Annotated in this window: 33 protein-coding genes; 22 read left to right on the top strand and 11 right to left on the bottom strand. The window is 60.1% G+C overall.

The genetic code is table 11. The features are described 5' to 3' along the window. From D8U71_RS01510 to D8U71_RS01525, 4 genes are all read left to right on the top strand, one after another. The coding region (locus tag D8U71_RS01510; RefSeq protein ID WP_277751616.1) for a helicase-related protein at positions 1–505 on the top strand (505 nt) is incomplete at its 5' end. Between the two features lie 136 nt (positions 506–641). Continuing rightward, entirely contained in the window at positions 642–1,595 is a 954-nt protein-coding gene (locus tag D8U71_RS01515; protein ID WP_130887015.1) for an ornithine cyclodeaminase family protein, read from the top strand. 141 nt (positions 1,596–1,736) lie between these two features. Beyond that, entirely contained in the window at positions 1,737–2,864 is a 1,128-nt protein-coding gene (locus D8U71_RS01520; protein ID WP_130887016.1) for an FAD-binding oxidoreductase, read from the top strand. A 108-nt stretch (positions 2,865–2,972) separates the two neighbouring features. Further along, positions 2,973–3,614: a PAS domain-containing protein gene (locus tag D8U71_RS01525; protein ID WP_130887017.1), complete on the top strand. Its 642-nt coding sequence runs from the start codon at positions 2,973–2,975 to the stop codon at positions 3,612–3,614. A 101-nt stretch (positions 3,615–3,715) separates the two neighbouring features. On the opposite strand, the gene D8U71_RS01530 is transcribed toward D8U71_RS01525, so the two are convergent. From D8U71_RS01530 to D8U71_RS01555, 6 genes are all read right to left on the bottom strand, one after another. Continuing rightward, a complete protein-coding gene (locus D8U71_RS01530) occupies positions 3,716–4,492 on the bottom strand; it encodes an ABC transporter substrate-binding protein (protein ID WP_110646409.1) in 777 nt (258 codons plus the stop codon). 263 nt (positions 4,493–4,755) lie between these two features. Then, complete coding sequence (moaE, locus tag D8U71_RS01535; RefSeq protein WP_016771590.1) at positions 4,756–5,208, bottom strand: molybdopterin synthase catalytic subunit MoaE; 453 nt, start codon at positions 5,206–5,208, stop codon at positions 4,756–4,758. Positions 5,209–5,210: 2 nt separating this feature from the next. After that, complete coding sequence (locus tag D8U71_RS01540; RefSeq protein ID WP_016771591.1) at positions 5,211–5,453, bottom strand: MoaD/ThiS family protein; 243 nt, start codon at positions 5,451–5,453, stop codon at positions 5,211–5,213. Beyond that, the gene (gene moaC / locus D8U71_RS01545; RefSeq protein ID WP_008080206.1) at positions 5,450–5,923 is read right to left on the bottom strand and encodes a cyclic pyranopterin monophosphate synthase MoaC; all 474 of its coding nucleotides are present in this window, start codon (positions 5,921–5,923) and stop codon (positions 5,450–5,452) included. The genes D8U71_RS01540 and moaC overlap by 4 nt, the downstream gene beginning before the upstream one ends. Before the next feature lie 240 nt (positions 5,924–6,163). After that, a complete protein-coding gene (locus D8U71_RS01550) occupies positions 6,164–7,558 on the bottom strand; it encodes a PhoH family protein (RefSeq protein ID WP_024011685.1) in 1,395 nt (464 codons plus the stop codon). Positions 7,559–7,896: 338 nt separating this feature from the next. Then, positions 7,897–9,021: a polysaccharide deacetylase family protein gene (locus D8U71_RS01555; RefSeq protein ID WP_130887018.1), complete on the bottom strand. Its 1,125-nt coding sequence runs from the start codon at positions 9,019–9,021 to the stop codon at positions 7,897–7,899. A 326-nt stretch (positions 9,022–9,347) separates the two neighbouring features. Here D8U71_RS01555 and yaaA point away from each other — a divergent pair, with 326 nt between their 5' ends. The 13 genes from yaaA (at position 9,348) to D8U71_RS01620 (ending at position 27,585) form a co-directional block, all read left to right on the top strand. Further along, positions 9,348–10,127 carry a peroxide stress protein YaaA gene (gene yaaA, locus D8U71_RS01560; protein WP_016771594.1) on the top strand — a complete coding sequence of 260 codons (780 nt, stop codon included), beginning with the start codon at positions 9,348–9,350 and terminating at the stop codon, positions 10,125–10,127. Between the two features lie 808 nt (positions 10,128–10,935). Continuing rightward, positions 10,936–12,252 carry a UDP-glucose/GDP-mannose dehydrogenase family protein gene (locus tag D8U71_RS01565; RefSeq protein ID WP_125927509.1) on the top strand — a complete coding sequence of 439 codons (1,317 nt, stop codon included), beginning with the start codon at positions 10,936–10,938 and terminating at the stop codon, positions 12,250–12,252. A 79-nt stretch (positions 12,253–12,331) separates the two neighbouring features. Then, a complete protein-coding gene (gene alg8 / locus D8U71_RS01570) occupies positions 12,332–13,813 on the top strand; it encodes a mannuronan synthase (RefSeq protein ID WP_162098720.1) in 1,482 nt (493 codons plus the stop codon). Positions 13,814–13,848: 35 nt separating this feature from the next. After that, positions 13,849–15,018: an alginate biosynthesis protein Alg44 gene (locus D8U71_RS01575; protein WP_024011680.1), complete on the top strand. Its 1,170-nt coding sequence runs from the start codon at positions 13,849–13,851 to the stop codon at positions 15,016–15,018. 9 nt (positions 15,019–15,027) lie between these two features. After that, complete coding sequence (gene algK, locus D8U71_RS01580) at positions 15,028–16,536, top strand: alginate biosynthesis TPR repeat lipoprotein AlgK (RefSeq protein ID WP_177434874.1); 1,509 nt, start codon at positions 15,028–15,030, stop codon at positions 16,534–16,536. Further along, positions 16,533–18,014 (top strand): alginate export family protein, encoded by a 1,482-nt coding sequence (locus D8U71_RS01585; RefSeq protein ID WP_123443471.1) that lies wholly within the window; start codon positions 16,533–16,535, stop codon positions 18,012–18,014. The genes algK and D8U71_RS01585 overlap by 4 nt, the downstream gene beginning before the upstream one ends. A gap of 26 nt (positions 18,015–18,040) precedes the next feature. Continuing rightward, positions 18,041–19,612, top strand: a complete 1,572-nt coding sequence (algG, locus tag D8U71_RS01590) for a mannuronan 5-epimerase AlgG (protein WP_051600606.1) — start codon at positions 18,041–18,043, stop codon at positions 19,610–19,612. 11 nt (positions 19,613–19,623) lie between these two features. Then, positions 19,624–21,090: an alginate O-acetyltransferase gene (locus D8U71_RS01595; RefSeq protein ID WP_130887019.1), complete on the top strand. Its 1,467-nt coding sequence runs from the start codon at positions 19,624–19,626 to the stop codon at positions 21,088–21,090. A gap of 8 nt (positions 21,091–21,098) precedes the next feature. Next, on the top strand, positions 21,099–22,223 hold the full coding sequence (locus D8U71_RS01600) for a mannuronate-specific alginate lyase (protein ID WP_123418168.1): 1,125 nt from the start codon (positions 21,099–21,101) through the stop codon (positions 22,221–22,223). A gap of 336 nt (positions 22,224–22,559) precedes the next feature. Next, a complete protein-coding gene (locus tag D8U71_RS01605; RefSeq protein ID WP_024011674.1) occupies positions 22,560–24,125 on the top strand; it encodes an MBOAT family protein in 1,566 nt (521 codons plus the stop codon). A gap of 10 nt (positions 24,126–24,135) precedes the next feature. Continuing rightward, the gene (locus tag D8U71_RS01610) at positions 24,136–25,308 is read left to right on the top strand and encodes an alginate O-acetyltransferase (protein ID WP_016771604.1); all 1,173 of its coding nucleotides are present in this window, start codon (positions 24,136–24,138) and stop codon (positions 25,306–25,308) included. Positions 25,309–25,322: 14 nt separating this feature from the next. Next, positions 25,323–25,979 (top strand): alginate O-acetyltransferase AlgF, encoded by a 657-nt coding sequence (locus D8U71_RS01615; RefSeq protein WP_016771605.1) that lies wholly within the window; start codon positions 25,323–25,325, stop codon positions 25,977–25,979. Between the two features lie 154 nt (positions 25,980–26,133). Then, on the top strand, positions 26,134–27,585 hold the full coding sequence (locus D8U71_RS01620) for a mannose-1-phosphate guanylyltransferase/mannose-6-phosphate isomerase (protein WP_130887020.1): 1,452 nt from the start codon (positions 26,134–26,136) through the stop codon (positions 27,583–27,585). Between the two features lie 78 nt (positions 27,586–27,663). On the opposite strand, the gene D8U71_RS01625 is transcribed toward D8U71_RS01620, so the two are convergent. After that, complete coding sequence (locus D8U71_RS01625) at positions 27,664–30,399, bottom strand: RHS repeat protein (protein WP_177434875.1); 2,736 nt, start codon at positions 30,397–30,399, stop codon at positions 27,664–27,666. A gap of 170 nt (positions 30,400–30,569) precedes the next feature. Here D8U71_RS01625 and D8U71_RS01630 point away from each other — a divergent pair, with 170 nt between their 5' ends. From D8U71_RS01630 to D8U71_RS01640, 3 genes are all read left to right on the top strand, one after another. Further along, positions 30,570–31,034, top strand: a complete 465-nt coding sequence (locus tag D8U71_RS01630) for a hypothetical protein (RefSeq protein WP_016771607.1) — start codon at positions 30,570–30,572, stop codon at positions 31,032–31,034. A gap of 36 nt (positions 31,035–31,070) precedes the next feature. Next, entirely contained in the window at positions 31,071–31,895 is an 825-nt protein-coding gene (locus D8U71_RS01635) for an SDR family oxidoreductase (protein ID WP_130887021.1), read from the top strand. Positions 31,896–32,056: 161 nt separating this feature from the next. Next, positions 32,057–33,352, top strand: coding sequence for a hypothetical protein (locus D8U71_RS01640; RefSeq protein ID WP_130887022.1), 1,296 nt, complete (start codon positions 32,057–32,059; stop codon positions 33,350–33,352). 45 nt (positions 33,353–33,397) lie between these two features. Here the strand turns inward: D8U71_RS01640 and D8U71_RS01645 are convergent, their stop codons facing one another. The 4 genes from D8U71_RS01645 to D8U71_RS01665 form a co-directional block, all read right to left on the bottom strand. Next, the gene (locus D8U71_RS01645) at positions 33,398–34,264 is read right to left on the bottom strand and encodes an HlyD family secretion protein (protein ID WP_129999886.1); all 867 of its coding nucleotides are present in this window, start codon (positions 34,262–34,264) and stop codon (positions 33,398–33,400) included. 10 nt (positions 34,265–34,274) lie between these two features. Beyond that, the gene (locus tag D8U71_RS01650; RefSeq protein WP_016771611.1) at positions 34,275–34,475 is read right to left on the bottom strand and encodes a DUF1656 domain-containing protein; all 201 of its coding nucleotides are present in this window, start codon (positions 34,473–34,475) and stop codon (positions 34,275–34,277) included. Continuing rightward, positions 34,465–36,657 carry an FUSC family protein gene (locus tag D8U71_RS01655; protein WP_130887023.1) on the bottom strand — a complete coding sequence of 731 codons (2,193 nt, stop codon included), beginning with the start codon at positions 36,655–36,657 and terminating at the stop codon, positions 34,465–34,467. Before D8U71_RS01655 ends, D8U71_RS01650 begins: the two co-directional genes overlap by 11 nt. A 139-nt stretch (positions 36,658–36,796) precedes the next feature. Further along, a complete protein-coding gene (locus D8U71_RS01665; protein ID WP_125927502.1) occupies positions 36,797–38,296 on the bottom strand; it encodes an efflux transporter outer membrane subunit in 1,500 nt (499 codons plus the stop codon). 275 nt (positions 38,297–38,571) lie between these two features. Between D8U71_RS01665 and D8U71_RS01670 the strand changes: the two genes are divergently transcribed. After that, positions 38,572–39,540 (top strand): LysR family transcriptional regulator, encoded by a 969-nt coding sequence (locus tag D8U71_RS01670; RefSeq protein WP_024011667.1) that lies wholly within the window; start codon positions 38,572–38,574, stop codon positions 39,538–39,540. A gap of 390 nt (positions 39,541–39,930) precedes the next feature. After that, positions 39,931–40,305, top strand: a complete 375-nt coding sequence (locus D8U71_RS01675; RefSeq protein ID WP_130887024.1) for a DUF6124 family protein — start codon at positions 39,931–39,933, stop codon at positions 40,303–40,305. Positions 40,306–40,714 lie beyond the last annotated feature (409 nt).

A 40,714-nucleotide genomic window follows, 5' to 3' on the forward strand; every position in this document is an offset into this window, starting at 1 on the left:
CGTCGAGCAGCACATCTACGCCGTGGCCGCTGCCGACAAATACAAACTGCTCTACAACCTGGTCAACGACAACGGTTGGGAACGGGTAATCGTATTTGCCAACCGCAAGGATGAAGTGCGGCGCATTGAAGAACGCCTGGTGCGCGATGGCATCAACGCTGCGCAACTGGCCGGCGATGTGCCGCAACACAAGCGCATCAAGACTCTGGAAGGCTTCCGCGAAGGCAAGATTCGCGTACTGGTTGCTACCGATGTTGCCGGTCGCGGTATTCACATCGACGGCATCAGCCACGTGATCAACTTCACCCTGCCGGAAGTCCCGGACGACTACGTGCACCGCATCGGTCGTACCGGTCGCGCCGGTGCTGATGGGGTGTCCATCAGCTTTGCCGGTGAAGATGACTCCTACCAGCTACCGTCCATCGAGGCGCTGTTGGGCAAGAAAATCAGCTGTGAAACACCACCGACGCATCTGTTGCGGGCGGTTGAGCGCAAGCGTCCGTAACGGACAACGTGCAAAAAAGGCGCAGCCGGAAACGGACTGCGCTTTTTTTTCGTCCGGCTTTTTCGACAGGGCTTGCTCGTTAAAACAAAAAGTCCATAATAGACAAATTAGTTTACTTCCATGTCCGGAGCCGCCCATGTCCAGTACGCCTCATGTGATCACCCAAGCCCAGGCTCGCGATTTGCTGACACAGATCGACGTGCCGCAGATCATGCGCAAACTGTTTCGCGACCTGGCCGCCGGACAAGCCGTGCAACCGGCGCAGCATCTTGTGGAGTTTCCGAATGGCGCGGGCGACTTCATCAACTACTTGGGCGTGCTGGCGCAAGACGGTGTTTACGGCGTCAAGACGTCGCCCTACATCGTGCGCGAACAGGGGCCGTTGGTGACCGCCTGGACCCTGCTGATGTCGATGCAGACCGGTCAGCCGCTGCTGTTGTGTGATGCCGGCGAACTGACCACGGCGCGCACCGCCGCGACTACCGTGGTGGCGGTCGATGCACTTGCACCTTTGAACGTGACTCGCCTGGCGATCATCGGCAGCGGCAAGGTTGCTCAAGCGCACCTGCATTACGCGAAAAACCTGCGCGACTGGCAGAGTATCAGCCTGTACTCGCCAGGCCTGAGCGAAGATGCGCAAACCATGAGCCAGCTCAAGAGCATCGAACCTCGTCTGAAGATCGTCGACAGCCGCGAAACGGCTATCCAGGACGCGGATGTGATCATGCTCTGCACCTCATCGGCCGGCCCGGTGATCGACCCGTCAAACCTGAACAAACCGGCGCTGATCACCTCGATCAGCACCAATGCTCCTCGTGCCCACGAAGTGCCACCACAGAGCCTCAATGACATGCGGGTGTTCTGTGACTATCGCCTGACCACCCCAGGCTCGGCCGGTGAAATGCTGATCGCCGGCGAGCAGCATGGCTGGGACAAAAACGCGATCGTCGGCGACCTGGCGGATCTGCTCAGCGAGAAGGTGGCGCGTCCCGTTTACGACCGTCACGTGTTCTTCCGCTCGATTGGCCTGGGCCTTGAAGACATTGCGCTGGCCAATGCCATTTACCGTCTCACCCCTGACATCAGATAAACCCGTAGGAGCAAAGCTTGCTCGCGATGACGGCATGTCAGTCAACACTCATGTTGAATGTGCTGGCGTCATCGCGAGCAAGCTTTGCTCCTACAGGAGTTTTCAACCATTTCGGCAATTGCGCCCCTACAGGAGACGTTCATGAGCCAGGCAGACTTCATCATCATCGGCGGCGGAATTGCCGGCGCCTCCACGGGCTTCTGGCTGTCGCAGCACGGGCGAGTGGTGGTACTCGAGCGTGAATCCCATCCGGCCTATCACTCCACCGGACGTTCCGCTGCGCTGTACACCGCGGCTTACGGCACCCCACAGGTTCGTGCATTGACCCAGGCCAGCCGGGATTTTTTCGACAACCCGCCCAGCGGTTTCTGCGAGCACCCGCTGCTGACGCCGCGCGGTGAAATGACCGTGGACTTCACCGGTGATCCGGCCGAATTGAACAATCAATACCTGAGCGCCAAAGCCACGGTCCCGGAGATGCAATTGCTCAGCGCCGAGGAGGCCTGTGTACGCCTGCCGATCCTGCGCCGGGAAAAAGTCCACGGCGCCATCTACGACCCGACCGCCAGCGACATCGACACCGACGCCCTGCATCAGGGTTACTTGCGTGGCATCCGTCGCAATAACGGCGAAGTGCACACCGACACTGAAGTGCTCGGCCTGAGCCGTGATACCGACGGTGCCTGGCAGGTGCAAACCAACAGCCAGACTTTCAGCGCTCCCCTCATCATCAATGCTGCGGGCGCGTGGGCCGACAAGATCGGCACGCTAGCCGGTGCACAACCACTGGGCCTGCAACCGAAACGCCGGGCCGCGTTCATTTTCGCTGGCCCCGAGGGTGTGGATATCCATCATTGGCCGATGCTGGTCAGCCTCGACGAGTCCTTCTATATGAAACCCGACGCCGGGATGTTCCTCGGCTCGCCGGCCAACGCCGACCCGGTTGAACCCCACGACGTGCAGCCTGAAGAGCTGGACATCGCCATGGGCATCTACCAGATCGAAGAAGCCACCACCCTGACAATCCGCCGCCCGACCCGCACCTGGGCCGGCCTGCGCAGCTTCGTCAGTGATGGCGACTTGCTCTCGGGTTTCGATCCGCAGGTGCCGGGGCTGTTCTGGGTGGCGGCTCAAGGGGGTTATGGCATCCAGACCTCACCCGCGATGGGTCAGGCCAGTGCCGCGCTGGTCCGTGGTGAAGCCCTGCCCGAACAACTGACCCGCTTCGGTCTGAGCGCCGAAATGCTCTCCCTCGCTCGTCTGGGTTGATTCACCACCTCAGGTGACGCGCCGACATGATTGCGGCACACTTTCAGAGCTCCGTATTGCGGGGCGCTGAAGTTGCCCGGAGTTCTACTGTATGAAGAGCCGCACCCCATGAACGCCCCAGAAAATGACCCGGCCCTGAACGACTCGTCCCTGGATAACTTCCATGCGATCGCCGATGCCATCGCCACGTTGTTCTTTCCCCATGCCGAGGTGGTGCTGCACGACCTGCGCACGCAGAAGGTCGACTACATCGCCAACAACCTGTCCAAGCGCGAGATCGGCGACGACTCGTCGCTGGAAGACATGCTCAGCGAGGATGTCAGCGACAGGAACATCGGCCCGTACGAAAAGCTCAACTGGGACGGTCAGAAAATTCGCAGCCTGAGCACCGTGCTGCGCGACAGCGAAAGCCGTCCGCTGGCGGTGCTGTGCATCAACCTGAATATTTCCCTGTTCGAGAACGCCAAGGCGGCGCTGGACCTGTTCCTGTCACCGAGCAAACTGATTCCGCAGCCGGACTCACTGTTCCGTGATGACTGGCAGGAGCGCATCAACACCTTCCTCCACGCCTGGTTGCGCGAGCGGCAGTTGAGCCTGAATCTGCTGACCCGTGACCACAAACGCGAACTGGTGCTGGCGCTGCACGCCGAGGGCGCGTTCAAGGGCAAGAGCGCCTCGAACTACGTGGCGAATGTGCTGAACATGGGGCGGGCGACGGTGTACAAGCATTTGAAGGAATTGAAGGGCTGAAGATTTGCATCGCTAGCGCTGGCCTCTTCGCGAGCAGGCTCGCTCCCACATTTGGAATGCGTTACCCCTGTGGGAGCGAGCCTGCTCGCGAAAGCGCTTGATCAATCGCCGTAGATATCGGTCTTGAAATACTTCTCGGAAATCTTCTGATACTCGCCATTCGCGCGAATCCCGTCGATGGCGCTGTTCAACTGGCTGACCAGCTCACCGTTGCCCTTGCGCACGGCAATCCCCGCACCCTCGCCGACGTACTTCGGATCCTTCAGCTCCGGCCCGACAAACGCGTAACCCTTGCCGCGCGGCATCGACAGGAAGTCATTGAGCGGAATGGTGTCGGCAAAAATCGCATCAAGGCGCCCCGCCGCCAGGTCCATGTAGATTTCTTCGTTGTTGCTGTAGCGCTTGACGTTGATGCCCTTGGGTTCGAATACCTCGGTGGCGTAACGATCAGTGGTGGTCGCGCGCTGCACGCCGACGTTCTTGCCTTTGAGGCTGGCGTACTGATCATCGACCGTAGCGCCTTCCTTCATCACCAGACGCGAAGAAGTGAAATAGTACTTGTGGCTGAAATCCACCGACTTCTTGCGATCTTCGTTGATGGTCATCGACGACAGCGCCATGTCGATCTTCTTCACTTTCAGCGAAGGAATCAGCCCGTCGAACTCACCTTCAACCCACACGCACTTGACCTTCATCTGCGCACACAGGGCATTGCCGATGTCGTAGTCGAAACCGACGATTTCACCTTTATCGGTTTTCGACGCGAATGGCGGGTAGGCCGCTTCGATGCCGATGCGCAAGGTTTTCTCGGCGGCAAAGGTGCTGGCACAGGCCAGCAGGCTGAAGGCAAGGCCGGTGATGAGGGGGAGTTTCTTCATGTTCGTTCTCTCGCGGGTTGTTGTTGGTTTGGCGAAGAAGAGCAGCTACAAGCGGCAAGCTGATAGCTGCAAGACAGAAGCTTTTTTTGTACTTGGAAATCCATACTGGACTCTCAGGTACAAATCGTCAATCGGGTAGAGAAGGAAGGATTTTCGGTGTCGCAGATGATGACTTCGCGAGCAGGCTCGCTCCCACAGGGGAACGCATTCCAATTGTGGGAGCGAGCTTGCTCGCGAAGGCGTACTGAGGGGCGCTACAGGAATTACTTCTTCCAGCGATCGGCGGCGGCATGATCACTATCACGTCCTTCGACCCAACGTGGTCCATCGCTGGTATTTTCTTTCTTCCAGAACGGCGCGCGGGTTTTCAGGTAGTCCATGACGAAGGCGCAGGCATCGAACGCGGCCTGGCGATGGGCGCTGGCGGCGCCGACGAAGACGATCGGCTCGCCCGGTTCCAGCGCGCCAATGCGATGCAGCACTTCCAGTTTCAACAGCGGCCAGCGCTGCTCAGCTTCGACAGCGATCTTGCCGAGGGCTTTTTCGGTCATGCCCGGATAATGCTCGAGGAACATCCCGGCCACGTCGAGACCGTCGTTGAAATCGCGCACGTAACCGACAAAGCTCACCACCGCGCCAACGCCGACATTGGCCGCGTGCATCGCATTGACTTCAGCGCCCGGATCGAACGGCGTGGCCTGCACGCGAATCGCCATGTTCAGCCTCCGGTCACGGTGGGGAAAAACGCCACTTCGTCGCCATCGACCACCGGCTCATCGAGCTGGCAGAGGTCTTCGTTACGTGCGCACATCAGGTTCTGCTCGCTCAGCACTTCGGCGCCATCACGTTGTGCCAACAGTGCGCGAACGTCATCGACGGTAGCGAAATCGCCTTCAACCGCAACCGAATCCACGCCCAGCGCTTCACGGTAGCGGGCAAAAAACTTCACGGTCAGTTTCATGGCTGCTCCGCCTGGAAGTGGCCGCTCTTGCCGCCGACTTTCTCCAGCAGCCGCACGCTTTCGATGGTCATGCCACGGTCGACGGCTTTGCACATGTCGTAAATGGTCAGGGCGGCGACGCTGGCGGCGGTCAGCGCTTCCATCTCGACGCCGGTCTGCCCGGACAACTTGCAGCGGGCGACGATACGCACGCTGTCCTCACCCTCGGCGCTGAGTTCGACTTTGACGCCAGTCAGCATCAGCGGATGGCACAGGGGAATCAGATCGCTGGTTTTCTTCGCCGCCTGAATCCCGGCAATGCGCGCCACGGCGAACACATCGCCCTTGGGGTGGCCGCCGCTGACGATCATCTGCAGGGTTTCAGGGAGCATGCGCACCAGCGCTTGAGCGGTCGCTTCACGGAACGTCACGGCTTTTTCAGTGACGTCGACCATGTTGGCGCGACCTTGGGAATCGAGATGAGTCAGCACGGGATTACTCCTGATCAGGAGCGTGGATTGTAAACCTGTGGGTCAGATATCCGCATCACTGATTATGAAATCACCGTTGCCCCCTGTGGGAGCGAGCCTGCTCGCGAAAGCGGATTCAGATTCACTATAGATGTCGACTGATACACCGCATTCGCGAGCAGGCTCGCTCCCACAGGAGATATGCATTCATCCATAAAAAAACCGGGCGGCTTTAAGGGCCGCCCGGTCTTGTGGGAAGGGTTACAGATGCGATTCGGCGTATTCGGCCAGGATCGAGCGAGGCACCCCTTGCAAGGTGATGTGCACACCGTTGGGGAAATCCTTGAAGCGTTCGGTCAGGTAGGTCAGCCCGGAGCTGGTCGCGGACAGGTAAGGGGTGTCGATCTGCGCCAGGTTGCCCAGGCACACCACTTTGGAACCGGCGCCGGCACGGGTGATGATGGTTTTCATCTGGTGCGGCGTGAGGTTCTGGCATTCGTCGATCAGGATCAGGCTCTGCTGGAAGCTGCGACCGCGAATGTAGTTGAGCGATTTGAACTGCAACGGCACTTTGCTGAGGATGTAGTCGACGCTGCCATGGGTGTTTTCGTCATCCATGTGCAAGGCTTCGAGGTTGTCGGTGATGGCGCCCAGCCAAGGCTCCATTTTCTCCGCTTCGGTGCCGGGCAGGAAACCGATTTCCTGGTCCAGGCCCTGCACGCTGCGGGTGGCGATAATGCGGCGATAACGTTTGCTGACCATGGTCTGCTCGATCGCAGCGGCCAGCGCCAGAATGGTCTTACCGGAACCGGCGGCGCCAGACAGGTTGACCAGATGAATGTCCGGGTCAAGCAACGCATACAGGGCCAGACTCTGATAGATGTCGCGCGGCTTCAGGCCCCAGGCCTCCTGATGCAGCAGCGGTTCCTGGTGCAGGTCGAGGATCAGCAGGCGGTCTTCCTGGATTTCCTTGATCCAGCCGACAAAGCCCTGCTCGTCGATGATGAACTCGTTGATGTGCACGGCCGGCAGGTTGTCGATCAGTTGCACCTGATGCCAGGTGCGGCCGTGGTCCTGACGGGTTTCGACCTTGCTCACGCGGTCCCAGAAGGAGCCGGTCATGTTGTGGTAGCCGTTGGGCAGCAGGGACACGTCATCGACCAACTGGTCGGTGCTGTAGTCCTCGGCGTCGATGCCACAGGCGCGCGCCTTGAGGCGCATGTTGATGTCTTTGGTGACCAGCACCACCGGTTTTTGCGGATCGCGGGTATGCAGATCAATCAGTTGGTTGATGATTTTGTTGTCGTTCAGGTGCTCGGGCAGAATCAGGTTCGACTCGGCCTGTTTGCTCATCAGAATTGACAGCAAGCCTTTCGGCCCGCCCTTGCCGCGCTGGATCGGCACACCCAGTTCGACGTCCTCGGGGGACGCATCGCCCAGCGTCTTGTCGATCAGGCGGATCGCCTGACGGCATTCGGCGGCCACGCTGTGATGGCCGCTCTTGAGCTTGTCCAGCTCTTCCAGCACGGTCATCGGGATGGCGACGTGGTGTTCTTCGAAATTCAGCAGGGCATTTGGATCGTGAATCAATACGTTGGTATCGAGTACATACAGGATTGGCTGGTTGGAGGAAGGGCTGCGTCCGTGATCATCCATACTCGGTCACCTTTGTGGGAGCCATTCGACGCAATACCTTGACAGTGCTGCGCCTCGAGGTGACTGCCGAATTCATCCACGAGGGCCTGGATGAGCTGCACACAATAGGAGTCTGGGAAGACGCCACCTGTGTTGCAGGTTTCGGCGGTCTGTCTTCGTAATACTCCAAAACCGATGACATAAAAAAGCACTTTGACGGTTTTTTTAAGTTTATTTTGCAGAGTGACGAAAAGCCCTTGGCGGACTCCCCGTACCCCGCTAAAGTCGGAAGTCCGCCTGCATCGAATTCCTCCTGAAAATTACCCCAAGCCCAATGTTTCCGGGCTTTTTGTCGTTTCTCAACGAAACGCGTCCTGACAGTCTTCCCAGCCAATGCCGCTCTGCGCAGTCTGGGTGATCAGCCACGGCAGCGACGTCTTCACCGCATCCTGTTTCATGTTGAAATTGATCACCCCGTGCCGCCACAGCAGCATCAGGGTCAACACTCGCTGCGCGCTGGCCGGCCCCTTGAGCTTGCCGGCACCGTCCTGGGCATCGATGTCCCACAGTGCCACTTGCAGGCCCTGGCTATTGAAAAAACCTTGCGCGTCACTGCGGCGCTGGCCATCCGGCGGACGGAATAGCGGCACGTAGTTTTCCGGCAGTTTGTTCTTCACCAGATCGGCGCTGCGCCGTACCGAATCCTGCCAGTCCTGCCAATGGCTGTGGGAGCGGAACTCCCAGCCCTGCACGCCCACGCACTGCCGGGAGAAACTCGCCTGCAGACTGCTGACCGAACGGCCGGCGAGTCGTGCCTGAATATCCTTGCCCAGGACAAAGAATGTCCCGCTCAGGTTCGATTTGCGCAGGTACTCGGCCAGCCAGTCGGTGTTGTCCGGTTGCACGTTGGCGGCGCTGTCGAACGTCAGCAGAAACAGCCGGTCGTGCATGTCGTCGCCGTTGCGCTCGTAGTCGCCGAAACGATCGAATTCGTTACTGGTTTGCGGCGACAGCGCCGCCTTGCGCATCAGCTCGTCGAGGTACTGCAGATGGAAGATCCGGCTCGGCTCGGCCCATTTGGTGTAATAGCTGTCGTCGCTGACCACGAACTTGGCCGCCTGCTCGCGCAGGGTCGGCAGGTCTTCGACGAGGAAGCAGAACGAGGCGTCCTGATCGCAGCTTTGCTGGGCGTGGTTGTAGTTGGCGAGCAAGCGCTGCCAGAGGCGCTGGCGCAGCTGATTGACCGCATCGATATTGACCGTGCGCAGGCCCAGGCGCTGGGCCAGTGCCGCCTCGTCGATGGACTCGGTGCCGAGCAGGCCGCGAGCGAACATGAGGATTTCCGCCCGCGACGCGACGTCGAACAGGGTCGGATTGCTGAGCTGCTCCGGCCAGGTCGTGCGATCCAGCGTCGCCGCGTCGCCGGGCGCCGCCATGGCGCCGAAGCTCAGCAGCCACGCGGTGAATATAAGAACAATGCGCAAAGGGATGTCTCCATAACAAAACCCGCGCGGCACTATAGCTGATGTGCAAGATTCAAGGTCGTCACCCTCACCCCAGCCCTCTCCCAGAGGGAGAGGGAGCTGACCGAGCGGTTCTTTCGATATCCGTCTACCTGAGCTATCGAGTCGAACTCAAATTTGAATCCAGCGAACATCGGCCCCCTCTCCCTCTGGGAGAGGGCTGGGGTGAGGGTAAAATCCACCAACCGTCGCAAATCCCGGCACTTGCACCGACCTATAACCCCCATAGCTGGAGTCAACAAGAACAACCCCCTAGAATCGCCCCCACGATTAAAGGAGACGACTTCATGCTGATGGTGATTTCCCCCGCCAAGACCCTCGACTACGAAACACCGCCGGCGACCCAGCGCTTCACCCAGCCGCAGTACCTCGACCATTCCCAGGAATTGATCCAGCAGTTGCGCGAGCTGAGTCCGGCGCAGATCAGCGAGTTGATGCACGTGTCCGACAAGATCGGTGGCCTCAACGCCGCGCGTTTCGGCAGCTGGACACCCGCCTTCACCCCAGAGAACGCCAAGCAGGCGCTGCTCGCCTTCAAGGGTGATGTGTACACCGGCCTCGACGCGCAATCCTTCAGCGAGGCGCAATTCGATTACGCGCAAAAGCACCTGCGCATGCTCTCTGGCCTTTATGGCCTGCTGCGGCCGCTGGACCTGATGCAACCCTATCGCCTGGAAATGGGCACCAAACTGGCCAACGCCCGTGGCAAGGATCTGTATGCGTTCTGGGGCACGCGCATCAGCGAGTGGCTGAACGAAGCGCTGGCCGAGCAAGGCGATGACGTACTGCTCAACCTTGCATCCAACGAATACTTTTCCGCGGTCAAGCGCAGCGCGTTGAAGGCGCGGATCATCAACACCGAGTTCAAGGATCAGAAGAACGGTCAGTACAAGATCATCAGTTTCTACGCGAAGAAAGCGCGCGGTCTGATGAGCCGTTTTGTTATCCAGGAACGCATCAACGACCCGGCTCAGCTCAAGCAATTCGATGTACAGGGTTATCGCTACAGCGCCGAGCAGTCGAAACCCGACAATCTGGTGTTTTTGCGCGACCACGCCCCGGAATAAAGCATGCCCTTTGCACGACTCTTTTCGTCAGGAGTCGTGCAGTCCGCCCGAAGTCAAAATCCCCCCGCGACATATCGCCAAATTCATGGCGCCAATAAAACCACACTCTATTTTCTAATTTTAGTTTCACTCGACACTGAAGTTTTTTTTCAGTAGTGGCACCTAAATTTTTTACCCGTAGTGGCACAAAACTATCGGCCCCGGTTTCGCCCCGATAATTAAAGGGCGAAATCGTTAGTGCTATCAATTTGCACCCAGTGCCATCTTCATCAATATTTCAAAAAATTTCGGCTGGCACGATGAGCGGGCTGGAACTATGTCCAAATGCGTTGCTCATACCACCGGTAACGATTCTCGCCGAGTTTGTACGAGATAACTTACGCAGAGCTGATAGCCATGTAACCAAGTTATCACAGCAACTTGCCTGAGTGACTAACTAGTCTCAAAACAATCGAAGGACAGGAGATACGCACCATTAATATCCCCTACAAAGGCCAAGGCCGCGCCCCTATAAACGTGCTCGCCTGAGCACCTAACTGCTTGATTTACCGGCTCCCTACCGGACGTCGAGCAGGCTACACGACTGCACTAGAGTCTTCCCGCACGGAAGATCGGCTGCATAACAGGGCAAGTCATAACAACAAGGCCTAGTTGCGCACATCTTGAGTGCACTTATTAGACACTCGGAACTTTGTATGCCTGCACACGGCATTGTTGCGCCTGTAAGCCGCACTTCCGAGTGCACTAGTGACCGCTGAACACCATTAACTCCGGCCTCTAAGGCCTGATATATACAGAGGTAATTGCGATGCGCATCAGCATATTTGGTTTGGGTTACGTTGGCGCAGTATGTGCCGGTTGCCTGTCTGCACGGGGCCATGACGTAGTTGGCGTCGATGTTGCCAAAGACAAGATCGACATGATTAACGCCGGCAAATCGCCGATTGTAGAACCGGGCTTGGGCGAACTGCTGCAACAGGGAGTCCAGACCGCTCGTCTGCGCGGTACGACCAACTTCGCCGAGGCGATTCGTGATACCGACCTGTCGATGATCTGCGTCGGCACGCCGAGCAAAAAGAACGGCGACCTGGAACTGAACTACATCGAGGCCGTGTGCCGCGAGATCGGTTTTGTCCTGCGTGAAAAAACCACCCGTCACACCATCGTCGTGCGCAGCACCGTGTTGCCAGGCACCGTGGCCAACGTGGTCATCCCGATTCTGGAAGACTGCTCGGGCAAGAAGGCTGGCGTCGATTTTGGCGTAGCGGTCAACCCGGAATTCCTCCGCGAATCCACCGCCATTGCCGACTACGATCACCCACCGATGACCGTAATCGGCGAGTTCGATACCGCCTCGGGCGACGTTCTGCAATCGCTGTACGAAGAACTCGACGCACCGATCATCCGCAAGGACATCGCCGTTGCCGAGATGATCAAGTACACCTGCAACGTCTGGCACGCGACCAAAGTGACCTTCGCCAACGAGATCGGCAACATCGCCAAAGCGGTCGGCGTCGATGGTCGTGAAGTGATGGACGTAGTCTGCCAGGACAAGACCCTGAACCTGTCCCAGTACTACATGCGCCCGGGCTTCGCCTTCGGCGGTTCGTGCCTACCCAAAGACGTACGTGCGCTGACCTACCGCGCCGGTTCCCTGGACGTCGAGGCGCCGCTGCTCAACTCGCTGATGCGCAGTAACGAATCGCAAGTGCAGAACGCTTTCGACATCGTTGAAAGCCATGAAAAACGCAAAGTCGCCCTGCTCGGTCTGAGCTTCAAGGCCGGCACCGACGACCTGCGCGAAAGCCCGCTGGTCGAACTGGCGGAAATGCTGATCGGCAAGGGTTACGACCTGAGCATCTACGACAGCAACGTCGAATACGCCCGTGTCCACGGTGCGAACAAGGACTACATCGAATCGAAGATTCCGCACGTATCGTCCCTGCTCAACTCCGACTTCGACTCGGTGATCGACAACTCCGACGTGATCATCCTCGGCAACCGCGACGAGAAATTCCGTTCGCTGGCCCAGGAAGCGCCGCACGGCAAGCAAGTCATCGACCTGGTGGGCTTCATGTCCAAGCCCACCAGCGCCGGTAGCCGCACCGAAGGCATTTGCTGGTAAGGCAAGCCTCAAGCTTCAAGCCGCAAGCAAAGGCAACACGCTTGCGGCTTGAAGCCTCCATCACCTTCGGATGACGGTTATGACCAAGCTCAAACATTTTTTTCTGCAATCAGCCGGCTGGCTTTTTTATCTCAGTCTGCTGATGGGCCTGGCCTTGATGCTGCCCACGTCCACATTCGACTCCGAGTCCAAGGACTTCATTTTCCTGATTGGCGCCGTGGGTATCTGGCGCTACTCGATGGGTGCAACGCACTTTGTGCGCGGCATGATTTTTCTCTACATCGTTTACCCGCACTTGCGTCGCAAAGTACGCAAGCTGGGTAAAGCGGCCGATCCGTCGCATGTGTTTCTGATGGTCACCAGCTTTCGTATTGACGCGCTGACCACCGCGCAGGTCTACAGCTCGGTGATCCGCGAAGCCATCGACTGCGAACTGCCGACCACCATTGTCTGCTCGATCGTGGAAATGTCCGACGAGCTGCTGGTCAAGGCGCTGTGGGCGCGGATGAATCCGCCTGAGCGGGTCAAGCTCGACTTCGTGCGTATTCCCGGTACCGGCAAGCGCGATGGTCTGGCCTTCGGTTTCCGCGCGATCTCCCGTCACCTGCCGGACGACCGTGCCGTGGTGGCCGTGATCGACGGCGACACCGTGCTCGGCGAAGGCGTCGTGCGCAAGACCGTGCCGTGGTTCCAGCTGTTCGGCAATGTCGGCGGCCTGACCACCAACGAGTTCTGCGAAGTGCGCGGCGGCTACATCATGAGCGAATGGCACAAGCTGCGTTTCGCCCAGCGCCACATCAACATGTGCTCGATGGCCCTGTCCAAGCGCGTACTGACCATGACCGGTCGGATGTCGGTGTTCAAAGCCTCCGTGGTGACCAATCCGGAATTCATCGCCGACGTTGAAAGCGACTCGCTGCAACACTGGCGTCTGGGCCGCTTCAAGTTCCTGACCGGCGACGACAAGTCGAGCTGGTTCAGCCTGATGCGCCTGGGTTACGACACCTTCTACGTGCCGGACGCCGCGATCAACACCGTTGAGCATCCGCCGGAAAAGAGCTTCATCAAGGCCAGCCGCAAGCTGATGTTCCGCTGGTACGGCAACAACCTGCGCCAGAACTCCCGTGCACTGGGTCTGGGTATCCGTCGCCTCGGCGCGTTCACCTCGGTGGTGCTGTTCGACCAGCGCGTGTCGATGTGGACTTCGCTGCTCGGCCTGACCGTCGCACTGATCGCCAGCTTCAAGTACGGCACCGCATTCATCCTCGTGTACCTGCTGTGGATCGGCATCACCCGCCTGATCCTGACGCTGTTGCTGTCGTGTTCCGGCCACCGCATCGGCCCTGCTTACCCGGCGATTCTGTATTACAACCAGATCGTTGGCGCCTTGGTGAAGATCTACGTGTTCTTCCGCCTCGACCAACAATCCTGGACTCGCCAGCCCACATCCCTGACCCGTGATCTCGCCAGCTTTCAACGTTGGTTCAACACCTGGTCGTCTCGGACCATGACCTTCTCCGCCGGCAGCATTTTTGTCGCCGTGCTGCTGATGATGGTCTGACCCGCTCCTATTGAATTAACAAGGAAATCGCCCCTATGAATACCGCCGTCAACGTCAACGTAGTGCATGAATCCGAAGCCCAGCGCCAGCACGCTCGCGTGAAAATCCCGGCCAAGCTGCGTTTCTTCGGCCCTGACCGGACGCCGCTCGAAGCGCGGGTCCTCGATCTGTCGGCTGGCGGACTGGCGTTCAACGCCGGGCAGATGCCGCTGACCATCGGCGAGGTGTACAAGGCGCGTCTGCAATTTGTCATCGACAACCTCGGCCTGGCCATGGACGTTGAACTGCAGGTGCGTTCTTTCGATCGCGCCACCGGCCGCGCCGGCTGCCAGTTCCAGAACCTCGAACCGCAGGACATTTCCACCCTGCGCCACCTGATCACTTCGCACCTGGCCGGCGACATCGTCAGCATCGGCGAAGTGCTGGCGACCCTGCAGCGCGACAACTTCACCAAGGCGCGCAAGAACAAGACCAACGACACCGGCATGACCCCGTTCGGCCGCCTGAAAGCCGTGACCTTCAGCGCCGGTATTTTCGCCGTTGGCCTGGTCGCTGCCGGCTTCATCTTCAAGTCGGTGTACGGCATGTACTTCGTCAGCCACGCCCAGGCCGGTCTGGTCAGCGTGCCGGGGATGAACATCACCATGCCGCGTGACGGCACCGTGCAGAGCCTGGTCAAGTCCGACGGCGTTGCCGCCAAAGGCGCACCGCTGGCGACCTTCAGCACCAGCATGCTCGACGTACTCAAGGGCCATCTGGCCGAAGACCAACTGGCCCCGGCCAAAGTTGAAGAACTGTTCGGCAAGCAAATGACCGGCACCCTGACCTCGCCGTGCGATTGCACCGTGGCCCAGCAACTGGTGGCTGACGGTCAGTACGCGAGCAAGGGCGACGTGATCTTCCAATTGGTGCCGCGCAACACCCAGGCCAACGTTGAAGCACGCTTCTCCTATCGCCAGTTCGGCGACGTGCGTCCGGGCACACCGGTGAGCTTCCAGATCGCCGGCGAAGACAAGACCCGCACCGGCAAGATCGTCAGCAGCACCAGCCTGAAGAGCGCCGACCTGTCCTCCGACATCCGCGTACAGATCCAGCCTGACGAGCCGCTCGACAGCAGCCTGGCCGGCCGCCCGGTGGAAGTGAACAGCGACCGTGGCCCGAACCTGAACTGGCTGATCGACAAAGCCATGGCTGCCGGTCTTTAAGTCGAGGACATGCCTGTGACTACGCATAACTTGAACACACCGCCGACCCTGGGGGAGCGAGCCTGCTCGCGAAAGGGCCAGCGCGGTTTGTCTGAAGTACCGAGTCGACTGCTTCGCGAGCAGGCTCGCTCCCACATGGGATTGATGGTGTGCTCGCTGGCACTAGCAGTTTCTCTAGCCGGTTGCGCCGGGCTGCCCGATCAGCGTCTGGCCAACGAAGCGCTCAAGCGTGGCGACACCGCCACCGCTGCGCAGAATTACCAGCAACTGGCCGATCTGGGTTACAGCGAGGCGCAAGTAGGCCTGGCTGATATCCAGGTCGACAGCCGCGACCCGGCGCAGATGAAACAGGCCGAAGCGACTTACCGCGCAGCGGCCAGCGTGTCGCCGCGTGCCCAGGCACGTCTGGGTCGTCTGCTGGTGGCCAAGCCGGGCTCCACCGAAGCCGAGCACCACGAAGCCGAAACCCTGCTGAAAAAAGCCGCCGCCAATGGCGAAGGCAACACGTTGATCCCGCTGGCGATGCTGTATCTGCAATACCCGCACAGCTTCCCCAACATCAACGCGCAGCAGCAGATCGATCAGTGGCGCAAGTCGGGCTACCCGGAAGCGGGTCTGGCGCAGGTGCTGCTGTATCGCACCCAGGGCACTTACGACCAGCATCTGGATGACGTGGAAAAGATCTGCAAGGCCGCGCTCAACACCACTGACATCTGCTACGTCGAACTGGCTACCGTTTACCAGAAACGTGGCCAGCCGGAGCAACAGGCCGAGCTGATCAAGCAGATGCAGGCCGGTTACAGCCGTGGCACCGTCACCGCGCAGCGTGTCGACTCCGTAGCCCGCGTGCTGGCCGATTCGACCCTGGGCAAGACTGACGAAAAAACCGCGCAGGCGCTGCTCGAGCCGATCGCTCCGGGCTACCCGGCATCGTGGGTCACCCTCGCCCAACTGCTTTACGACTTCCCCGAACTGGGCGACGTCGACCAGATGATGAAGTACCTGGACAACGGTCGCGCCGCCGACCAGCCGCGCGCCGAACTGTTGCTGGGCAAGGTCTACTACGAAGGCAAAATGGTCCCGGCTGACGCGAAAGTCGCCGAGGAACATTTCCAGAAAGCCGTCGGCCGCGAAGTCGCTGCCGATTACTACCTCGGCCAGATCTACCGTCGTGGCTACCTGGGCAAGGTCTATCCGCAGAAAGCTCTCGACCATCTGCTGACCGCTGCGCGCAACGGCCAGAACAGTGCCGACTTCGCCATCGCCCAGTTGTTCTCGCAAGGCAAGGGCACCAAGCCCGACCCGCTGAACGCTTACGTGTTCAGCCAATTGGCCAAGGCGCAGAACACCCCGCAAGCCGATGAACTGGCAGCGACCCTCGAGGCGCAATTGCCGCCCGAGCGCCTGCCCGAAGCCCGCCGCCTGTTGCAACAGGAACAGGCCAGCCGTGGCGCCCTGAATTCGAACACGCTGCAACTGCACGCCCTGCAAGAAGAAGACGGCGAGGAAAAACTATGAAGCTGAACCCATTCGTGAAGGCCGGTATTGGCCTCACCTTCGCGCTGCTCTGGTCTTGCCCGACACTGGCTGCGATGACTGAAAGCAAGAACTTCGGTCTGGAAGTGAAACTCACCGGCCAGTCCGAAGACGACCGTGACCTCGGCACTGCCGGCGGCGGCGATGTCAACGGCGTGGGCCTCGACCTGCGTCCATGGATCTACGGCGAAAGCGGCGCGTGGAGCGCCTATGCGATGGGGCAGGCGGTGACCTCGACCGACATCATCGAGACCGACACCCTGCAACAATCGGACGGCGAACAGACCACCGACAGCGGCGATCGCGAAACCAAGAAAAACTACCTGGCGATGCGCGAGTTCTGGGTCGGCTACAGCGGCTTCACGCCCTACCCTGGCGAGATCCTCAAGTTCGGTCGTCAGCGTCTGCGCAATGACGACGGCCAATGGCGCGACACCAACATCGAAGCGCTGAACTGGACCTTCGACACCACCCTGCTGCGGGCCAACGCCGGTGTTGCCGAGCGTTTCAGCGAATACCGCACTGACCTGAAAGAGCTGGCACCGAAAGACAAGGATCGCCTGCACGCCTACGCCGACGCTGCTTACCAGTGGACGCCGGGCCAGTGGGTCGGCATTCGCGGCCACCACAGTCACGATGACGGCAAACTCGATTACGCCGAGCCGGGCGTCCCGCGCGATTCGCTGGACAAGACCGAGAACGGCGACATCAGCTGGATCGGCCTGACTGCCGACAGCGACGCCTACAACTGGCGCAACACCAACACCGTCAACTACTGGGGCAGCATCACCGGCATGAGCGGCGACCGCGACACGGTCAATGCGCTGAACGCCGACGGCACGCGCCCGACACAAGCCAAGCGCAGCGATGACATCAGCGGCTGGGCAGCCGACGTCGGCGTACGTCTGCGCCTCGATCCGCAGTGGCAAGTCGGCGGTGCCTACGCCCGCGCCAGTGCCGATTACGAGCAGAACGGTCTGGAGAGCAACCGCTCCAACTACACCGGTACCCGCTCGCGCGTGCACCGTTTCGGCGAAGCGTTCCGTGGCGAAATGAACAATATGCAGACCGCCACCCTGTTCGGTTCGTGGATGGTCAACGACGAGTACGACGCCAGCCTGATCTACCACAAGTTCTGGCGTGTCGACGGCAACAAGCCGGTCGGCAGCAACGGCATCAATGCGGTGGAAAACAACACCGACGACGTCACCGGCGCAATCCTCTCCAGCACATCCTTGCCGCTTGAAGATGGCAACAAGGACCTGGGTCAGGAAATGGACCTGGTCGTCACCAAGTACTTCAAGCAAGGCCTGTTGCCGGCGGCGTTGAGCCAGTCGATCGACGAGCCTTCGGCACTGGTGCGTTTCCGTGGCGGTGTATTCAAACCGGGCGATGCCTACGGCAGCCAGGTTGATTCCTACATGCACCGCGCATTCATTGACGTGATCTGGCGCTTCTGATGCAAACCGCCAAGGGAGTGCCCGACATGATCAGCACCAGAACAGGCTCACTCAGCCTGCTGGCCGGCGCGATGCTGCTGGCCAGCGCCGGCGCCTTCGCCAATGTTGAACCGGCGAAACCTGCGACCGTGGCCAAAGAACTGCAACAGGCCAAGACCTACACCGTCAGCAGCGCGCCGACCGACGCACTGAAACTGGCCAAGCCGACACTGCCCGACCTCTCCGGCTTCACCGCCGAAGCCGCTGCCGCGAAGATCGTGCGCAGCAAGCCGGGCAAGATCAGCGTGCGCCGGATGATGCAGGAAAACGCCCTGAAGGACTTCATCGGCGGCGATAACAAGATGGCCGAATGGGTGGTGCGTCAGCACGGCATCCCGCAGGCCATCTTCATCGACGACGGCTACATGAACCTCAAGGATCTGGCGAAAAAACTGCCCAAGCAGTATTTCAGCGAGACGTCCCCGGGCGTGTACCTGGCCAAATTGCCGATCGTGGTCGGCGAGAAAGGCATCCTCGAAATCGATGGTCAGACCCAGGAACTGCGCCTGTCCCAAGAGGCCGGTTCGTTCCTGGTCAACGACGGCAAACTGTTTGTGCGTGACACCAAAGTCACCGGCTGGCGCGAGAAGGACAACGGCCCGGCGACCTTCCGTTCGCCGAAGGAATTCCGTCCGTTCCTGCTCGCCTGGGGCGGCACCGAGACCTACATCGTCAACAGCAAGATGGCCAGTTTCGGTTACGCCAACAGTAAGTCGTACGGGGTGAGTATTTCCCAGTACACGCCGAACATGGCCAAAGTCCTCAAGCGCCCGGAACCGACCGGCTGGATCGTCGGCTCCGAGTTCTCGGACATGTGGTACGGCTTCTACTGCTACGAAACCAGCGACTTTGTGGTCAAGGGCAACACCTACAAAGACAACATCGTCTACGGCATCGACCCGCATGACCGCTCGCACCGTCTGATCATTGCCGAGAACACCGTTCACGGCACGAAGAAGAAGCACGGGATCATTATTTCCCGTGAGGTCAACGACAGCTTCATCTTCAACAACAAGAGTTTCGACAACAAGTTGTCGGGCCTGGTGATCGACCGTAACAGCGTCAACAACATCATTGCCTACAACGAGATCTACAAGAACCACACCGACGGCATCACGCTCTACGAGTCTGCCGACAACCTGCTGTGGGGCAACAAGGTCATCAGCAATACCCGTCACGGCATTCGTATCCGTAACAGCGTGAACATCCGCCTCTACGAAAATGTTGCCATGACCAACGGCCTGACCGGTATCTACGGCCACATCAAGGACCTGACCGACACCGACCGTGACATCAAGCTCGACCCGTTCGACGCGCAGGTCTCGCTGATCGTCGTCGGCGGCGAGCTGGCGGCCAATGGCAGCGGCCCGCTGTCGATCGACTCGCCGCTGAGTGTCGAGCTGTATCGCGTGTCGATGCTGGCGCCGACCAAGTCCAGCGGGATCAGCTTCAACGGCATCCTCGGCGAGCGCCAGGATGAAATTCTCGATCTGTTGGTGCGCCAGCAGAAAGCCGTGCTGATCGACCCTGTCGAACGCCAGACCGAATTGCAGGACTGAGGATAATTTTTATGCACCCACACATGATCAAACTGCTCAGCCTCTCGGCCCTGACCCTCGGCATTCTCGCTGCCGGCAACGCTCGCGCCGACGCTGAAGGCGCAAGCGTCACGCCACCGAAGTTCACCGCCGAGCCGTGCTGCAACCTGTGCCCGGCGGCCCATGACGCGAAGAACTACACCACGCGTTATCAGCAGAACTTCACCACCCTGGTACAGGCCCAGGGCGACTGGCTGTTCCGTACCCAGGAAGACCTGCGCACCGAGTTCAACACCACGCCGGCCGGCTACAAGCGCCTGCAACAGTTGCACGATGCGTTCAAGAGCAAAGGCGTTGAGCTGGTGATCGTCTACCAGCCGACCCGTGGCCTGGTGAACCGCAACAAGCTCAACCCGCAGGAAAAAGCCGCGTTCGATTACGAGAAAGCGCTGGGCAACTACAAGACCATGCTCAGCCGTTTCGCCAAGATGGGCTACGTGGTGCCGGACCTGTCGCCACTGACCAACGAATCGCTGCCGGACACCCTGCCCGCCCACGATTTCTACTTCCGTGGCGACCAACACTGGACACCTTACGGTGCCCAGCGCACGGCAAAAATCGTCGCCGAAAAGGTCAAGCAGATCCCGGCCTTCGCCGACATTCCCAAGCGTGAATTCGAGACCAAGCGCTCCGGACGCATGGGCAAGACCGGCACTCTGCACAACATGGCCGGGCAACTGTGCGGCACCAGCTACGCGATCCAGTACATGGACCAGTTCACCACCGAGCCGAAAGGCGAGGCTGGTGACGGCGACCTGTTCGGCGATTCCGGCAATCCGCAGATCACCCTGGTCGGTACATCGCACAGCGGCAAGAACTACAACTTTGCCGGTTTCCTCGAAGAAGCCATCGGCGCCGACATCCTCAACGTGGCCTTCCCCGGCGGCGGTTTCGAAGGTTCGATGCTGCAGTACCTGGGCAGCGAAGAATTCCAGAAGACCCCGCCGAAAATTCTCATCTGGGAATTCTCGCCGCTGTATCGCCTCGATCAGGAAACCATCTATCGCCAGATGATGGCGCTGCTCGATAACGGTTGCGAAGGCAAAGACGCGCAGATGTCCGCCAGTGCCACGCTGAAGCCGGGCAGCAAGCAAGAACTGCTGGTCAACAGCAAGAACCTGAACCTGCAGAACGCCAACCATCAGGTCGACATCCGCTTCGCCGACACCTCGGTGAAAACCCTGCAAGCCACCCTCTGGTACATGAACGGTCGCCACGAGGACATCAAGATCGAGAAACCGGAAACCTCCGACACCGACGGTCGTTTCGCCTTTGAGCTGCGCACGGACGAAGACTGGGCCTCGCAAAACCTGCTGGCGGTCGAAGTCCAGGGTCCTGAAGCCGGACCTGACGCCGCGCCACAAAAAGTCGAAGCGAAAATCTGCAAACGCAACGTATTCCCGGGCGCTGGTCAACAGACCGCGCAGCTCGGGCAATGAGGTCTGCTATGCGAAATCCGAAACTGAAAAACCTGTTGGCACCGACACTCCTGAGCCTGGCGATGTTCGCCGGGGCAACTCAGGCTGCCGCGCCATTGCGTCCACCGCAGGGCTACTTCGCCCCGGTGGATAAATTCAAGACCGGCGACAACAGCGATGGCTGCGACGCGATGCCGGCGCCATACACCGGTCCGCTGCAATTTCGCAGCAAATACGAAGGTTCGGACAAGGCCCGCGCGACGCTGAACGTGCAGTCGGAAAAAGCCTTTCGTGACACCACCAAAGACATCACCACGCTGGAACGCGGCACCGCCAAGCGCGTCATGCAGTTCATGCGCGACGGTCGCCCGGAGCAGCTCGAATGCACGCTCAACTGGCTGACCGCGTGGGCCAAGGCTGACGCGTTGATGTCCAAAGACTTCAACCACACCGGCAAGTCGATGCGCAAATGGGCGCTGGGCAGCATGGCCTCGTCGTACATTCGCCTGAAGTTCTCCGACTCGCATCCACTGGCCCAGCACCAGCAGGAAGCGCAGTTGATCGAAGCCTGGTTCAGCAAAATGGCTGATCAGGTGGTCAGCGACTGGGACAACCTGCCGCTGGAAAAAACCAACAACCACTCGTACTGGGCCGCCTGGTCGGTGATGGCGACCGCCGTCGCCACCAACCGCCGCGACCTGTTTGATTGGGCGGTGAAGGAATACAAGGTTGGCGTCAACCAGGTCGACGCCGACGGCTTCCTGCCTAACGAACTCAAGCGCCAGCAACGCGCCCTCGCCTATCACAACTACGCCCTGCCGCCGCTGGCGATGATCGCCAGTTTCGCCCAGGTCAACGGTGTCGATCTGCGTCAGGAAAACAATGGCGCACTGAAGCGTCTGGGTGATCGCGTGTTGGCCGGCGTCAAGGACCCTGATGAGTTCGAGGAAAAGAACGGCAAAAAGCAGGACATGACCGACCTGAAAGAGGACATGAAATTCGCCTGGCTCGAACCGTTCTGCACGCTCTACACCTGTGCGCCGGATGTGATCGAGAAGAAGCGCGACATGCAACCGTTCAAGACCTTCCGTCTTGGCGGCGACCTGACCAAGGTCTACGACCCGTCGCATGAAAAGGGCAACAAGGGTTCCTGAAAGGCGAAGAGCAAAAGCCCCTCACCCTAGCCCTCTCCCGGAGGGAGAGGGAACTGACCGAGGTGGTAGTGCGGACTGCGGCAAAAGAAATATCGAGTCGATCTCGGGCTTTGAAAAGCAGTGAGATCAGGCTGCAAGGCAATACCGGGTCGATCCCCATTTTTGAAAACCATGGAGATCAGGCTCCCTCTCCCTCCGGGAGAGGGCGGGGGGTGAGGGGCGCGGTCTGACGGCCAGCTCCGACCTCAAGCGAACACTGTGTCACCCCTCCACTATCACGGGGGGTTTGGGGGGGCTTTGGCCCTTGACTGTTGATTCAAACATGGAGAGATCGGGATGGTATTTTCATCCAACGTGTTCCTGTTTCTGTTCTTGCCGATCTTTCTCGGCTTGTACTACCTGAGCGGGCAACGCTATCGCAACCTGCTGCTGCTGATCGCCAGCTACGTGTTCTACGCCTGGTGGCGAGTGGACTTCCTCGCGCTGTTCGCAGCGGTCACGCTGTGGAACTACTGGATCGGCCTCAAGGTCGGTGCTGCCGGCGTGCGAACCAAACCGGCGCAGCGCTGGCTGCTGCTCGGCGTGGCCGTCGACCTGTGCATCCTCGGCTACTTCAAGTACGCCAACTTCGGTGTCGACAGCATCAACGAGATCATGACTTCGTTCGGTCTCGAGCCGTTCATCCTCACCCACGTGCTGCTGCCGATCGGTATTTCGTTCTACATCTTCGAATCGATCAGCTACATCATCGACGTGTACCGTGGCGACACTCCGGCCACGCGCAACCTGATCGACTTCGCAGCATTCGTGGCGATCTTCCCGCACCTGATTGCCGGCCCGGTCCTGCGTTTTCGCGACCTCGCCGATCAGTTCAACAACCGCACGCACACCCTCGACAAATTCTCCGAGGGCTGCACGCGGTTCATGCAGGGTTTCATCAAGAAGGTCTTCATCGCCGACACCCTCGCCGTGGTCGCCGACCATTGCTTCGCCCTGCAGAACCCGACCACGGGTGATGCCTGGCTCGGTGCGCTGGCGTACACCGCGCAGCTGTATTTCGACTTCTCCGGTTACAGCGACATGGCCATCGGTCTGGGCTTGATGATGGGTTTCCGCTTCATGGAAAACTTCAAACAGCCGTACATCAGCCAGTCGATCACCGAGTTCTGGCGCCGCTGGCACATCAGCCTGTCCACCTGGCTGCGTGACTACCTGTACATCACCCTCGGCGGTAACCGTAAAGGCACGCTGATGACCTATCGCAACCTGTTCCTGACCATGCTGCTCGGTGGTCTGTGGCACGGCGCGAACATCACTTACATCATCTGGGGCGCCTGGCACGGCATGTGGCTGGCGATCGAAAAAATGCTCGGCCTGAACACATCGCCGCGCAGCCTCAACCCGATCCGCTGGGCACTGACTTTCCTGCTGGTAGTCATGGGCTGGGTGATCTTCCGTGCCGAGAACCTGCACGTTGCCGGGCGCATGTACGGTGCAATGTTCAGCTTCGGCGACTGGTCGCTGTCGGAACTCAATCAGGCCAGCCTCACCGGTCTGCAAGTGGCAACCCTGGTGGTGGCTTACGTGACCCTGGCGTTCTTCGGCCTGCGTGATCTGTACACCAATCAGCCGCCAGCCAAGACCAAACCGGAAGTCAACGTCGAGGCCGATGGCCCTGCCACGGCGACGCCGGGAATGATCAAGGCAGCGCCTGGGGAAAATCCGGCGAGCATCCACGAACCTGGCTACACCGTCGGCGTCGAAGCCCAGGTGCAACCGGCTTACTGGACCGCTGACTGGTCGCGCTACGTGATGCGCGGGCTGATCCTGCTGCTGTTCATCGCCTCGATTCTCAAACTCTCGGCGCAAAGCTTCTCGCCGTTCCTTTACTTCCAGTTCTGAGGGATCTGACATGACCCGCTCATTACGCATCTTCTACATCGCCCTGTTCCTGGTGACGTTGTTGGTCCTCGGTCTTTGGTCGATTCGCAGCTTCTTCGGCTTCAGCACCAACGCCGACGCGACGGTGCTCAATGGCCGCTGGACCAAGGCGGTGGAAACCCACTACGACGATGAATTCCCGATCAAGCGTCTGGGCACCAACCTCTGGGCCGCGCTGGATTTCAAACTGTTCAACGAAGGTCGTCCGGGCGTTGTGCTCGGCCGCGACCAGTGGTTGTACAGCGATGAAGAATTCAACCCGATCGTCAACGAACAGCAGAACCTGCAAGGCAACTACGCGCTGGTCGAAGGCGTGCGCCAGACCCTGAAAGAGAAAGGCGTGAAACTGGTGATGGCGATCGTCCCGGCCAAGGTGCGTCTGTATCCGGAGCATCTGGATGAAGTGAAGCCTTCGAGCATTCACCAGAACCTGTATCAGGATTTCCACGCCCGTGTCGCGGCCGACAAGATCCTCGCCCCTGACCTGCTCGGCCCGCTGCAACAGGCCAAGCAGAACGGTCAGCAAGTGTTCCTGCGCACCGACACCCACTGGACGCCGGAAGGCGCCGAGATCGCCGCCAACACGCTGGCGAAAACCATTGCCGAGAAATTCCCGCTGAGCGGCGAGCCACAGCGCTTCGTTACCACGCCAGCAGAGAAGGTCACGCACAAGGGCGATCTGCGTCTGTTCCTGCCGCTCGATCCGCTGTTCGAAAACATGATGCCGGCGCCTGAGCCACTGCTTAAACGCAACACCGTTGCCGCCGAGCAGCCTGCCGGTGACGACGCCCTGTTCGCCAACAGCGAAGTACCGGTCGCGCTGATCGGCACCAGCTACAGCGCCAACCCCAACTGGAACTTCGTCGGTGCGCTCAAACAAGCGCTGCACAGCGACGTCGTCAACTACGCCGAAGACGGCCATGGCCCGATTCTGCCGATGCTCAGCTACCTGAAAAGCGATGACTTCAAGAACAGCCCGCCACAAGTGCTGATCTGGGAGTTTCCTGAACGATATCTGCCTGTGAACAACGAAATCGGCGACGCCGACCCGCAGTGGGTCGCAGAGCTCAAACAAGCCGGCGCCCGCCAACAAAACGTAGCCATCAACACTAAATCCGAGACGCCCGATCGGGCGCAAAACTGAAAGAGAGGTACACCATGACTTTCACTACTACTCCTCGTCGTCTCGCTAAAAGCTTCGCACTGGTTGCTGGCCTCAGCGTACTTTCCGTCCCAGCCTTCGCCGGTGGCGACGCCGCGCTGTACGGCCCGACCGCTCCGAAAGGCTCGACCTTCGTGCGTGTCTACAACGCCAGCAACGCTGAAGTCAGCGCCACTGTCGGCAGCACCAACCTGAGCGACATCGCGCCACTGGCCAGCAGCGACTTCAGCTTCATGCCGGGCGGCGATTACAGCGCCAAGGTTGGTAGCCAGACCCTGCCGGTCAAACTCGCTGGTGACCACTACTACACCCTGGTCAACAACGCTTCCGGCGCGCCACAACTGATCGAAGAGCCGCCGTTCAAGAACAAGCAGAAATCCCTGGTTCGTGTACAGAACCTCAGCGACAAACCGCTGACCCTGAAGACCGCCGACGGCAAGACCGAAGTGGTGCCGAACGTGGCAGCCAAGGGCCGTGGCGAACGTGAAATCAACCCGGTGAAAGTCAGCCTGGCGCTGTACGAAGGCGACAAGAAAGTCGGCGACGTGAAACCGGTCGCTCTGGAGCGTGGTGAGGCAGCCGTGCTGTACGTCACCGGCAACGGCAGCAACCTGTCGCCAGTCTGGGTGAAACGCCCGGTGTCGACTCGCTAATCCTTTTGTGAACTGACGCAGTACCCCTTGTGGGAGCGAGCCTGCTCGCGAATACGGTCTGACATGCAACATCAATGTCGACTGAGCCATCGCCATCGCGAGCAGGCTCGCTCCCACAGGGCTCTAACCAAATTGATTTTATGGAGTAAACATTATGATTCCGGTGATCTTGTCAGGTGGTAGCGGTTCGCGTCTGTGGCCTCTTTCGCGCAAGCAATTCCCCAAGCAATTCCTCGCTCTGACCGGCGAACACACACTGTTCCAGCAAACCCTCGAGCGCCTGGTGTTCGAAGGCATGGACACGCCGATCGTGGTCTGCAACAAGGAACACCGTTTCATCGTCAACGAGCAACTGGCCGCACGCAATCTGGAATGCCAGCGCATCCTGATGGAACCGTTCGGCCGCAACACGTCGCCGGCCGTGGCCCTGACCGCGATGATGCTGGTCAATGAAGGCCGCGACGAACTGATGCTGGTGCTGCCGGCCGACCACGTGCTGGAAGACCAGAAAGCCCTGCAACGTGCGCTGGCCCTGGCGACTGTCGCAGCCGAGAACGGCGAGATGGTCCTGTTCGGCGTACCGGCGACCAAACCGGAAACCGGCTACGGCTACATCAAATCCACCGCTGATTCGCTGCTGCCCGAAGGCGTCAGCCGCGTCTCGCACTTCGTCGAAAAACCGGACGTCAAGCGCGCCACCGAGTACGTCGAATCCGGCGGTTACTACTGGAACAGCGGCATGTTCCTGTTCCGCGCCAGCCGCTTCCTCGAAGAACTGAAAAAGCACGATCCGGACATCTACGACAACTGCCTGCTGACCCTTGAGCGCAGCCAGCAGGACGCTGACACCATCACCTTCGACGAAGCCACCTTCGCCTGCTGCCCGGACAACTCCATCGACTACTCGGTGATGGAAAAAACCCAGCGCGCCTGCGTGGTGCCGCTGACCGCCGGCTGGAGCGATGTCGGCTGCTGGTCGTCGCTGTGGGAAGTCAACGAGAAAGACGCCAACGGCAACGTCAGCAAAGGCGACGTGGTCATCCAGGACAGCAAGAACTGCATGATCCACGGCAACGGCAAACTTGTCTCGGTGATCGGTCTGGAGAACATCGTCGTGGTCGAAACCAAGGACGCGATGATGATTGCCCACAAGGACAAGGTCCAGGGCGTCAAGCAGATGGTCAACACCCTCAACGCCCAGGGCCGCAGCGAAACCCAGAACCACTGCGAAGTCTATCGTCCGTGGGGCTCGTACGACTCGGTGGACATGGGCGGGCGTTTCCAGGTCAAGCACATCTCGGTCAAGCCGGGCGCGTGCCTGTCGCTGCAGATGCACCACCACCGCGCCGAACACTGGATCGTGGTCAGCGGCACCGCCGAAGTAACCTGCGACGAGAACGTGTTCCTGCTCACCGAAAACCAGTCGACCTACATCCCGATTGCCTCGGTGCATCGCCTGCGCAACCCGGGCAAGATCCCGCTGGAAATCATCGAAGTGCAGTCGGGTTCGTACTTGGGTGAAGACGATATCGAGCGTTTCGAAGATATCTACGGCCGCTCCACCCCGATCGAACGCGGCGTGTCGGTGAAGACCATCGCGCAGTAATCGATCACTAAAACGAGAAGCCCTCGTCCAGCCCGTTGCGTTCCCTATCCGCAGCGGGCTGGGCGGGGGCTTTTTTGTCTAGCCGAAGACTGAATTGCGGCGTCTCGCCAGCGGTGAATCTTCATCGACCGACTCGCCTTCCGTCCCCTGCGCCAGCCCCGCGGGACCCTGTGTAAACGCGGCTGCAAACAGTTGCTGGGCCAACGGTGTCGGTGTTGATTCCGGTTCTGCAAACAACGGCTGCCGCCGGGTCGATCGATTGAAGGACTGCAAGTCGACCGCCGGACTGTTCGAGGAGATGGCAAGAGGCACGGCAACGGGTGTGCTGAGCAGTTTGTACTGGATCCGCGTCTGAGCCTCGGAAACCTGCATGGCATTGCCCATTGCCACACTCAGTGAGCCCACCAACTGAACTGCGGGGTTAGCGGCGTGCATCAGCAGATTTCCGCCGATCTGGAAGCCTTTGGCCACGGCACCGCGCCTGGCTGCAAGCACTTGCGGTTCTTCGACAGGGCTGTTGAACGCAACGGACATGGGTCCCATGATCCGGCTGGTGGTCTCCTCCCCCAACACCCGATTCATTGTCGAAGAAACGAATTCACCGGAGTGGTACAGCACGGCCCCCGAAGGTGGCGCGGTGTGCGTCCGCGCGGCGGCAATGACATGTGCCTGATGTGTGTTGAGCACGGAGTTGTCCCGGGCTCCCAGCTCTGCCAGCGCTACCGGTATTTCGCGGCGATAGGCCTGGACGTCGGGATTGGGGTCATTCTCGAAGTAACGGCGCACTGGCTGCATGCCGGCGGCTTGCACGGGATTGACCAGTTTCTGGTCGGCAAGATCGTGGTACACCCGATCGGGTGCATGCTTGTCGGGCTTGCGCCCGTCGCTGTCTCTGTAAGTGACTGGGTTATTGCGCATCGCGCGATAGCGATTATGACCGTCGATCGCCCCGCCAGGATCGGTATTCAACCAGCGTTGCAGCCACGGCACGTAATAGCGAAACCCAAAGTAATAAAGCCCCGTGGCATCACGTTCCTTCCCTGAATAGCGCGCGGTCTTGTAGCTGACGTCGGGCTCCTTGGCCCACGCCGTCGCGCCAAACGGATAAAAATGCTCGCGGCTGATCAGCCGCGCATCGGCGTCCAGCTCAACACTGATCGAACCCAGGTGATCTTTGAAATTGTATCGGTAGAGATTATTCAGGCCGGTCGGCGGTGGGCTTTGCCAATGCAGGACGCGTACGGTGTTGAGTCCGGTCTGCACGGTGAGCACTTGCAGGCTTTCTCCGGTGCCAGTGTCTGTGCGTAACTCCAGCGCTGGCAGATACCGCACCTGTGCAAGAAGACTGCGCGCAGCCGTGCGTGACGAACGCGTTTTCAATACCCGCTGACCGGCGCCGTCGTAGAGATAGTTTTCACAATCATCGGCGCCTGATACGCGCAGCACGAGCACCACCGAGTTCAGCTGGTTCCGCAGATTCCACTGCAACCGGCGTCCTTGATCCAGCAACAGCAAATTGCCTCGCGCATCGAACGCCTCAGCGATCTGGGACTCAGATGGCGGCTTACCGTCATGCCACGGCAAGCAACGATTGCTGTAGCGCGCGGCCTGCAATTGATGACCTGGACTCTGTGGGCCAACGTGACTCAGCTCGAGCAAATTGCCGGCGGCGTCATAACGATAACTCTGGCTGTAGTTGGCGACAGCGGTCGGCCCGCCACCGGCAGCGCCGGCCTCCCAGCCAGTGGCGTGAGTCAACTGGCAAAGGCTGTCATAGCGGTAGCGACTGACCGGCTCGATGCGCTGGTTGGCGAACCAGCGTACCGGCAATGCCTGGTCTTCGATGCTCAGCACATTGCCCATCGGGTCATAGGCATACAACAGGTCCTGCCAAACGTTGCCCTCTTGATCCTGAGCATGACGCATGAGCAGACGGCCGTCTTCACGGCGGTAGCTCAGCGTGGTCAGAACGCCGTTACCTGCCAGCTCCTGGGTCACCTGACCTTCGGCGTTGTACCGAATATCACTGACCACAGGATGGTCTGAAGTCTGATACCTGAGCCGTAGATCAACCTCGCGTAATCGTCCGTCGTGAGTCAGCGCGAATACCTGCCGATGACCAGCGGCATCCACCTGTTCCAGCACGGAGCCCTGCGGTGAAAAGCGCCATTGCGTGGTTGCCCCTTCGGACTCCAGCGGTACCTTGCGCTCAACGTCAGCATCTGGCCAATCCGGCACAACCGACTCGAGCACGAAGTGTCGGGTGTTTTCACAACACTGGCCGGTGATTGCGAATTGCTCGAACAGGACGCTACCGGCCGGATCGTCATGCCGGATCAACTGACCGAGCTGATTGCGCAGCGCCTCGCCAAAGCCGGGCCGGCCATAGGCAAAACGCTCGGCGCAGCGGCGAGGTACGCCTGTGCCTTCTTCGAACACCGCGACAGGGCGCAGCAAGTCATCGTATGCAATCTCGCGGCATGTGCCACGGCTGTCCCAGTTGAACAGCGTCTGGCCGGCCAATCCCGGCAACCGGACTTGGACTCCCGCATCGCTACTGTCCGAGCGCAGCGCGATATCGTTCAAGGCATGGGTGGTGGTGAGGCTGGCGGGCGCTTGCGGATCGATCACCTGCAACGCCCACAATCGCGCATCCCATTGTTTGACTACACGCCCGGCGACGTCCCGCAACGTCCGCTCGATTCGGGGCTCACTTGCCAGCGCCGCATCGGCGCGCCAGTAGTTGACGTTGAGGATCGCCAAACCACGCGGATCGTTCACGGCAAGCGTTGGCGTATTGCGGTGGATGCCCATAGTGCGTCAACGTCCCAGTGTGCCCTTCGCGCATGAGAGCAAGCCCGGACGTGGATGCCTACTGTCAGAAATTACAGTCCCGACCAACGGCAGGCTTGTTGCCGCTCCGAATATCCATTGTGCGACGCCTTCGGTAGGATGAAGCTCACTCACTCACGGAGCGTTCCCGCATGTTCATCGGCATCCTGCTGGTCATCACCTGGCTGATCCTGCTGCTGCGCTATCCGGCCAAGGCCTTGCCGGTGTCGGTGGCCGCTGCCATCGGCCTGGGCTTCGTAGCCATGTGGGTGGTGTGGCTGGACAACCGCGAGATCAAACAACTGGCGCGCCTGGAACTGCGCATTGCCTATGCTCCCGAACAATGTCCGGCCGACCGTCCACTGCAATTGAAAATGAACAACGGTAACGATGTGCCGCTGACCGAACTGCGTTGGCGCGTCGCCGCGTACGCGCCGGGCGATACGGTCAATCTGGCCGACAATCAATACACCGCCCCACGCTATCGCGGCCCCGGCGAACTGCAGGCCGGCGCCACCTGGGAAGATTGCTTGCCCTTGCCGCCACTGCGTCCCGGCTATCGCCCGCAAACCCTGGAGTTTCGCGCCGAGCATTTGCAGGGTAGTTTTGCCGACTGATCCCCTCCCCCGACTTTTTTGCACAAGGAATGCGCCATGCCCGTTGCGTTGATTACCGGTTGTTCCAGCGGCATCGGCCGCGCCCTCGCCGACGCGTTCAAAGCCGCCGGCTACGAAGTCTGGGCCAGTGCGCGCAAGACTGAAGACGTCGCTGCGCTCAGCGCCGCCGGTTTCACCGCGATTCAGCTGGACGTCAACGATGGCGCCGCGCTGGAACAACTCGCCGAGCGTCTGAACCAGCAACATGGCGGCCTTGATGTACTGATCAACAACGCCGGTTACGGCGCGATGGGGCCGCTGCTCGACGGCGGCGTGCAGGCGATGCAGCGCCAGTTCGAGACCAACGTGTTTTCGATTGTCGGCGTCACCCGCGCGTTGTTTCCGCTGCTGCGTCGGGCCAGGGGGCTGGTGGTGAATATCGGCAGCGTGTCAGGTGTGCTGGTCACGCCATTTGCCGGCGCCTACTGCGCTTCGAAAGCGGCGGTGCATGCATTGAGCGATGCCTTGCGCATGGAACTGGCACCGTTCGGTATCCGCGTAATGGAAGTTCAGCCAGGCGCAATTGAATCGAGTTTTGCGAAGAATGCCGGACAGGAAGCCGAGCAATTGATCAACGAGCAATCGCCGTGGTTTCCATTGCGTGAAGGCATTCGGGCACGGGCCAAGGCATCGCAGGACAAACCCACTCCGGCCAGTGAGTTTGCTGCCGAGCTGTTGAAAGCGGTGCGGCAGAGCAAGCCGCCACGGCTGGTTCGCATCGGCAACGGCAGTCGGGCGTTGCCGTTGCTGGCGGCGTTGTTGCCGAAGGGTTTGCTGGAATCGACGTTGATGAAGCGCTTCGGATTGCGCGCAAAGCTCTGATACCCAGTTGTTGCGACGAGCGGTATCCCGACCTGTCAGAGTTGACAGTAGGCGCCCTCTAAAGGAAGGCCTATCGTGAGTTCAAGCCAGGTGAACGGTGTTGAGGCTGTGTTAAAGCCCGGCGAGTAATCCGACCTCACGACAACCGCGCAGGGACGTATATGACAACCGCTAAGAAGGCCACGAACATCAGGGCAACAATCGACGCTACATGGGGAAGCGGTGAAGGCAAACTTCAACTTGACGATATATTTCAGGACGACCCGGCGAAGTCCCGGCCCCTCACCGGATCGACGCTGCTGCGCGATAAATCGTTGCTGGTTACCAGTACCTTCGACAATAGCTCCTTCTTCATTTCCAAGCTGAACCACTTGGGTGCCGTAGACCTGGCGTTTGGGGTCGAAGGGCGTGTCATGGGTTCGTTCCTGGCCAATGAGCAGGCCTCTGGCGGGCCTATTGCAGAAGGTGCCGATGGGCGGCTGTTCATGGCGGGCAGCACAACCAATGGGAAGTCGAGCGAGGTTAGCCCCGCGATTCTCTGCCTCGACAGCAAAGGCAATCGAGTGAGCAGCTTTGGCGACAATGGCCAAGTCATCATCGATCCCCCAAACACACAACGGCTTACGAAAAAAGGCCCGGCATTCGTGTTCGCGTTACCCGATGGCAGCATTATTGTCGGCGTTGATTACCACACGCCTGACGTGCTCAGGGCGCACCTGTACAAATTCGATGCGCAGGGAGCACCCGTAAAGGCATTCGGTACAGATGGCCGAGTTGAAATAAAGCACGGGCTGCGCCATGCATCGACCTCACTCAGCGACGGTTGCGTGCTCGACAATGGACTGTTGTTATTTGCAGGCTACGAAAAATACGAGCCCGACGTGAACACGGACGGACTCGTCGTGATGTTGAATTCAGACAGTGGCGCGCCCCATGAGAATTTCGGTCACCCGGAAAGACCCGGGATTCTGGTAGTCCGGTACAACTCCAGGGGTGCCGAACTCAATACTGTGAGACAGCGAGCCCCCAATAGGTTCACGGCATCCGGCTACACCAACATGGGCAACGCCTTGAGTGAGCGATACGGCATGTTGATCGCCTTCGATGAAGAAGGTAAGCCCGATTTCGACGTTTTCGGCAGTCCGAATATCATGCCGCTTCCAGCAGATCTCGGCAGCGACAGGCGAGTCAACTGGGCGGACCATGTTCCTTTCGCTGATAACATCGTAGTTTCTGGTGGAGACGAGAAGGGCAATTATATTGCCTGTGTTAAAGCACGCAGCGGTGGCTACAACTCCGATTTTTCAGACGCGGGTGGCGTCATCCCTCGCGAGGAGACCACCGACTCTCTCTCCAGGCTTCATTATCAGCAGGACCCTGGAAAATTAATTGTTGCCCTCAACATCAATCCAGAAAATCCTCTGGGTTGTCTGTATCGCTACAACATTTCCCAGTAGCTGGAAGCATCACCGCGTCGCCCGGTTCAGGGGCGACTCGGTCGATCAATTATCTGCCAGGTCCTGCTTCACCACTACCGTGCAAGTAATTCCCGCCGCCAGCAACACCCCCGCCGGCACCTCATCAATGTGAATCCTTACCGGCACCCGCTGAGCCAGGCGCACCCAGTTGAACGTCGGGTTCACATCGGCGATCAGCTCGCGGCTTTCCGGGTTGTCGCGGTCGTAGATGCCGCGGGAAATGCTTTCGACATGGCCCTTGAGCACCTCGCCGCTCATCAACTGCATATCGGCTTTGTCACCCACTTTGACGTGCGGCAGTTTGGTCTCTTCGAAAAATCCGTAAACCCAGAACGAGTTCATGTCGACCACGGCCATTTTGGCCTCGCCGATGCGCGCGTAGTCGCCGCGATGCACATTGAGGTTGGTCACGTAACCGTCGACCGCCGCGCGCACTTCGGTGCGTTTCAGGTTGAGTTCGGCGGCTTCCAATTGCGCCTGGGCGTGTTGGTAATCGGCCAGCGCAGCGTCGGCGATGTTGCTGGCGTCGTCGCGGTTCTCTTTGGAGATCACCAGATTGTCGAGGTCGGCGCGGCGGTGGGCGTTGACCTTGCGCATTTCCCAGGTCGACTTGCGCGAGGCGACCAACGACTGCGCCTGCTTGACCGCAATGCGATAGTGCTCGGGGTCGATGCGCATCAGCAGATCGCCCTTCTTCACCAACTGGTTGTCACGCACCGGCACTTCGACCACTTCGCCGGTGACGTCGGCGGCGACGTTGATGATGTCGGCACGCACGCGACCATCGCGGGTCCACGGCGTGTTCATGTAGTGCTCCCACAACGTGCGGCCGATCCACAGCGCCAGGGCCAACACCAGCAGGGTCGCGAGCAGGCTGAAAAACTTTTTCATCAAGATGTTCTCAACGGTAAACAGTCAGCGCCATGGCGCCGAACAGACAGGTAAACAGGCTTAGACGCAGCAGCGCCGGGTGCCAGAAAAAACGGTACAGGTCGAACCCCGAGAGGAAGCGGTCAACTGCCCAGGCCAGTCCCGCAGCGATGAAAAACATCAGGGTCATGGTCGGCATGTACACGCCGTGGAAGGCGATTTCACGAGGCATGGGCAAGTCCTTCGGGCCTGGCAGAAGCGAATTCGGCGAGGGGTGATTGCGGGTCGAGCAGCGAGGTGCGGATGAAGTGCAGGTAGCTTTTCACCCGGCGCAACGCCGAGGTATCGAAGTGCGGCGCGAACGGCTCGTCGGTGGCGGCGACGCGGCTGATCGCGTGATCGACCGCCACCAGTGCGCGTTCGAGATTGCTCGCGTTCGCCTGCAAAAACAGGCGCACCAACGCGCGCCCCATCACGCGGATTGCCTGGCGCCACGGCTGCGATTCGGCATACGCCGGGTGCACCGGCAGGATCGCCTGTTCCTTGCGCAATTCGATGATCGCGTGGCCGACTTCGAGCACCACGAACATCCAGCGCAGCAGACTCTTCTGCACTTTCGGTTGCCCTGCCGCGAGGCCATAGGCCTGATGCAGCAGATCGCGGGTGCGGCTCTCGAAACGCGAGGCCAGACCCTTGAGTTTGCCGCTGATCGCGTAGACCACTTGGCCACGCAAGTCCTGCTCCAGGCGCTGCCACAGCCAGCGACTGTTCGGCGGCAGAATGATCGCCCCCGCTGCGGCACAGACGAGCATGCCCATGACCATGGCGATGTAGTCGTTGATGAAGGTGTAGGGGTTGTAAATCGTGAGATTGTCCGGCACTGAACCGGTGCTGAAAAAGATCAACAACCCGAGGCCGACACCGGCGTATTGCGGTCGTGAAGCGAGGAACGAACCGAGCACGATCACCGGCGCGAGCATCACGCAGAGCAAGGGGAAACCGTCGATCAGCGGGAAGATGAAAAACATCTCGACGAAGCCGATCAGTGCACCGAGAAACGTGCCGCAGGCCATTTGAAAGGCCATGCGTTTGGGGTTCGGTGTGGCGGCGGAAAGGCCGACGGTGGCGGCGGCGATCAGGGTCATGGTCGCCCCGCTCGGCCACGCGGTGGCGACCCAATAACTGCCCAACACAATCAGGATGAACGAGGCACGAATCCCCGACGCGGCCGCCGCCCACCAGTTGGTTTGCGGAGTGAACGGCTCGTCCCAGCGCTCGCGTTCGTGGCGGTGCTCGGCCAGGGACGCGTGGGTCTGTGCATAGCTGTGCAGGTCATCGACGAAGCGGTAGAGCAATTCGTAGGCGGTGTGGAAATCCAGTTGTTCGGCTTCGCTCGGAGCAGTGTCCTGAAAGATCCCGCGCAGGGTTCGGACCCGTGCCGGCAGACCTTCCTTGTAGCTGGCCAACGCGGTCGCCAAACGTGCCGCATCGGGGCTGGTCAGCGCGCGACCGCTGAAGCCGTCGAGCACTTCGGCGAGGTCCTGCAAGCCCGGTTTGATCGCTGCCACGACATGCTCTTCGCCATTGCCGCGCAGGCGTTCAAGCAACTGATGCAAGGCGTTGAAGCGCGTGGTGATGCCCATGAACTCACTGTTCAAACGACTTAGCCGGCCGTTGCGCCGGCGCATGTGCGGGTCTTCGAACACGGTCACGCTGCGCAAGCCTTCCAGGCCCACGGCTTCGGCAATGAAGCGCACGTTGCTGGCTTCGAACGCCTCGGCTTTGCTGCGCCCGCGCAGGCCGTCAGTGACGAACAGGGCGAACACGCCGAAGCGCTGATACAAGGCGTTGCGCATCGCCGCACTGGCGGTCTGCGGCAGAATCGCCGCGCTGATCAGCGTCGAACAGAGAATCCCCAGCGAGATTTCCAGCACCCGCCATACCGCCGCCATAAAGGCGCCGTCCGGGTGCGCCAGCGCCGGCAGACCGACCATCGCTGCGGTGTAACCGGCGAGAACAAAACCATACGCGCGAAAATTGCGGCAACGTGCGGCACCGGCTGAGCAGATGCCGACCCAGATCGCCAGCGAGCCGAGAAACAGCTCCGTGTTCTGCGCGAACAAAGCGATCAGCGTGACCATCATCGCCGACCCGGCCAGCGTGCCGAGCAAGCGATAGAAACTCTTGGCGAACACCTGACCGCTCTGCGGCTGCATGACGATGAACACCGTGATCATCGCCGTACGCGGTTGCGGTAGTTCCAGCCGCATCGCCAGCCACAGGGTGAGAAACGCGGCGAGCAACACCTTGAAGATATACACCCAGGTCACGCCATCGCTGCGTGCCCAGTCGAAAAAACCGCGACGCCATTCCAGGGAGTGGAGCCAGCGCAGGGGGGCGGGCAAGGAGGTCATTGAAAATACTCAGGCATGCAATGCGGACTCGAAACCTGTAGGAGCGAGCCTGCTCGCGAAAGCGGCGTGTCAGGCAACATGTTCATTGACTGATACGCCCTCTTCGCGAGCAGGCTCGCTCCCACAATGGATGCTGTGTTCAACGCAGCAGCGCCGGGGTCTTCGGGGCTTGGGTCTGCTCGGCTGTCGGCACGTCATCACCGGCACCGAGGCCGCCCCCCAAGGCAGTCACCAGCTCGGCATGCGCACTCAACCGCGCCGCCTGCACCTGCTGCTGCACTTGCTGCTGTTTGAACAGCAATGTCTGCGCATTCAGCACATTGAGGTAATCGGTGAGGCCACGTTGATAGGCGATCATCGCGATGTCGTAAGTCTTCTGCGCGGCAGCCACGGATTCGGCGGCGAAGTCCTGCTGCTTGTCCATCGATTCGCGACGGATCAACTGATCGGAAATGTTCTTCAGCGCGTTGATCAGGGTCTGGTTGTAGTGCGCCACGGAGATGTCATAACCGGCCGCCGCTTCGCCCAATTCGCCACGCAGTCGACCGCCGTCGAAGATCGGCAACGAGATCGCCGGGCCGACGTTGTAGTTGAGTTTCTTGCCGCTCAGAAACTCCAGCGCGCCGCCGCCAGTGGCCATGTAGCCGAGGCTGCCGACCAGATCGACGTTGGGGTAGAAACCGCCGTGGGCGACATCGATGCCGCGCGCCTGCGCCGCCACTTGCCAACGACTGGCGACCACGTCCGGACGCTGGCCGAGCAGTTCGGCAGGCAATGCCGAGGGCAACTTCAACGGCGCCGCGAGGGACAGCGTCGGCCGTTGCAGTTGCGCCGCCGCGCCCGGCCCTTTGCCGGCCAGCGCAGCAATCTGGTTGCGGCTCAGGGCAATTTCCTCGTCCAGCGCATCGAGTTGGCGATGGGTTTCCGGCAACGGCGTTTCGGCTTGGCTGACTTCGAAATGCGTGCCGATGCCACCGCTCAAACGCTTCTGCGCCAGATCGAGAATCTGCTGTTGCTGTTTGAGCATTGCGGCAACGATGTCGCGCTGGGCGTAATGCAGCGACAGCTCGATGTAGGCGCGGACGATGTTGTTCTGCAGTTCCAGTTGCGCCAGGCGCGCCTCGGCCACACTCACATGGGCCAGATCCACCGCGCGTTCACTGGCATTGCGCTCGCGGCCCCAGAGGTCGAGGGCATAACTGAAGCCGAGCGCGGCGTTGTTGTCCCATGTGGTGGTGTTGGCCAGATCGCCGGGGCCGTAGAACTGATCGGTCGGCCAGTTGTGGCGCTTGAGGGTCGATTCGCCATTGATCTGCAACGCCTCAGCCGCTTCGGCAACACCGGCCATGGCCTTGGCCTGACGCACCCGCGCGGCGGCCATGGCCATGCTCGGGCTGCCTTGCACGGCGAGGTCGATCCAGCGATCAAGTTGCGCGTCACCAAACGCCTGCCACCATTGGGCGCTGGGCCAGTGTGCGTCTTTGGCGGCCTCGGCAATGGCAGCGTCGGTGGCCAGTGAATCGGCCGCGAGTGCCTCGCCGTGAGGGGCAATGCCTTGGGTAGAGATGCAGCCGCCGAGAGCCAGGGTTAAAGCCAGAACACTGAGCGGCAAAAGCGCTCTGTTGATGCGACGCGGCACAGCTGCGAATTCCTGAGAGAGGGATAGATCGAGGACCGTGCAGGAGCTGCCGCAGGCTGCGATTTTTGATCTTGCTTCCCTTAAAACAAAATCAAAAGACCGCAGCCTTCGGCAGCGCCGGCACAGGATCGGCGCAATTCTATGGAGCTACCTCTGCGGCGATAAGCTGGGATTTCTGTGAATCTTTGTTACGGTTAACGAGATAATCCCTTGGTCGGGGGTCTCAGCCCCTGAAACTTCGTGTCACAATTTGCCATCTCCCTTGAGAGCACCCCATGGACACTTTGCAAAACATGCGCGCCTTCAGTTGTGTTGCCGAAGCGGGCAGCTTCACCGCCGCCGCCGTGCAACTGGACACCACCACCGCCAACGTCTCGCGCGCGGTCTCCAACCTCGAGGCCCACCTGCAAACCCGCCTGCTCAATCGCACGACCCGGCGCATCGCCCTGACCGAAGCCGGCAAACGCTACCTGCTGCGCTGCGAACAGATCCTCGCCTACGTCGAAGAAGCCGAAGCGGAAGCCAGCGACGCCCACGCACGCCCCGCCGGCCAACTGAAAGTGCACACCATGACCGGCATCGGTCAGCACTTCGTCATCGACGCCATCGCCCGCTACCGCAAGACCCACCCCGACGTGACCTTCGACCTGACCCTGGCCAACCGCGTGCCGGACCTGCTCGACGAGGGCTACGACGTGTCCATCGTGCTGGCCAGCGAACTGCCCGATTCCGGCTTCGTCTCGCAACGCCTGGGCATCACCTACAGCATCGTCTGCGCCTCGCCGGCCTACGTAAAAGCCAACGGCGCCGCACAGAAACCCAGCGACCTTCTCAACCACGCCTGCCTGCGCCTGGTCAGCCCGGTGATCCCGCTGGAGAAATGGGCATTCGATGGCCCGGACGGCCAGGAAACGGTCACCATCAACAGCTCGCCATTCCTGGTGAACTCCGCCGACGCCATGAAAACCGCGATCACCAGCGGCATGGGCGTCGGCGTGCTACCGGTCTACGCCGCCATCGAAGGCCTGCGCAACGGCACTCTGGTGCGCGTGATGCCCAACTACCGCTCGCAGGAACTCAACCTCTACGCGATCTACCCGTCGCGGCAGTACCTGGATGCCAAGATCAAAACCTGGGTGGAATATTTGCGCGGATCGTTGCCGGAGATATTGGCGGCGCATCAGGCGGAACTGGTTGCGTATGAGTTGAGCGGGAGTCTGGCTGGCGCGCGCGTCGCCACCTGACTTTAAACACCGCTGACTTCGTGTAGGAGCTGACGAGTGCAACGAGGCTGCGATCTTTTGATTTTGCTGTTTAAAAAATCAAAAGATCGCAGCCTACGGCAGCTCCTACATCGCGGTGTTTACGGGGAAGTTTCCGACAGGTTTTGCAGGTTGTCCGTCGGAAGTGCGCTGGCTAGGATCTAGTGGTTGCTGACGAATCAGCGACCGGGCTTGGTCGTCCGGGTTTAGAATGGCGCACATTTTCAAGCATGCTTAATGGCGAGCTGTGCGTGGGAGGGCCTCGGCCCTGCCGGGTTTCCATTCCCTGGTCGACCAACCCGCGTACGGTTCGCCACCCGATTGCTTGGTCGCAGTCAGTGGCGAACTCCACTTCCCGAATGGAGTTTCACCATGTTCAAACCCACACCCAATCCCCCCGAATCCGCAAGCACCTCACCCTACCAATCCCCCGACTCAACGAAACTCCACGACGCCGCCGAGCGTGCGCTGGATCACTACCTCAAACCGGCCACCACCGCGCAGCAAAGCCACAAACCCAGCACCATGTTCCAGATCGCCCCGGACCAGGACAACGAAAGCCTGCTGGCCCACGCCTGCGAATCCCTCGCCTCGGCGAGCATCATGAGCAGCGACATCGCCGCCCACGTCGACAGCCCACAGCGGCACACCATACTGGCCATCCAGCAGGTGATCATGCTGGCGGAACTGGCGGTGAACCGCGTGCTGGATAATTACGAAATCCACCAGGCCCCGTCACGCAGCTGATCTTCCCGGAGCGAGCCCCACCGCGAGGGCTTCGGCACATTCAACATTCAACATTCAAGGTGTCAGACAAACCGCTTTCGCGAGCAGGCTCGCTCCCACAGTTTGAATCGAGTACATCAGCGAGAAACAGGTCGGCTGTCAGGCCGCCTCCGCTGGCAAGCCAGCTCCCACAGGGACGGGGTGAATCTGGCAGAGAGAGGTTGGCAGTGGAGACGCTTTCGCGAGCAGGCTCGCTCCCAGAGTTTGAATCGAGTACATCAGCGAGAAACAGGCCAGCTGTCAGGCCGCCTTCGCTGGCAAGCCAGCTCCCACAGGGACGGGGTGAATCTGGCAGAGATGGGTTGGCAGTGGAGACGCTTTCGCGAGCAGGCTCGCTCCCACAGTTTGAATCGAGTACATCAGCGAGAAA

The organism is Pseudomonas sp. Sample_21, from assembly GCF_004307525.1.
Classification (GTDB): Bacteria; Pseudomonadota; Gammaproteobacteria; order Pseudomonadales; family Pseudomonadaceae; genus Aquipseudomonas; species Aquipseudomonas atacamensis.

Bases quoted from the DNA above. Each gene is read 5' to 3' on its own strand.
- D8U71_RS01515 (WP_130887015.1), top strand. From the start codon at position 642: ATGTCCAGTACGCCTCATGTGATCACCCAAGCCCAGGCTCGCGATTTG.
- D8U71_RS01520 (WP_130887016.1), top strand. From the start codon at position 1,737: ATGAGCCAGGCAGACTTCATCATCATCGGCGGCGGAATTGCCGGCGCC.
- D8U71_RS01525 (WP_130887017.1), top strand. From the start codon at position 2,973: ATGAACGCCCCAGAAAATGACCCGGCCCTGAACGACTCGTCCCTGGAT.
- D8U71_RS01530 (WP_110646409.1), bottom strand. From the start codon at position 4,492: ATGAAGAAACTCCCCCTCATCACCGGCCTTGCCTTCAGCCTGCTGGCC.
- moaE (WP_016771590.1), bottom strand. From the start codon at position 5,208: ATGGCGATTCGCGTGCAGGCCACGCCGTTCGATCCGGGCGCTGAAGTC.
- D8U71_RS01540 (WP_016771591.1), bottom strand. From the start codon at position 5,453: ATGAAACTGACCGTGAAGTTTTTTGCCCGCTACCGTGAAGCGCTGGGC.
- D8U71_RS01550 (WP_024011685.1), bottom strand. From the start codon at position 7,558: ATGGATGATCACGGACGCAGCCCTTCCTCCAACCAGCCAATCCTGTAT.
- yaaA (WP_016771594.1), top strand. From the start codon at position 9,348: ATGCTGATGGTGATTTCCCCCGCCAAGACCCTCGACTACGAAACACCG.
- D8U71_RS01565 (WP_125927509.1), top strand. From the start codon at position 10,936: ATGCGCATCAGCATATTTGGTTTGGGTTACGTTGGCGCAGTATGTGCC.
- alg8 (WP_162098720.1), top strand. From the start codon at position 12,332: ATGACCAAGCTCAAACATTTTTTTCTGCAATCAGCCGGCTGGCTTTTT.
- D8U71_RS01575 (WP_024011680.1), top strand. From the start codon at position 13,849: ATGAATACCGCCGTCAACGTCAACGTAGTGCATGAATCCGAAGCCCAG.
- algK (WP_177434874.1), top strand. From the start codon at position 15,028: ATGCCTGTGACTACGCATAACTTGAACACACCGCCGACCCTGGGGGAG.
- D8U71_RS01585 (WP_123443471.1), top strand. From the start codon at position 16,533: ATGAAGCTGAACCCATTCGTGAAGGCCGGTATTGGCCTCACCTTCGCG.
- algG (WP_051600606.1), top strand. From the start codon at position 18,041: ATGATCAGCACCAGAACAGGCTCACTCAGCCTGCTGGCCGGCGCGATG.
- D8U71_RS01595 (WP_130887019.1), top strand. From the start codon at position 19,624: ATGCACCCACACATGATCAAACTGCTCAGCCTCTCGGCCCTGACCCTC.
- D8U71_RS01600 (WP_123418168.1), top strand. From the start codon at position 21,099: ATGCGAAATCCGAAACTGAAAAACCTGTTGGCACCGACACTCCTGAGC.
- D8U71_RS01605 (WP_024011674.1), top strand. From the start codon at position 22,560: ATGGTATTTTCATCCAACGTGTTCCTGTTTCTGTTCTTGCCGATCTTT.
- D8U71_RS01610 (WP_016771604.1), top strand. From the start codon at position 24,136: ATGACCCGCTCATTACGCATCTTCTACATCGCCCTGTTCCTGGTGACG.
- D8U71_RS01615 (WP_016771605.1), top strand. From the start codon at position 25,323: ATGACTTTCACTACTACTCCTCGTCGTCTCGCTAAAAGCTTCGCACTG.
- D8U71_RS01620 (WP_130887020.1), top strand. From the start codon at position 26,134: ATGATTCCGGTGATCTTGTCAGGTGGTAGCGGTTCGCGTCTGTGGCCT.
- D8U71_RS01625 (WP_177434875.1), bottom strand. From the start codon at position 30,399: ATGGGCATCCACCGCAATACGCCAACGCTTGCCGTGAACGATCCGCGT.
- D8U71_RS01630 (WP_016771607.1), top strand. From the start codon at position 30,570: ATGTTCATCGGCATCCTGCTGGTCATCACCTGGCTGATCCTGCTGCTG.
- D8U71_RS01635 (WP_130887021.1), top strand. From the start codon at position 31,071: ATGCCCGTTGCGTTGATTACCGGTTGTTCCAGCGGCATCGGCCGCGCC.
- D8U71_RS01640 (WP_130887022.1), top strand. From the start codon at position 32,057: ATGACAACCGCTAAGAAGGCCACGAACATCAGGGCAACAATCGACGCT.
- D8U71_RS01645 (WP_129999886.1), bottom strand. From the start codon at position 34,264: ATGAAAAAGTTTTTCAGCCTGCTCGCGACCCTGCTGGTGTTGGCCCTG.
- D8U71_RS01650 (WP_016771611.1), bottom strand. From the start codon at position 34,475: ATGCCTCGTGAAATCGCCTTCCACGGCGTGTACATGCCGACCATGACC.
- D8U71_RS01655 (WP_130887023.1), bottom strand. From the start codon at position 36,657: ATGACCTCCTTGCCCGCCCCCCTGCGCTGGCTCCACTCCCTGGAATGG.
- D8U71_RS01670 (WP_024011667.1), top strand. From the start codon at position 38,572: ATGGACACTTTGCAAAACATGCGCGCCTTCAGTTGTGTTGCCGAAGCG.
- D8U71_RS01675 (WP_130887024.1), top strand. From the start codon at position 39,931: ATGTTCAAACCCACACCCAATCCCCCCGAATCCGCAAGCACCTCACCC.